This is a genomic window from Paenibacillus sp. IHBB 10380 (genome assembly GCF_000949425.1).
In the GTDB taxonomy this organism is placed as follows: Bacteria; Bacillota; Bacilli; order Paenibacillales; family Paenibacillaceae; genus Paenibacillus_AQ.
Genome location: NZ_CP010976.1, coordinates 2,076,170 through 2,133,840 on the forward strand (window position 1 = coordinate 2,076,170; position 57,671 = coordinate 2,133,840).

At 40.3% G+C, this 57,671-nt stretch carries 54 protein-coding genes and 5 pseudogenes (1 of these 59 cut by a window edge); 17 read left to right on the forward strand and 42 right to left on the reverse strand.

Annotation, left to right across the window (positions count from 1 at the left end; translation table 11 throughout):
* Window positions 1-43 precede the first annotated feature (43 nt).
* The 4 genes from UB51_RS08945 to UB51_RS08960 all read right to left on the reverse strand — a co-directional run bounded on the left by UB51_RS08945 (window position 44) and on the right by UB51_RS08960 (window position 3,153).
* Window positions 44-454, reverse strand: a complete 411-nt coding sequence (locus UB51_RS08945) for a BlaI/MecI/CopY family transcriptional regulator (RefSeq protein WP_044877005.1) — start codon at window positions 452-454, stop codon at window positions 44-46.
* A 435-nt stretch (window positions 455-889) separates the two neighbouring features.
* Window positions 890-1,186 (reverse strand): InlB B-repeat-containing protein, encoded by a 297-nt coding sequence (locus tag UB51_RS08950; protein ID WP_234405586.1) that lies wholly within the window; start codon window positions 1,184-1,186, stop codon window positions 890-892.
* Window positions 1,187-1,282: 96 nt separating this feature from the next.
* Window positions 1,283-2,287, reverse strand: a complete 1,005-nt coding sequence (locus tag UB51_RS08955) for a hypothetical protein (protein ID WP_144406985.1) — start codon at window positions 2,285-2,287, stop codon at window positions 1,283-1,285.
* 350 nt (window positions 2,288-2,637) lie between these two features.
* Entirely contained in the window at window positions 2,638-3,153 is a 516-nt protein-coding gene (locus UB51_RS08960) for a TetR/AcrR family transcriptional regulator (protein WP_044877008.1), read from the reverse strand.
* Between the two features lie 114 nt (window positions 3,154-3,267).
* Between UB51_RS08960 and UB51_RS08965 the strand changes: the two genes are divergently transcribed.
* Window positions 3,268-4,221: an alpha/beta hydrolase gene (locus UB51_RS08965; RefSeq protein WP_044877009.1), complete on the forward strand. Its 954-nt coding sequence runs from the start codon at window positions 3,268-3,270 to the stop codon at window positions 4,219-4,221.
* A 190-nt stretch (window positions 4,222-4,411) separates the two neighbouring features.
* Here the strand turns inward: UB51_RS08965 and UB51_RS08970 are convergent, their stop codons facing one another.
* Entirely contained in the window at window positions 4,412-4,981 is a 570-nt protein-coding gene (locus tag UB51_RS08970) for a sensor histidine kinase (RefSeq protein ID WP_234405587.1), read from the reverse strand.
* A gap of 23 nt (window positions 4,982-5,004) precedes the next feature.
* Here UB51_RS08970 and UB51_RS08975 point away from each other — a divergent pair, with 23 nt between their 5' ends.
* A complete protein-coding gene (locus tag UB51_RS08975) occupies window positions 5,005-6,129 on the forward strand; it encodes an ABC transporter permease (RefSeq protein ID WP_234405588.1) in 1,125 nt (374 codons plus the stop codon).
* Between the two features lie 106 nt (window positions 6,130-6,235).
* Here UB51_RS08975 and UB51_RS08980 read toward each other — a convergent pair whose 3' ends face one another.
* Entirely contained in the window at window positions 6,236-6,754 is a 519-nt protein-coding gene (locus UB51_RS08980; protein ID WP_044879998.1) for a GrpB family protein, read from the reverse strand.
* Window positions 6,755-6,793: 39 nt separating this feature from the next.
* A pseudogene (locus UB51_RS29420) lies at window positions 6,794-6,897 on the reverse strand (serine hydrolase domain-containing protein); the annotation flags it as partial.
* A 151-nt stretch (window positions 6,898-7,048) separates the two neighbouring features.
* Between UB51_RS29420 and UB51_RS08985 the strand changes: the two are divergent.
* The 6 genes from UB51_RS08985 (at window position 7,049) to UB51_RS09010 (ending at window position 12,024) form a co-directional block, all read left to right on the forward strand.
* A complete protein-coding gene (locus UB51_RS08985) occupies window positions 7,049-7,882 on the forward strand; it encodes a helix-turn-helix domain-containing protein (RefSeq protein ID WP_044877010.1) in 834 nt (277 codons plus the stop codon).
* Window positions 7,836-8,462, forward strand: coding sequence for a GNAT family N-acetyltransferase (locus UB51_RS08990; RefSeq protein WP_044877011.1), 627 nt, complete (start codon window positions 7,836-7,838; stop codon window positions 8,460-8,462). Before UB51_RS08985 ends, UB51_RS08990 begins: the two co-directional genes overlap by 47 nt.
* A gap of 67 nt (window positions 8,463-8,529) precedes the next feature.
* Complete coding sequence (locus tag UB51_RS08995) at window positions 8,530-9,723, forward strand: MFS transporter (RefSeq protein ID WP_044877012.1); 1,194 nt, start codon at window positions 8,530-8,532, stop codon at window positions 9,721-9,723.
* Between the two features lie 98 nt (window positions 9,724-9,821).
* Window positions 9,822-10,313: a CDP-alcohol phosphatidyltransferase family protein gene (locus UB51_RS09000; RefSeq protein WP_144406986.1), complete on the forward strand. Its 492-nt coding sequence runs from the start codon at window positions 9,822-9,824 to the stop codon at window positions 10,311-10,313.
* Between the two features lie 14 nt (window positions 10,314-10,327).
* Entirely contained in the window at window positions 10,328-10,948 is a 621-nt protein-coding gene (locus tag UB51_RS09005) for a DedA family protein (RefSeq protein WP_044877014.1), read from the forward strand.
* Window positions 10,945-12,024 (forward strand): DUF418 domain-containing protein, encoded by a 1,080-nt coding sequence (locus UB51_RS09010; protein WP_044877015.1) that lies wholly within the window; start codon window positions 10,945-10,947, stop codon window positions 12,022-12,024. The genes UB51_RS09005 and UB51_RS09010 overlap by 4 nt, the downstream gene beginning before the upstream one ends.
* Window positions 12,025-13,027: 1,003 nt before the next feature.
* Here UB51_RS09010 and UB51_RS09020 read toward each other — a convergent pair.
* Entirely contained in the window at window positions 13,028-13,468 is a 441-nt protein-coding gene (locus tag UB51_RS09020) for a GNAT family N-acetyltransferase (protein WP_044877017.1), read from the reverse strand.
* A gap of 327 nt (window positions 13,469-13,795) precedes the next feature.
* Window positions 13,796-14,245, reverse strand: a complete 450-nt coding sequence (locus UB51_RS09025; RefSeq protein WP_044877018.1) for a VOC family protein — start codon at window positions 14,243-14,245, stop codon at window positions 13,796-13,798.
* Window positions 14,246-14,368: 123 nt separating this feature from the next.
* On the opposite strand from UB51_RS09025, the gene UB51_RS09030 reads away from it, so the two are divergent.
* On the forward strand, window positions 14,369-15,307 hold the full coding sequence (locus UB51_RS09030; RefSeq protein ID WP_044877019.1) for a helix-turn-helix transcriptional regulator: 939 nt from the start codon (window positions 14,369-14,371) through the stop codon (window positions 15,305-15,307).
* A 305-nt stretch (window positions 15,308-15,612) separates the two neighbouring features.
* On the opposite strand, the pseudogene UB51_RS09035 reads toward UB51_RS09030, so the two are convergent.
* The 3 genes and pseudogenes from UB51_RS09035 to UB51_RS09045 all read right to left on the reverse strand — a co-directional run.
* A pseudogene (locus UB51_RS09035) lies at window positions 15,613-15,783 on the reverse strand (dihydroxy-acid dehydratase); the annotation flags it as partial.
* 49 nt (window positions 15,784-15,832) lie between these two features.
* Entirely contained in the window at window positions 15,833-16,336 is a 504-nt protein-coding gene (locus tag UB51_RS09040; RefSeq protein ID WP_234405590.1) for a Fur family transcriptional regulator, read from the reverse strand.
* 84 nt (window positions 16,337-16,420) lie between these two features.
* On the reverse strand, window positions 16,421-17,446 hold the full coding sequence (locus tag UB51_RS09045; protein ID WP_044877021.1) for an NAD(P)/FAD-dependent oxidoreductase: 1,026 nt from the start codon (window positions 17,444-17,446) through the stop codon (window positions 16,421-16,423).
* A 1,169-nt stretch (window positions 17,447-18,615) separates the two neighbouring features.
* On the opposite strand from UB51_RS09045, the gene UB51_RS09055 reads away from it, so the two are divergent.
* Window positions 18,616-20,025 (forward strand): amino acid permease, encoded by a 1,410-nt coding sequence (locus UB51_RS09055; protein ID WP_044877023.1) that lies wholly within the window; start codon window positions 18,616-18,618, stop codon window positions 20,023-20,025.
* A 442-nt stretch (window positions 20,026-20,467) separates the two neighbouring features.
* Here the strand turns inward: UB51_RS09055 and UB51_RS09060 are convergent.
* Window positions 20,468-21,013, reverse strand: a pseudogene (locus UB51_RS09060) (GNAT family N-acetyltransferase).
* Window positions 21,014-21,588: 575 nt separating this feature from the next.
* On the reverse strand, window positions 21,589-22,476 hold the full coding sequence (locus UB51_RS09065) for a LysR family transcriptional regulator (RefSeq protein WP_044877024.1): 888 nt from the start codon (window positions 22,474-22,476) through the stop codon (window positions 21,589-21,591).
* Window positions 22,477-22,588: 112 nt separating this feature from the next.
* On the opposite strand from UB51_RS09065, the gene UB51_RS09070 reads away from it, so the two are divergent.
* Window positions 22,589-23,974, forward strand: coding sequence for an MFS transporter (locus UB51_RS09070; RefSeq protein WP_044877025.1), 1,386 nt, complete (start codon window positions 22,589-22,591; stop codon window positions 23,972-23,974).
* An 86-nt stretch (window positions 23,975-24,060) separates the two neighbouring features.
* Here the strand turns inward: UB51_RS09070 and UB51_RS09075 are convergent, their stop codons facing one another.
* From UB51_RS09075 to UB51_RS28200, 15 genes and pseudogenes are all read right to left on the reverse strand, one after another.
* On the reverse strand, window positions 24,061-24,573 hold the full coding sequence (locus UB51_RS09075; protein ID WP_044877026.1) for a hypothetical protein: 513 nt from the start codon (window positions 24,571-24,573) through the stop codon (window positions 24,061-24,063).
* Window positions 24,574-25,067: 494 nt separating this feature from the next.
* The gene (locus UB51_RS09080) at window positions 25,068-26,459 is read right to left on the reverse strand and encodes a stalk domain-containing protein (protein WP_044877027.1); all 1,392 of its coding nucleotides are present in this window, start codon (window positions 26,457-26,459) and stop codon (window positions 25,068-25,070) included.
* Window positions 26,449-26,547, reverse strand: a complete 99-nt coding sequence (locus UB51_RS29675; RefSeq protein WP_144406987.1) for a hypothetical protein — start codon at window positions 26,545-26,547, stop codon at window positions 26,449-26,451. The genes UB51_RS09080 and UB51_RS29675 overlap by 11 nt, the downstream gene beginning before the upstream one ends.
* A 25-nt stretch (window positions 26,548-26,572) precedes the next feature.
* On the reverse strand, window positions 26,573-26,989 hold the full coding sequence (locus UB51_RS09085; RefSeq protein WP_044877028.1) for a sigma-70 family RNA polymerase sigma factor: 417 nt from the start codon (window positions 26,987-26,989) through the stop codon (window positions 26,573-26,575).
* Between the two features lie 567 nt (window positions 26,990-27,556).
* A pseudogene (locus UB51_RS27040) lies at window positions 27,557-27,711 on the reverse strand (response regulator transcription factor); the annotation flags it as partial.
* Between the two features lie 184 nt (window positions 27,712-27,895).
* Entirely contained in the window at window positions 27,896-28,180 is a 285-nt protein-coding gene (locus tag UB51_RS09090; RefSeq protein ID WP_044877029.1) for a hypothetical protein, read from the reverse strand.
* A 78-nt stretch (window positions 28,181-28,258) separates the two neighbouring features.
* Window positions 28,259-28,447, reverse strand: coding sequence for a hypothetical protein (locus tag UB51_RS09095; RefSeq protein WP_044877030.1), 189 nt, complete (start codon window positions 28,445-28,447; stop codon window positions 28,259-28,261).
* 41 nt (window positions 28,448-28,488) lie between these two features.
* A complete protein-coding gene (locus UB51_RS09100; protein ID WP_044877031.1) occupies window positions 28,489-28,983 on the reverse strand; it encodes a GNAT family N-acetyltransferase in 495 nt (164 codons plus the stop codon).
* Between the two features lie 274 nt (window positions 28,984-29,257).
* On the reverse strand, window positions 29,258-29,548 hold the full coding sequence (locus UB51_RS27045; protein WP_082063293.1) for a LysR family transcriptional regulator: 291 nt from the start codon (window positions 29,546-29,548) through the stop codon (window positions 29,258-29,260).
* Between the two features lie 24 nt (window positions 29,549-29,572).
* On the reverse strand, window positions 29,573-30,988 hold the full coding sequence (locus UB51_RS09105) for an MFS transporter (RefSeq protein ID WP_044877032.1): 1,416 nt from the start codon (window positions 30,986-30,988) through the stop codon (window positions 29,573-29,575).
* Between the two features lie 44 nt (window positions 30,989-31,032).
* Window positions 31,033-31,977: a nucleoside hydrolase gene (locus UB51_RS09110; RefSeq protein ID WP_044877033.1), complete on the reverse strand. Its 945-nt coding sequence runs from the start codon at window positions 31,975-31,977 to the stop codon at window positions 31,033-31,035.
* Window positions 31,978-31,998: 21 nt separating this feature from the next.
* Window positions 31,999-32,904, reverse strand: a complete 906-nt coding sequence (locus tag UB51_RS09115) for a ribokinase (RefSeq protein ID WP_082063088.1) — start codon at window positions 32,902-32,904, stop codon at window positions 31,999-32,001.
* 180 nt (window positions 32,905-33,084) lie between these two features.
* Window positions 33,085-33,816, reverse strand: coding sequence for a GntR family transcriptional regulator (locus UB51_RS09120; protein WP_044877034.1), 732 nt, complete (start codon window positions 33,814-33,816; stop codon window positions 33,085-33,087).
* A gap of 407 nt (window positions 33,817-34,223) precedes the next feature.
* Complete coding sequence (locus tag UB51_RS09125; protein WP_044877035.1) at window positions 34,224-34,829, reverse strand: class I SAM-dependent methyltransferase; 606 nt, start codon at window positions 34,827-34,829, stop codon at window positions 34,224-34,226.
* A 189-nt stretch (window positions 34,830-35,018) separates the two neighbouring features.
* Window positions 35,019-35,174, reverse strand: coding sequence for a hypothetical protein (locus tag UB51_RS28200; protein ID WP_160297244.1), 156 nt, complete (start codon window positions 35,172-35,174; stop codon window positions 35,019-35,021).
* A 238-nt stretch (window positions 35,175-35,412) separates the two neighbouring features.
* Between UB51_RS28200 and UB51_RS09130 the strand changes: the two genes are divergently transcribed.
* The gene (locus UB51_RS09130; protein ID WP_052675822.1) at window positions 35,413-36,756 is read left to right on the forward strand and encodes a serine hydrolase domain-containing protein; all 1,344 of its coding nucleotides are present in this window, start codon (window positions 35,413-35,415) and stop codon (window positions 36,754-36,756) included.
* Between the two features lie 466 nt (window positions 36,757-37,222).
* On the opposite strand, the gene UB51_RS09140 is transcribed toward UB51_RS09130, so the two are convergent.
* From UB51_RS09140 to UB51_RS09160, 5 genes and pseudogenes are all read right to left on the reverse strand, one after another.
* Window positions 37,223-37,765, reverse strand: coding sequence for a histidine phosphatase family protein (locus UB51_RS09140; protein ID WP_044877037.1), 543 nt, complete (start codon window positions 37,763-37,765; stop codon window positions 37,223-37,225).
* Between the two features lie 418 nt (window positions 37,766-38,183).
* Complete coding sequence (locus UB51_RS09145) at window positions 38,184-38,603, reverse strand: immunity 22 family protein (RefSeq protein ID WP_044877038.1); 420 nt, start codon at window positions 38,601-38,603, stop codon at window positions 38,184-38,186.
* Between the two features lie 96 nt (window positions 38,604-38,699).
* Window positions 38,700-40,306, reverse strand: a pseudogene (locus tag UB51_RS09150) (DUF6138 family protein).
* A gap of 70 nt (window positions 40,307-40,376) precedes the next feature.
* Window positions 40,377-41,375, reverse strand: a complete 999-nt coding sequence (locus tag UB51_RS28930; protein ID WP_082063089.1) for a helix-turn-helix transcriptional regulator — start codon at window positions 41,373-41,375, stop codon at window positions 40,377-40,379.
* Window positions 41,376-41,697: 322 nt separating this feature from the next.
* Window positions 41,698-43,092, reverse strand: coding sequence for an MATE family efflux transporter (locus tag UB51_RS09160; RefSeq protein WP_044877039.1), 1,395 nt, complete (start codon window positions 43,090-43,092; stop codon window positions 41,698-41,700).
* 183 nt (window positions 43,093-43,275) lie between these two features.
* Here UB51_RS09160 and UB51_RS28205 point away from each other — a divergent pair, with 183 nt between their 5' ends.
* The gene (locus tag UB51_RS28205) at window positions 43,276-43,413 is read left to right on the forward strand and encodes a hypothetical protein (RefSeq protein ID WP_160297245.1); all 138 of its coding nucleotides are present in this window, start codon (window positions 43,276-43,278) and stop codon (window positions 43,411-43,413) included.
* Between the two features lie 238 nt (window positions 43,414-43,651).
* Here UB51_RS28205 and UB51_RS09165 read toward each other — a convergent pair whose 3' ends face one another.
* Window positions 43,652-44,551: a LysR family transcriptional regulator gene (locus UB51_RS09165; protein ID WP_044877040.1), complete on the reverse strand. Its 900-nt coding sequence runs from the start codon at window positions 44,549-44,551 to the stop codon at window positions 43,652-43,654.
* Window positions 44,552-44,683: 132 nt separating this feature from the next.
* Here UB51_RS09165 and UB51_RS09170 point away from each other — a divergent pair, with 132 nt between their 5' ends.
* The 3 genes from UB51_RS09170 to UB51_RS09180 all read left to right on the forward strand — a co-directional run bounded on the left by UB51_RS09170 (window position 44,684) and on the right by UB51_RS09180 (window position 47,791).
* Window positions 44,684-45,694, forward strand: a complete 1,011-nt coding sequence (locus tag UB51_RS09170; protein ID WP_044877041.1) for an alpha/beta fold hydrolase — start codon at window positions 44,684-44,686, stop codon at window positions 45,692-45,694.
* Window positions 45,695-45,769: 75 nt separating this feature from the next.
* Window positions 45,770-46,588: a MerR family transcriptional regulator gene (locus UB51_RS09175; RefSeq protein ID WP_044877042.1), complete on the forward strand. Its 819-nt coding sequence runs from the start codon at window positions 45,770-45,772 to the stop codon at window positions 46,586-46,588.
* 21 nt (window positions 46,589-46,609) lie between these two features.
* Entirely contained in the window at window positions 46,610-47,791 is a 1,182-nt protein-coding gene (locus UB51_RS09180; protein ID WP_044877043.1) for an MFS transporter, read from the forward strand.
* 358 nt (window positions 47,792-48,149) lie between these two features.
* On the opposite strand, the gene UB51_RS09185 is transcribed toward UB51_RS09180, so the two are convergent.
* A complete protein-coding gene (locus UB51_RS09185; protein ID WP_052675825.1) occupies window positions 48,150-48,950 on the reverse strand; it encodes an alpha/beta fold hydrolase in 801 nt (266 codons plus the stop codon).
* 110 nt (window positions 48,951-49,060) lie between these two features.
* Between UB51_RS09185 and UB51_RS09190 the strand changes: the two genes are divergently transcribed.
* Window positions 49,061-50,002 carry a helix-turn-helix transcriptional regulator gene (locus UB51_RS09190; RefSeq protein WP_044880003.1) on the forward strand — a complete coding sequence of 314 codons (942 nt, stop codon included), beginning with the start codon at window positions 49,061-49,063 and terminating at the stop codon, window positions 50,000-50,002.
* A gap of 395 nt (window positions 50,003-50,397) precedes the next feature.
* Here the strand turns inward: UB51_RS09190 and UB51_RS09195 are convergent, their stop codons facing one another.
* From UB51_RS09195 to nhaC, 6 genes are all read right to left on the reverse strand, one after another.
* Window positions 50,398-50,781: a nuclear transport factor 2 family protein gene (locus UB51_RS09195; RefSeq protein WP_044877045.1), complete on the reverse strand. Its 384-nt coding sequence runs from the start codon at window positions 50,779-50,781 to the stop codon at window positions 50,398-50,400.
* A 1,116-nt stretch (window positions 50,782-51,897) separates the two neighbouring features.
* The gene (locus UB51_RS09200; RefSeq protein WP_199925062.1) at window positions 51,898-52,365 is read right to left on the reverse strand and encodes a hypothetical protein; all 468 of its coding nucleotides are present in this window, start codon (window positions 52,363-52,365) and stop codon (window positions 51,898-51,900) included.
* A 650-nt stretch (window positions 52,366-53,015) separates the two neighbouring features.
* Window positions 53,016-53,945, reverse strand: coding sequence for a VanZ family protein (locus UB51_RS09205; protein WP_044880005.1), 930 nt, complete (start codon window positions 53,943-53,945; stop codon window positions 53,016-53,018).
* A 911-nt stretch (window positions 53,946-54,856) separates the two neighbouring features.
* A complete protein-coding gene (locus tag UB51_RS09210) occupies window positions 54,857-55,327 on the reverse strand; it encodes a DinB family protein (protein WP_044877046.1) in 471 nt (156 codons plus the stop codon).
* A gap of 117 nt (window positions 55,328-55,444) precedes the next feature.
* Complete coding sequence (locus UB51_RS09215) at window positions 55,445-56,566, reverse strand: NAD(P)/FAD-dependent oxidoreductase (RefSeq protein WP_044877047.1); 1,122 nt, start codon at window positions 56,564-56,566, stop codon at window positions 55,445-55,447.
* Between the two features lie 633 nt (window positions 56,567-57,199).
* Window positions 57,200-57,671, reverse strand: partial view of a Na+/H+ antiporter NhaC gene (gene nhaC, locus UB51_RS09220; RefSeq protein ID WP_044877048.1) — the 3' portion only. It continues 917 nt past the right edge of the window; 472 of the gene's 1,389 nt are visible here — the last part of the coding sequence; its start codon lies off the right edge, out of view; the stop codon is at window positions 57,200-57,202.

Genomic DNA, 57,671 nt, shown 5'->3' on the forward strand with positions numbered 1-57,671 from the left:
CAGCCAAAAAACGATAACAAGCTTGCATGTAATGTTGGACCCATCAGCTATCTCTCTTTTCCGGCCCGCCGTCTATGCAGTTTTCGTCAAATAAAGCCTTCAGATCCTCGATTTCCTGCGCATTCAGCTTTTTATCCTCTAAAAAATTGGCTAACATTGGCTTTAATGCACCGCCATACAGCTTTTTCACAAAAGATGTGGTTTCAGACCGTAGATATTCCTGCTCGCTGATGATGGGGTAAAATAGCTGGGTACGCTTCGAACCCTTTTCCAGCTTTGCCCCCGCTGCTTCCTTCTGCACCAATCGATTCAGGAGTGTCCGCGTTGTGTTCGGGCTCCAGCCCATTTTCTCTGCCATCTGCTTTACGACTTCGCTGGAAGGGCAATCCGGATTTACCCATAACACGCGCATAATTTCCAGCTCTGCATCCGTAACCGCTGGTATTTGGTTCATACATGTAACCTCCAAGGTCAATTTATAAGACTACGTATGTAGTTATAAATCCATCCTACATTTGTAGTTTGGTAATGTCAACATATTGTTACATGCAAAAATCCTTAATGCTGCATGGATACTTTTGATATTACGTTCATTTTGTATAGTTCCTCCCATATGATTGTTATCAAAACTACAACTGTAGTCTATTTCTTATATACTACAGTTGTAGTTATATGATGTCAATACCTTTGTTACAAAATCGCTTCATCGTTTTGGCTAAGAGCAAACAACAACAAGAAGCGCATGGAATTGAACAAGGGGTAGCTCACTCTAGTTGCCAACGCAAAAACACCTCCAAGATTATCTCCATATCTTACGACATGGTTCGATTCTCTTGAAGGTGTTTTGATTTGTCTCACGTTATGGGGTCAGTCCCCACCGACGGCAACCCTATTTCGAGAGCTTCTTTATCGCTGCCAACTTCCCGGCAGAAGACTCATCCGTAGACGAAGTCCACTTTGCATAAAGAACCGTATTGTCGGTGACCACGTGGGTATCAAAGTTCCACGCTGTCGTATAGCTTTCGTCTGTATACCAGCCTCCGAATTTATATCCGTTCCTCGTTGGGTCCGTTGATGGTTTGGATGCAAGATCGCCAACAGGTACAGCCTGATGCGGAATATAGCTTCCTCCCCGACCCGTTTTAAACTCAACAGCATTCAGGCCTTCATTCCCAATTTGATGCACACCGATATCGAGCACATCATCTGGCCGAATGGCGTTTCCAAAGAAGTCGCGTGTTAAAGGGAAAATTTTGCTTAGGTCCCGCCGTCCTTCAAGCGTTTAATCTGCTCGAAATCCAGCGCCTACCGCAATATTTTGGTCTGCTGACTTGAGCTTGAAGCCTGCTAGCTTAGACACATCAAATTCTGAGCGGGCAATCGCTTTGCCGATCCCAGTATTTCTCGAGTTGAACAGAACTGTATTCTTATCCCCGTTCTTAACAATAGTTCCGTTGGTTGGAATGACGTCTTTAGGAATGACGTCAATATCCAGAGACTGTTCTATACTTGCCAGTATAGTTGTCGGGTCTGCATAAATGTTATGCGATCCATAAACGCCTGAAGCAAATTTGCTTCGATCGATCAGAGTTTGCGGATAAATGATATTGTAATCGAAGCTGCCATGCGTCATGGCGCTCTTTGAACCTATGTCGAAGACACTAATCGTATCCTTGCCATACAAAATATTGTTATAAAAGTGACTCCAGATCGGACCTGTGCTGCTTGTACCGAATATTCGCGTCGTGTTTGCGCCAAGTTTGAATATATTGTTGTGAATAATTGGATAATCTACGCTGCCCGAGCTGCCGCCAACCGCATAATAAAACAAATGCGAGTATGCCGCAGATCCTTCTTGGGGACTGCCATCGTCAATACTAATGTTGTAACGTACAATGCTGTTCTTCGATCCCGGCATGAACAACATGAAGCCGCCATAATTGTTTCGGCTATAGTTATATTGATATACTGCCCCGTCATTGAAACTATCAATGTCAAATGCTTCGCCATCGGCGCAATTGTACGGGTTATCCACCACTTCGTTAAACTCCATCACGGAATCCTTGACGCCCATGAACCACAGAGCGGCATAATTAGCCACACTGATATATTTGCCAACCCCATCGGTGATGTTTGGACCTTCCCGGTTCGGCTTCGCGTCAGTTAAATACGTTTTTCCAAAACCCGTAATATAGTTGTATCGAGCTTCGCCCTCAAGAGCGTTGGAAAGAACCATCGCATCGCCAGAGCCATTAGCCATGTAATTGTTGAAGTAACGCACCTTCATAATGGCGGGATATCCGCTCTTGGTCCAACCGTCCGGGTGGAAACCTGTAACATTTTATCTCCTCCAACAGACAAAGGCTATACAGGTATCACAGTTTGACTTGGTACTGGAAAAGGACAGGAACTGAAAGATAAAAAACTAAAAACCATTGTACTTTATCAATCTACTTGAAAAGCAAACAAACCGAGAGCGTTTTTAATTTATCTCGGTTTGTTTATATTTCTAAGTCATTCGCTTGTTTTAAGTATAAGCATGAAAAAAGAATCGTTGTTGTCTGCTATAGTTTCTTGTGTCAAAAACGATATAGGTAGCATAACAGAGGTTTTTCATCATTCAATGCTCTAATTTTCTTATACTCTATTTTGTAAAACCTGTATACATATACTTGCTAATTCAGCGGGAGATTCTTTTGCTCCATTCTCTATCCATGTGTAAAGCAATGACCAAAATATGCCAGTAGTAAATGCATTTGCATAAATTGCAGTGATATGATTAAATTCTTTGTCAGTTAAATAATCTTTATTAAGCTTAGGAACATACCTTTGATATTGCTTAAAAATATATATCATTAGTTCGTTGTTATACATAAGTTTAAGAAATGTTAAATGATTACTCCAAAATAAAAAATGATTATGAATTAGCACTTCATATTTAGAAGAAAAATAATTTTCTTGAAAGGAGGAATACTCTAAGAATAACAAATTTATAGATTCTTTAAGCACTTCTTCTTTATTTTTAAAATATCTATAAAAGGTTTTTCTTCCTACGCTAGCTTCCTGCGTGATTTGGGTAACAGTGATTAGTGAAAAGTCATATTTTTCCATCACAGAAAATAGACCATTAATTATATCTTCTTTTTTTCCCATTTTCTCTCCTGACACACTTTCTACCAATGTGTTTCCATTGATTGCAAATCAATTAGTTCATATATAGACTCTACTTATATGACACATCTGTGTCAACGAAAGTAGGGAGATAAAATGTATAATTACAGCAAATGGTATCCCATAAATGGTGTTAACCAATATGTTCAAGTAGTAAGTACTAATTGGGATAATCCTATTTTAATATATTTACATGGCGGACCTGGTGATGCGGCACTACCTCTTGTTGAGCATTTTAATTCAAATTTATCCGAAAACTATACTTTAATCATTTGGGAGCAAAGGGGTGCTGGAAAATCATACTATAGGTTTAGAGAAGATGAACATATTACTATTAATGATTTTGTTCTTGACTTGAAGGTCTTAATTGAAAAACTCCTTGTTGAATTCAAAAAAGAGAAAATATGCTTAATGGGACATTCATGGGGAAGCATTATTGGAATGAAATTCATTATTTCGTATCCAGAATTGATACATTTTTATATTGGAGTTGGACAAGTTATTTGTTCGCAAAAAATGTTTAAAAAAAGTAAAGAATACATGGTAAGTCATATTGATAATCATCGTCTTAAAAACAGAATTTCTTCTCTAAACACAAAGTTTAATCAAAATAATTGGTATTCTGATTTAATGTTTTTTATGAGTCAACTAATCAAGCAAGGTGTTTCTCTTTATGGAAAAAGTACGTATTTATCATTATATCGCTATTTTATTTTTTCCAAAAACTATTCATTAATAGATTGTATAAAACGACTAAAAGGTTCTGAGCAGTCCATAGTTAAGCTATGGCACGAAGTATCAGAAATTGATTTTTCTGCTTATAAAAATTTTCAGGTTCCAATAGCTTTTATCGAAGGTGAGTATGATTATCATGCTTCCTCCGAAATAGTTTTTGATTTTTATCGAAGTATTACATCTCCTAAAGTCTATTTCAGTATAAAAGACACCGCCCATTTTCCCCAGTGGACAAGGTCTGACACCTTTAATTTGATTGTAAATTCTTTGAATAGTTCTATTTTTTCAAACAGTAATGAAATAAAGGAATTCTAGTACTATATGTTCAGTATTTAGAAGAATTTATACTGCAATAATCCTTTTCTAGAAAAGAAGATATATATGAAAGAAAAAACAACCATTGACGACTTTCCATGTCATCAGTGGTTGTTTAGAGAACTACGGATTATTTATCGATCAGGTTGGTCACTTCAGCATTCTTGTGATTCACTTTATTCCATCTCTTTTATAAAGGCAATACAACGGTAAATATGCTGCCTTTACCCGATTGACTTTGAACGCCAACGTCACCGCCGCAAAGTTCCACTATGCGTTTTACAAGTGGAAGTCCAAGTCCGTATCCTGTTTTGGAATGAGAAGTATCACCCTGATAAAATTTATCGAAAATATGAGCTTTAGTCTGATCGTCCATGCCAGGTCCGTCATCTTGTATAACAAACCGAATCTTGTCATTTTCATATGCAAGGGTAATATTTATAAAGCCACCTTTATAGGAAAATTTAATGGCGTTATCTAAAAGGTTAAGCCATATCTGCTGTGTCAAATCTTCATTTCCGCTATAAATCACCTTATCTAAGTCCACATTTACGGTAATCTCTTTTGCAGACCATTTGGGCTCCATTAAAACGATAGACTTTCTAATTTGTTCATCCAGCCTGAACGGGGCTTTATCCGCAACAATTTCAAGGTTCTCGTATTTTGACAGAGTAAGAACATTGGTGGAAAGTGCAGCTAAACGCTCTGATTCCGTTATGATAATGTCAAGGACAAGACGCAGCCGTAAAGTTTGAAACAACTTCAGCTCCAAGCGGTATGGGAATGATGATGGGTAGCAATAGCACCTACTTACAGGAACTTCCTGAAAATAATGACTTTATTTTATCTCAATATGATTTAATTGGTGAAGGAAGCAGGATGCCTACAGGAAAAAACGAAGTCGTTTTAGTTATTGATAAATATAACCGCATTGACAAAGCATTTTTTGAAAAACTTGCTATTTCTGAGGATACCGAAAATTATAAGCTGACTGATTTTATTGGCAAAACAATTTTAAAAGTAATACCGAATGATGATTACTATACTAGGAATGGAGATTTATACACTGCGGCTGCGCCTGCAGATTATGAAAAGCTGTATGACAGTGATACTGGAACAAAACTCACGATTACCGGCATTCTGCGTTCCAAAAAAGATGTGTCAAGCAACTATTTGTCACCGGGTATTGCATATACCACGGCACTCACCGCAGCTGTAGTTGAAGATGCGCAAAAGAGCGAAATTGCAACCGCCCAAAAAGGTTCAGATAAGGATGTTTTGCTTGGCACTCCTTTAGACAATAAGGCGAAGGATAATGCATTGTTAATGCTTGGAGCTGATTCCACTCCAACGGGTATCAATATTCATCCAAAGGATTACGAAAGCAAAGACAAGATAAAAGAATACCTTGATAAATACAATGATGGTAAATCAAACGATGATCAACTGATTTATTCTGATATGGCGGAAATGATTTCTTCCATAACAGGAACACTACTTGATACCGTAACTTATGTTTTAAGCGGATTTGCTGCTATTTCTCTCTTGGTCTCCACAATTATGATCGGTATTATAACGTATGTTTCGGTAATTGAGCGCACCAAAGAAATCGGCATCCTTCGCAGTGTGGGTGCACGTAAAAAAGACATTTCAAGGATATTTAATGCGGAAACGCTGATTATAGGATTCACGGCAGGAATGATTGGGGTAGGTCTTTCATATCTGCTTCAAATACCGATCAATACCATTATATCTAATCTGGCAGGAATTTCTGGAGTTGCAAGTCTTAACCCACTTCATGCAGCGGTGCTGGTTGCCGGAAGTATGATACTCACCTTAATTGCTGGATTTATTCCATCAAGAATGGCTGCAAAGAAAGATCCAGTTGTTGCACTTCGAAGCGAATAGCATTCTTTAAAGGCCGCCTACCTGGCACGAATAAAGGAGAACACATATTATGACTATATATGTCCTCCTTTTATTCATTTAAAGCGCCCAATAATGATGTTTGATTTCAGAGAGTAGTCCAATGCCATTTGAGAGCTTCTTTTTCTATTTTTTTGACAAAATCATCTTTACCGTCACCATAGCCATCAATGTCAGTTGGATATTGGTCTGCAAGCTTACTTTTTAATTCTCCGTATTCCTTACATATTTCTGGACTTTGGCGAAGATAATCTCTGAACGATAGGTGCCTTTCGATTTCTTGAATATTATCATACTGGAATGCATGAATTTGATGAGTGCGATTGTCTCCACCCTTACGGAAGTATCTCCTCCCTTTGATTCCAAATTCACCCATAACCTCATATCCAAGATCTTCAAATTGTACAGAGTAAGTATCTAATTCATTGATGTCGTTAACTACAAGCAGAATGTCAATGATCGGTTTTGCTTTTAAATTTGGAACAGAAGTACTCCCAACATGAAAACAGTTCACTAATTCATCTTGAAGAATCTCCTTTATTGCATGTTCTTCTTTTAGATATTCATTGTTCCAATTTGGATCATATTCTACTACTATGATATTCATTTCTTTGCCTCCCACTATAAAGTAATGTTTTTTTGTTTTCTCGCTCATTCTTTTAACAAAGTCTTTTCCACCAACGGTACCTGTAGTTAAATCCCCCCCCATTTTACCAAGTCTTCAACAGTTGTATGAACTACTCCATCCCCTTTCAGCCAATTCCATATAATCAACTAATCCACCTGTATATCGTGAATTTAGATGATCTAGTATTAACAAATAATTTTAATACAAACACTTGACCTTAGGTCTGACCTAAAGTGTATCGTTGAGGTATTCCAAGCTTTAGGAGTGAATTTTATGAAGAGTGAAATTACGATTAGTGAATTAGCCAATCTTATGAATGTGTCTGTTCATCAAATTCGTTATTTTGAAGAGAAAGGAGTTCTTGGGCCCGCTTATACAGATAACAATCAGTATAGAATGTACGGCATTGAGCAAGTATACCAGCTTGCACATATTCTATTGCTTCGCAAGCTGGGAGTGTCTGTTCAGTCCATAAATGATTGTATGACCTCCTATTCTGCGGATCAATATCGACAGCTTCTTCATCATTCCTTGCGGGAAGTCGATGCTGAGTTGCTGCGGCTCAAAGAGCTTCAGCATTTCATCAAAAAAATTTTGCATGAACAGCAGAACTTTAATTCGCAGTCCAACCAGTATCACATAAAGCGGCGAGACACCACCTACTTTGCAAGTTGGATTGAAGTGGATTCACACACTAAACTTAATGCCAAACTTTTGGCTGAACAAACGAAGCGCGTTCCGAACTTGTTCGAATCGGACATTCATTATATATATGATGGTTCGAGCACAATTACCTTATGCCTAGAAACTCAAGGGCCTGGCCATTTTTCTTTACCTGGAGGCAATTACCTTTCCATGCAGAGCCTAATTCATGAAGATGATGAGCTCAAACAAATGATTGAACAGTTGTACGACTATGCGACTGCGCAATCTTATACCATAGCTGGACCCCTAATCCTTATTGAAAGATCCTATTTATCGTTATTTAGCAAGAACGAGTTGTATTACGAGTTGCAATTCTTGATCGAATCGGCAACAAAATCCGAAAGGGGGAACCATCATGACTGCAGTACCGATAACAATTCAACCTATGCAGGCCAAGTATAATCCACAGGTCGGCCGCTTGCTTGTTCACGGGTTTCGCGGAAAATTTCAAAAGTTGACGAGCATCAATGATGACGATCTCGCTCTTTTTTTCGAAAAGCTGTTTGAACATTATCCCACCGAACCGGCAAGTCAAAGAATGGTCGCCCTGCAAGATGGAGAGGTTATCGGAACGATATCTATCAAATGGAAGCCCGAATCTGACGTGAAGCAAAAGCAAGAGCTTCCTTCGTGGAAGAGCTTCAATAAGTTGGGGAAATGGAACCTGTTAAAAATGCTGATCGGGTTATCTTTATTAGATCATAAACCACAGGCTGGAGAGTGTTATATTGCAGACATTGTTGTCCATCAAGACCATCGAAGCAAGGGGATTGGAAAGCTATTATTTCAGTGGGCGCAGCATTTTGCGCAAACTGAGCCACACCTAAATGTGCTGAGCTTGCACGTCGTAGGTAGTAACCCACGTGCCGAGCAACTATACGAGCTCCTGTCATTCCAGACTCATTTACAAAAGAATAGCTTAGTGCGGCATCTTTTGTTCAATGAATCGAAATGGGATTATATGGTCTTGAATTTAAAATGATCAGTAAATTTTATAGGAGGCTATTTAATGAAAAAGAAAAAGATACAAAGTTGGGTGGGGAAAGCGTATGCGTATATTTACTAAAGAAAAAAAATCATTAGTTGTCATCTTAATTAGCTTATTCATTGCCTTTGTAGGGGTAGGCCTTGCTGCCCCAATCATGCCATCCCTTGCAAAAGAAATGCATTTAAGCGGCCAAGTGATGGGATACATGATTTCTGCCTTTGCATTTGCCATGCTTCTCGTCTCTCCTATTGCCGGGATCTGGGTAGATACGATTGGCAGAAAGAAAATGATTGTATTCGGTCTATTCCTTTTTTCTTTCTCGGAGCTGTTATTTGCCATTGGCAATCAAGTATGGGTACTGTTTCTTTCCAGAATTTTAGGAGGGATTGGCGATGCCCTCATTATGCCAGCAGTAACTGCTTTTATCGCGGATAGCACTTCATTAGAAGAGAGAGCTAAAGTCATGGGATATCAAGCTGCTGCGATTAGTTTAGGGTTCATCATTGGTCCTGGCGTTGGCGGGTTTGTAGCCGAATTGGGCATACGCGCCCCATTCTTTTTCGCAGCAGGCTTTGCCCTGGTCGCTGCTTTCATTTCACTCCTTGTTTTGCAAGAGCCTTTATCTAAAGAACAACTTATAAAAAACAGAAATTTAAGATCAAAAACAAACTTCTTCTCAGAGATTAAGAAATCTTTTCATCCTTTATATTTGATGCCCCTGATCATTGTCTTCGTATTATCTTTTGGACTATCTGCCTATGAATTGATGTTCAGCCTTTTTGTAGATTCGAAATTCGGTTTTACTGCCAAAGATATAGCTATCATAATTACAGTAGGCTCCATCTCGGGTGTTGTAGCTCAATTGTTATTCTTTGATAAGCTGGTAAATAAGTTCGGCGAGAAGAAGATTATTCATGCCACGATTATCGTTGCTGCTATTTTCATTGTTGCTTCTGTGTTTGTCAGTCGTTATTGGAGCATTATGGCCGTTTCCAGCATTGTATTTTTCGCCTGTGATTTACTTCGTCCTGCAGTGACAACACTTCTTTCCAAATTGGCAGGGAAAGAGCAAGGATTTGTCGCTGGGATGAATTCCATGTATACAAGTCTTGGAATTATTATGGGACCGGCAATAGGCGGTATTTTGTTTGATGTGAATATTAATTTACCATATATTTTTGCAGCAGTAGTACTGTTTGCCACTTTTGTAATGTCAGTAGTGTGGAAAAGTAAAGCAAGGGAATCCATTACATAATACCTTGATCTGCTGCAGGGAACATCAGGAAGCGGAGCCTCTCTGCACATGATAAACATCTTTTATCTTAGACAGAACTAATAAAAATTTGTAGAGGGTTGGTTGAAGAAATGCGAATTTCTGTCACGTTCTCTTTAATTATCTTATTCGCAGGCATCTGTTCGATTCTGGCAGTTTATCAGGGGCATCGTGAATGGTCTTTATTTAGCTTTGGCTTAGGCGTTGTATTACATACGTTAAAACCGAAGCCTAGCCAGGAAGAAGCCTTCTCGCAAAGTATCCATTCTCTAAGTCAATTAATTACATTTGGAACAGTTCCCGGGATTATGTTATATAAAACTGTCCTAACTCCCAATTCATTTTTGGTTTGGGTTTGTATCGGTATATTTGTCAGCGCCTGTGCAATCCAACTAGCACATAAAAATACGAGGTTCCCTAGTAAAGTGAATAAAAGAATGTCAGTTGCTGCAGGCGGAAGTCTTTTAACTCTGTATGCATTATTTATAGCAAAATATTCAATCATACTAACGACTTTATTAATATTGCTTTTGAGCTTGCTTATTGTTTTTCCTATTCGAAAAAGGAATTAAAGGATGTGATATCGATGAATATTGAAGCGCTATTTGAGCAATATGGATATGCACTCCTGTTCATAGGATTACTGCTGGAGTTCATTGCTCTTCCCTTTCCAGGGGAAATAACAATGCTGTATGTGGGGTATCTGTCTTATCTGGGTGTGTTAAACGGATGGACGGCACTTTTCTTAGCGTTTACCGGAACGACATTAGGAATGACTGTAACATATGTTATCGGTCTGAAAGTGGGAATGCCTTTTATTCAGCGTTTTGGCAAATGGGTGTTCATTACACCAGGCAAATTCTATAAGACGAAAAAATGGTTTAACAGGCGCGGTAATTTTCTTGTATTCATCGGCTATTTTATTCCCGGTGTTCGTCATATAACCGGTTATTTAACAGGTATCTTGGGTTCTTCGTTTCGAACCTTTGCAGTCTATGCTTATAGCGGCGCCTTGTTCTGGTGTATTAGCTTCATCGGGTTGGGAAACATGTTTGGCTCACAATGGGAAAAATTGTTGCACACCATTGAGAGTTATTCTTGGAGCATCGTAATCATCTTGATACTGCTTGGAGCTGTTGCCTGGCTAGTAAAACGAATGGTTCAATCGTCACGTCACAAAACACTAAGAGGGGATGAAGTGGAATGAGTCAATCGAAAGCGAGGATAACCGCCCTTGATTTTGCGAGAGCATTGGCGATCTTTGGAATGATTATCGTGAACTATAAGCTTGCAATGCAGGCAGAGAATAGCGGACCGGGATGGCTACAATCGATAGCAGGTCTGTTTGAGGGGAGAGCATCTGCATTGTTTGTCGTACTGGCCGGCATCGGAGTAACCCTAATGACCTCGAAAGCCCGAAGCTCAATGAACGGGAAGCTTATTCGACAAAACCGGAACAGCTTATACAAGAGAGCAATTTTCCTGTTTATTGCCGGCGTTCTTTTATTGTTAATGGACTGGAGCGCAGACATTTTGCACTACTATGCGGTATTCATGCTTGTGGCCGCGGTATTGATAACCGTATCCAACAACAAAATACTCGGATTGTTCGCGTTTATCCTGGTAGCATCACAGTTATTTTTAGTCATATTCGATTACACCCAAGGGTGGAACTTGAGTTTTAAAGAATATACGGGTTTTTGGACAATAGAAGGGTTCATACGTAATCTGTTATTTAACGGATTCCATCCGATCTTTCCTTGGCTGAGCTTCTTCCTCATCGGCATGTGGATTGGCAGAAAGGGCTGGCTGAGCAAGGAGCATCGTTCGAAGTTGTTGATATATTCATTGTCAGGAACAGTTTTTTTTGAATCCCTTTCCTTCTTCTTGATTAAATGGGCTTCCCCTGTACTGGGGAATGAAGCGGCACATTATTTGTTTGGAACGAAACCGATGCCACCGACAATGCTGTATGTGCTCTCAGGAATTTGTTCGGCTATGGCCGTAATCGCGATTTGTCTTTATGTCGTCGATAAATTTGAACAGTCCGTTCTTACGCAAGCACTGATCAGTACCGGGCAGTTATCGTTATCTCATTATATTGGACATGTAGTGTTCGGATTGGGGCTGCTTCATATAACAGGCTATTTGGAAAATGGCAGCCTTATTTTTGCAATGGCATACGGAAGCTTATATTTTATAATGGCCATTATCTTTTCGCATATGTGGAGAAAATGGATGACGAGAGGGCCGATCGAGTTGCTTATGAGAAAATTATGCTAAAGTCATGGAAAGATGCAAAGGATCTTTAATATGTCAGTTGCTATTACTGTGTCAATGCCGGAATTAATTTGACCCACTAGTGCAGACTTGAAAGTGACCCACCTCGTTATTTCAAGCGCCCTTGGTAAGCGGCAGAAGAATCGAATCTCCCCTTTGTGCTCTTAGACTTGATTTTGGGCCTTCTCAGTAAAGTGGGATAGTCCCCCCCCATTAATTTCTAAGCCGCCGATATGGCGACTTCTTAAGCGTTAATGTTCTTATCGACCGACATCGGCTAACAATGTATAACCATGTTGGTCGATTAACCATCTTTTGTATTAAGAACATATAGGTAATTGTGTCATAAGACATTGCCTTGCGTAATGTGGTCAACTTTGTGTCAATAGACATTATTTGATAAATGACACAAAATATGAATCTTCAGTATTCCAATGAGTATGGAACAGGTCCGCCTCGCAGCTTCGGCGTCATAGGCGTATCCTTGCCAACCTATCTCCTCACATATTCCTGCGATTAAAAATACCAAGAATAAGGCCAGTATTTTCAAATATCTTGCTCTTGATCCTTTTATTAAAAGACTCCTTTAATAGTCGTTTGATGCCATCTGATCCATTATTCCTATAAACAAGGATCAAAGCCGCGATCATCGGGCAAACAAACATAAGCGCACTGATGGGAAGGTTTATGGGTATTTCTTTATGCAGAAATTGTTCAGCTACCATTCCGATCAACCAGAACGGAACTGCGAGAATGAAAACCAACATGAAAAAGATCCAGGGAGAATGATTCGAGGATTTATTACTTATGCTCATAATTTTTTATAACTCCTATATATTATCTGTTATTTAACATTTCCACATCTTGAACCATTCCAGGGGCAATAAACCGTTCTTGTTTCAATCCAAGGACTGGTCAGGATCACGGAGATAATTTTCATCTTGCGATTAACGTCCATTATCTTGATGGCCATAAATCTCTTTTTTTTCCCAAAAAAGCAGAATATTCACTTCTGCTTTTCGGATAATTTCATATGCAATATCGGGTAAGGACGGCCTGCGTTATCTGTCGGTTCCTCATTTACGATCGAAAAACCACTTTTCAAGTAGAACATTTTCGCATTCTCATTTTGTTTATTAACATCTACGGTCGTTACGCCAAAATGTTCGATTAAGGATTGTATAATTTGTTTTCCGTATCCTTTTCCGGTTTCTACGGGATCTAAAAACAGCATTTCCAAGTGATTTTTATTTGTAGCCGAAAATCCAATGAAAGAATTCTCAACGTACCAAAGTCTTATATCAAGATTAGGAAAATATAAGGGGATTTCTTTCTTGATTTCCTGCTTATCCTTGATACTTAAAAAACCGTGAGTAGCTGTTACAGATTCTTCCCAGAGTTTCAAAATGATATCATAATCAATGGTTGTTGCATTTTTGCTTTGCATATTTTACTCTCCTTTTCTATTCTATCACTCTCCTTTCCATTGCTTTTTTGATGATGGTTATCGTGTATCTCCAATCCTGATTAATTTTCATGTTTACTACACTTCTTTCATTTGTTATTTTTACAACCTGATACGCTTTACTAATGATACGAGTCTTTACCTGGAGAATGAAAACAAAATGAAATAAGAAACACCATACTAAATAAAATTATCAAGGGATTCCATCCTGATTTTAATCTACCATAGCTATTATTTAGCAAATCACGCAAGGAAATTTAATAACCGGGTTTTATTCGATACCAATCGAAGTATGGAATGCTAATTTTTTTATTGTAATCTATCATCAAACATTAATTGTATTTGAATACCGAACGGGTCTTCAATAATACCGTATGCTTTGCTAAACACATTATTAGATAAAGGAACAATGATTTTCACTCTATCATCTGTAATTAAGCTATTATAAAAACGTTCAATTTCTTCTAAGTCCGCACTTTGAATACATAATGAAGTATTATTGCCAACTGCATATTTTTCTTTGATATCCATTGTATCTTCCGCTATCATTACTTTTGTTCTTCCGATGGATAAGACGGAGTGAGAAATATAATTCTTATTTTCATCCGTAAGCTGTATTGAGCTGTCACGTTTTGCCATGTCTTGATAGGTAACAAGTAACAATTCCTCTGCATTAAAATGGTTTTTGTAAAAATTTATAGCTTCTTGTGCGTTTCCGTTCATGGATAAGAAAATAGCTACTTCTAGTGTTGCACTCATGGTATCAATCTCCTTTTATATAATGATTTCAGGTAGATATCTTATAAAATTGATATATGACCTTGAACTCATCATAATATATAAAGGTATCAAAATATGACACCTTTAATGAGGAGATTCAATATGAATAAATCAGAAAGATTAAATGACATGATAAGATACTTAAACAGTCGAGAGTTCTTTAATTTAAATGACCTAATGAATAAATACAATATTTCAAAAAGTACAGCTCTACGTGATATTAGTTCATTAGAACAATTAGGTATGCCTATTTTTTCGGAACATGGCAGACATGGACGATATGGCATCTTAAAAAATAAATTGTTATCCCCCATTAATTTTACAATTGATGAAGTGTATGCTCTGTACTTTGCAATGTTGACGTTAGAATCTTATCAATCAACACCATTTCATTTAAGTGTTACTAAGCTAAATGAAAAGTTTGGAAACTGTCTTTCTAAAAAACAAATAGAGCAGATTCACAAAATGAAAAAAGTCCTACAGTTTGAAATATATCAGCATCATAATGTTAGTCGTTTTTTAGATAAAATTCTAAAAAGCATTCTTAATGAGAGCAACTGTAAGATACAATATGTAAAAAATAATCAGACAAAAAGTTACCATGTTCAATTTTTCAAAATTTCCGCTAAGTTTGGTCAATGGTATGCTACAGGAGTAGAGTTAAATACGAATAAATATAGAGTCTTCAGATGCGATAGAATAACCTTTATAGAAGAAGAGGAAATCAAATCTCACTTTTCTATAGATGAACTTGTTAGTCGTTCATTAGAAATGTATCAATCTGAGAAGAGTATTGACTTTGAAGTAGAGATTTTAGAACAAGCAAAGGATATTTTTTATAAAGAACATTATCCTTCTATGAAAATAGAAAATGGTAATAAAACAGTCATTAAGGGATTCTATAATCTAGGAGAAGAGGAGTTTATAGCTAGCTATTTTATGAGATATGGTAATTATGTTATATCAGTGAAGCCTGAATCATTAAAACAAATTATCCAAGATAGATTAGAGAATCTCTTAGATCACTATCAAAAATTATAATCAGCATAAATCTCGAATTAAATTCCCCCTCTATCTTCAAACAGGTGAAAAATACGCATTTGCTTATATTCTAAATAAAAAAAGAGGGGTACATCCCTCTTTTTTTATGTGAACATGTGTATACCTTACTATATTTTTAAATCTAGAGTTTCTTCTAACGTGGCAGTGTCTTAAAGGCTTGTGATATATGCTTGCAGCCCTCTCTTCTTGTTCCTCTGTAAGAACATTTTTTATCGTTATCTCTTTTCTCCGTATCTCATTTAAGTAAAAAAGCTGCGGTTATCTCAGCTTCACATGCATATTGCATGGGGATTGCATGGGGCTACCTCGCTCCATGTGCTGGCAACACCAATCATGGGCTTACGAAAATCTTCGTCTTTAAATCCAACAGCCCGAAGCATAGCCCGATTCGATGCCCGATTAACCCCCTCACTGATTGCTTTGCTTCGTATTCTCAGATCTGTATTCTCTAGCATAAGCACTTAATTCCTTTCACCTGCTACATTCCATCCTTTAACAGAATGTTTATGGCGCAGATGGATTTGGTTTTTTACAAGTATTTTCATTGCATTCGGCATACGTACCAATAAAATCGAGTTGGTAATCGAATACCTGAAATCCAAACTCTTTCCTTAAATGGAGTTCTAATTCCGATAACCAATCCTCATTCACTTTCTCTATCAAACCGCACGCTTTGCAAATCAAATGAGGGGGCAGATGATCAGAATCATCGTCGCGAAGCCCAAATCGGGTCGACTTGTCGTTAAAAGTTACTTTCCGCACGATGTGCAGCTCATTTAACAGTCCCAGTGTGCGATAAACGGTAGACAATCCGATTTGGGGATATTTACTCTTGATCCGCATAAATATTTCTTCCGCGGTCAAATACCCCGAGTCTTTTTCTAACAATACCTCCAAAGTCATGGTTCGTTGCTTTGTCCATTTGTAACCATGTAGTTCCAGCTTGTGAGCGATACCATTCAACTTTTCGACCGATGTTTCTATTATACAGATGCCACCTTCCCACAAATCTCAACGTTTTTCCGAGATGTTAAAAAGCGTGCTAGCCTTTAAAAACAAGAATTGCACGCTTTTTTAAATAAGAGAGGAACTCTAAGACTTGCTGTGAATCGACGAGAGCTCTGCATGATCTGTCGACCAGATCGGTTTCACTTCCTTATTTGGTTCCAAGAACGCTTTTACGCGATTGATGGCCGCAGGGCCCTCCGTGAAGCCTCCCGCGATCAGTCCCGGCAGCTTGCCGGGATACTCGACGACATCGCCTGCCGCAAAAATGCCTAGTATGGACGTCTGCATCCATGAATCCACAATGATGCGATCCCGTTCAATTTCCAAGCCCCATTTCTTGATCCCCCCAAGATCAGGCTTCGCACCATGGAAAACAAGGATCTCATCCATATCACAAACAAAAGTGTCCTCCGTTTCAAGATGTTCAATTGTTACATGCTTGATGCGCTCATTGTCCCCGTGAATCTCCTTTAACTGGGAAGACGTCATGACACGAACGGAAGCGTTCCTCATCTTGGTTACATTGCCTTCGTGGGCACGAAATTCGCTTCTTCGATGAACAATCCCGACGGATTTGGCAATAGGTTCCAATGCGATGGCCCAATCCACTGCTGAGTCTCCGCCTCCGGATATAAGCACTCTTTTATCGCGAAATTGTTCAACATTTTCTGCTGCATAATGCAGATGGTGTCCTTCAAATTGTTTGGCGTTTGGTAGTTCTATTTTTTTAGATACAAGGGTTCCTCCCCCGATCGCTATTACAACTGTACGCGTGCTATGCACTTCCCCGATATTGCTGGTTAAACGGAATGTCCCGTCGGCAAGACGTTCCATATGTTCAATCAGCTGGGATAATACGATGACAGGTTCAAACGTACGTGCTTGCGCTTCAAGCTCTTTAATTAAATTCCCAGCCGTTATCGCCGCTATTCCGCCAATGTCATACAGGAACTTCTCTGAATAATAGGGCAGTTTCCCTCCAAGATATGGGGCCGCCTCGATCACTTTCGTCTTCAATCCCCGCATACCTGCATAAAAGGCAGCAAAGAGCCCTGTCGGACCTCCGCCGATGATCGTTACATCAAAACATGGATTCGCTCCATTTTCCATCTCTAACTCCTCCTTATGGGCCTTGAACGAGAGAATTTAAAGTTCTTCGTTCGGCTGTTCTATGATAATCATTATCATTCGTATTTGAAATAATCTCCACCTGCTGACGGATTATTTTCGGCCATGAAGGTATAATTAAGAAACCGAGGAGTCTTAGCGACATATCGAGTAGGCCCATACGCAGTTGCATGGGCCTCTCACAGAACCGTACGTGCGGGTCATCGCATACGGCTCCTCCATGATTATCCCCGCTGGGGATGTTGACCATTGTAAATATCCACCATAAAGCTCGTTTGTACTTTTATCAGTAATGGCAAACTCATATGATTTATTATTGTTAAAATTATCTTCATGTGTTTGAATCCATGATAATGCACTTTTAGTATGAAAATAGCTCTTTCGATAAGATGGGTTTTTTTTACGAAAAATTAATGATAAAAACGGTGGTAATCGGTACACAATTAAAAAAACAGAAATTATTCATCTTCTTTTTTAATTCCACTCTCTTACTTCTCTTTGAGTTTTTATATTCTGTGCTTACGATGGTGTTCCGGATCTTTTCATATATATTGACCGTGAATATAGTGGTAAGGGCATAGACAGCTCCCTCCTACGCGCTGCTTCTGGATTCATGGAGTGATCATTTCCATTGGTCCTTGACCGAAGACATAGGACCTTCCAGATTTCCCTGTTTCTTCTTCATTAACACAGGAATTGTCGTACTCACGCCGCGCCTTCCAGCGTATAGATGGTGCCGGCTTCCCTCTCTAAATGTATCAGATAAAAGATAAGATAGTCAGGGAAAAACAATTAAAATTAAAGAGTCCTGCCATATTTCTTAATAAACCGCCCAGGCCGATTAACATTAGACAATCATCAAATCGGCTATGAATATATGTTCTTCTCCTCCGACACTATTGACACAATACTCCCCTCATAAGTGACACAAATCTCCCCAACCCATATTAATTACTCATATTCAGATATCATTTGTTTTAATCCTTCATTCGCGATGACGTCATAGAAGCTGGCTGCCGGTAAATAGGCACTCTCCTGAAATTTACTCTGGTGCTTTAGCAGAAGAAAGTGTATCATAGGTACCTGTCAGTTCATTTTTTTATATCAGCCAGTGTTCACTTTTCAAAACTTTGCAAAAGGGGTTTATCATCATGACCAGACATAAATTAGGCTTCTGGATCCTGACTGCCCTCGTGGTCGGCAACATGGTCGGTTCCGGAATCTTCATGCTGCCTCGATCTCTGTCGGAAGCGGCGAGTCCTGCCGGGGTCATTCTGGCCTGGGCCGCTACAGGACTCGGTGTACTTACGTTGGCGCTTGTCTTCGGTAGCCTGGCTGTCCGCAAGCCTGAGCTCAGTGGCGGCCCGCAAATCTATGCGAAGGAGCTGTTTCGTGAAGGTTCGCACGGCTCCCTCCTGGCCGGATTTATGTCCACCTGGGGATACTGGGTCGGCAATATCGCTGGTTTTGTGGCGGTTATCACGACGTTCGCGAGCTACCTGTCCACCTTCTTCCCGGTGCTTACCAGTAACAAGGTATGGCTGACCTTCGGGAGCTTCACATTAATATCGGGCAATGCCCTGACGTTCCTCGTCTGCTCGGTACTGCTATGGGGAACGCACGCCATCTGCCTAAAAGGCATGAACAGCGCGGGGCGATTGAATTTTATCGCTACGGCGACCAAGGTCATCGGCTTTGCGATCTTCATTGTGATTGCCCTGTTTGCGTTCCAACAGAGCAATATCGGGCCATTCCTGGCTCCGCGCACCAATGACAGCGGGGAGACGCTCGGCATGCTCTCCCAGGTTAACGCGGCCGCGATTGCAACGCTGTGGGCTTTCATCGGCGTGGAATCCGCCATGGTCTTCGCCGCACGCGCCCGCCGCAAGCAGGATATCCGCCGCGCGACCATCGCAGGGCTGCTGATCTCCATCGTGCTGTATGTCGGCATCAGCATCCTGACTATGGGCCTGCTGACACAGGATCAACTTATGGCTTCCCAGAACCCGCTGGTGGACGGTATTTCCACCGTGCTGGGACCCATCGGCGGCAAGCTGCTCGCAGGCCTCGGACTGATCAGTCTGCTCGGCTCCACGATCGGCTGGGTGCTGCTTAGTGCCGAGGTACCGTTCCAGGCGTCCAAGTTGGGCGTGTTCCTGCCGTCTTTTTCCAAGGAGAATAGTAAGGGCATGCCGAAGGTATCACTCTTGATCTCTATCGCACTCGGTCAGATTTTGCTGCTGTCCACGATCTCGGGTTCCATCTCGGCGGCGTTTGATTTTATTATCTATATCGCTACGCTCGCCTTTCTGGTGCCTTATCTGATCGCATCGCTCTACCACCTCAAGCTGACCTGGACTGGCGAAACCTACTCGCTGCAGAAGGAGCGGGTGACCGAGGGGATCATTGCGGCTTTGGCCGCTATCTACTCGCTATGGGTCATCGTGGCGGGCACCACGGATCTCAAGACGTTCCTGCTTGGACTCGCGCTGATTGTGAGCGGCATCCTATTCTATCCGCTTATGCTGCGGTCATCGGAAAGTCCAAACAAAACAATGTAAGATCAGGCAGCTTTGAATTCAGGAAAGGCGCGCAGCGCCGTTTGGTCCATGAGAAAGCTACGACGGTTATGAATACATGTTCTTGTCTCTCGACACGAAACGATGTGTCACATTATATAAGTGTTCTCTTGTTCCATTTAACATTAAAATGACCCAATAGATGTACGCTCCTTCTAAAGTGCGTCATCTTATGGGTCATTTTATGAAAAGCAATTGTATTACTTTATGTAGCAATAACTATTAACGATTATTCTGGATACCACCATTCAACAGCTACATTCACCGTTATTATTCTGTACTGTCAAAGAAACAACTGGGAAATCGATCGTTCTCCAAGCAGCCAGACCACCGCAAAGCTCTTTAGCCTTATACCCATTTCTTAATAGGATAATGGAAGCTTTCGCAGCAGTATTACATCAAACATATGAAATGTAAAAAATGCTTATACCCCTATGTTTAAAATCCCATAATGAATAAGATCTTCAAATTTATTTTCTTTATAGATATGTTGTAATAAAACACCTTCTTTCACCATTCCAGATTTTTGCATAACCCGTCCAGAGCCAGGATTTGAAGCAAAGTATCTCGCATATACTTTGTGATAATGCTTTTCTGAAAAAGCGAACTCAATGATAGCTTTTGTTGCTTCAGTTGCATATCCTTTACCCCAATTTTCCTCACCTATCCAATATCCAAGTTCGCCATTTCTGTGTGTTTAATTATTTGTAAGTCCTATAGCTCCATAAAGCTCGTTTGTACTTTTATCAGTAATGGCAAACTCATATGATTTATTATTGTTAAAATTATCTTCATGTGCTTGAATCCATGATAATGCACAATCAATGGGGTATGGATAAGGTAGAGTCAATGTACTTTTGTAGACATTATAATTATTGCAGAGCTCACAGACACGCCCAGCATCAGATAATTCAAATGGTCTTAAAATCAATCTTTCGGTAGTAATTGTTCTTTTTTCTTGATTGTACATTGTTTTACCTCCGTTGAAGTTAATATAAATTATTTTTGCATTATCCCCCCACTGTTAAGCAGTTGTTCTCTATCAAAAAAAGAACTTCCCGTCGAATAAACGAGTGTTCTTGATATAATGTGTCACATATTATAAAAGTATAATAATGGAAATATTTCGTCAACTGTTTTGGTAACTAAATATTATATAGTATTTTGTACATGTGTCTATATTTTAAATAAACCCCCTAAATATACTTCTTTTCATTTAGTGTCATACACCTTTTACTTATTCTTTTCCTTCTCTAAAAAATAAGTTATCAAAAGAACAAAAAGAACTCGATTGGACGAGTTCTAAGTTGGCGTAATCGTAATGAACTAAAATAATGAGAGAAAAGAGTATACCCAAAATAATTTTCAAATACTTAACCTGATTCCAGTTAGGATTCCTTGTGTCCACCTCGTTTGTCAATATTTTAAAAACGCCGAAGAAACCTTCAGTATTTGCTGAAGGATTGGATCTTATACTAATCCTTGTATTGGTTACGCCTGTTTTGTTTCGCCACCAATAGAATCAGTATTAATGGTTCAGCATGATTAAATTGTCTGTTTGGATATCGCTCCAAAATATTCTACAACGACCTCACGGAATTCCAGAGCAGCCCGCGAAATGTACCGACTCCTGTGCCATAATAAAGCTATCTCCCGTACCAATTCGTGATTCTCTACTTGGAGATATTTGATATCTTCCCGTGAATTTCTTGCCGTGCTTGGTATGAAGGCTATGCCAATTTCGGCTTCTACAAGAGTACTAAGCCTTGCAGGTTCATCCCCCTCATACACATATTTAGGTACAAATCCAACCGATTTGCATACAGAGTCAATTAAATCGCGAGTACCGTAGCCTCTCTTTACACCGACAAACCATTCATCCCTTAGCTCTGTCAAGGATACGCTGCTTCGATCTGCCAGCGAATGCCCCTTTGGAACGGCTACAAGGATTGGGTCGATAAACACGATTTGACATTCGATGTTGTCCCCTTCTATAGGAGGTGAGGACAAGCAATAATCAACCTCTCCTCTATCAAGAAGCGTAACCATTTCCTGCGTGGTCAGCATTTGCACATGAAATTGAATATCGGGTCGCTTTTTCCGAAACTCTCGAAGGATATTTGGTAATGTGCTAGCGGTGGTCACCGCTAATTCGAGTGTGTTATGTTCCGGGCTGGATAAATCGCTAAGCTCCTGCTTCCCCTGTTCCAATTCAAACAAAGCCCTTTCTGCACGGCGAAGGAATCTGCTTCCGAACTCATTCAATCGCAGCTTTCTCCCTACTCGATCGAATAAAGGGACCCCTAGATCCTCCTCCAAGCGTTGAATCGTTTTGCTTAGTGACGATTGAGTAACGTGCAGATTTCGTGCAGCTTCGGTCACATGTTCCAAACGAGCTACCGCGAGAAAATATTGCAGTTGAAGAAGTTCCATTTCGCACCCTCCATTCATTCCCTCAAGTCAATGAGATCATAACATAAAATGCGTTGGAATGAATAATCGATTTCAAGTACGATGACATTAATACGATTTGGGGGGATTCAAAATGAGTGTTCGCAGCAGGTGGTTAATGATTTCAGTTGGTCTAGGGATACTATTGAACCCTTTAAATTCTTCGATGGTTTCTGTTGCTATTCCAAGACTGCAAAATGTGTTCCAACTAGATTTTACAGGTGTTTCCTGGATTATTTTTTCTTTCTACATTGCAAGTAGCATCGCTCAACCTGTCATGGGAAAGGCCAGCGATTTATTCGGTCGTAGGAAGATATTTCTTACCGGGCTTGTTGTAGCCTTCATTGCATCATTATTAGCTCCATTATCACCAAACTTCGCGTGGCTCATCGTGTTCCGCATTGTGCAAGCCATCGGAACAAGTATGATGGTTGCGGTTGGAATGGCCATTGTGCGAATTCATATAACGGAGAAACAAGCGACTGCGCTGTCTGTTTTGTCCATATTCCTATCCGGAGCGGCAGCAATTGGACCCTTTATTGGCGGGGTCATAATTCACTGGTGGGGCTGGCCTGCTATCTTTTTCGTCAATATTCCATTCGTGGTGGTGAGCTTTCTATTATCTTGGAGGAATATTCCTAAGGACGAATCGTCAACATCCGTTGCACCGGGCATGTCCTTTCGTAAATGGTTTGATTTGATTGATGCGTCAGGGATCCTGCTCTTCACAGTGGGTCTGGTTGCCCTGCTCGTTGGATTACTCTCAGCAAAATCATCTGGGCATATCTCATTAGGAAATGTCATTGCCTTGCTGATAGGCCTTGCTCTGCTGGGGGTATTCGTACGACATGAGTTAAAAGCGACGTCACCCTTTATTCCTTTACGCACATTCGCCAAATATCCTGCGATGACTTGGGTTAATGTGGAATTCATGCTCGTTAACGTACTTTATTACTCTCTCTTTTTCGGGCTTCCGTCCTACTTGCAAATGGTACGTCATGTCAGCGAGTTCCAAACAGGGATTCTCATGCTAAGCTTAGGCTTGTGCTCGCTAGTTACTTCTCCAATAGCAGGACGATGGATCGATAAATCAGGACCAGGGCCGGCATTGCTGGTGTCTGCAATTCTGATGACATTTGGGTCGGTGTGGCTCGTGACATTGAATCAAACTTCACCGGTTATCAGCGTGTGTTTGGCTTTGGCTGCATTCGGTATTAGCAACGGGTTGAACAATGTAGGTATGCAAGCGGCCTTGTTCCAAAGTTCTCCAAAAGAAATAATCGGTGTAGCATCCGGATTATTTAATACATCAAGATACCTGGGAACTATTCTCTCTTCCTTGTTGATAGGTATCGTAATGGGAGGTAAGTTCAACTTCGAGGGATTTCAAGTGCTTGGGATTATCCTCACGGTAATTGCATTGTCTTTGGTATTCATGAGTCGACGGCGCCGGGAGTCAGGGCAATTGGAAGAGTCGTAGGTTCACCAAGTTCAAATCTACAAACCATTGCGTGGTACGAATCATCGTGCACCAAATGTCATTTGTTTGATTGGATTTTTAGTCCATCAATCATAACCACCCTCTGCTTGGGGTAATTCTTTATAAGCATCTTTACCGGCCACTATATTTTGGATGAATGTTCGTAATTCCAATAGTTGCTGTGCGTCGCTCGTTACGTCACAATTTTTATCTGACCAAGTAAAGTTTTTTGTTTCTCCATCCACACTAATTTTCCAACTATCTTTATTATAGGGTTTTTGAGAACAATTCTGGTTAGTTGGTAATAACACTTTCGTTCCCATGATGTTTATCTCTCTCATCTTCTCATAAATGCTGCGCATCTCTTCCATAGTAAAAGTGATGTTTGCAGTGGTAGTCCCGTTCATTATCAAATCTTTTACAACCGTATCTTGATAGGTATTAATTTCATTTTTAGTAACCTCTCCATAACCGAAACTAACCATGAAATCGAAATCTTCGGGCAATACTTTTGGCATTTTGTTCTGTTGCTTTGTTTCCGTACCACAACCTGTAATTATAAATAGTAGTACAAATAACAATGAACATAATCGTTTCATTTCAAGCACCCCCAATTATTCCCAATCAAAATTACAGACGAAAATGTGAGACATTTGTTGCACATAACTGCCCGTTAGCTTAATGCTGTAACGTCGGTCTAATACTTTATTTTCTCAGAACATGTACAAAAAGTTTATCTGCATCGCTACTGTTCACCGTCCATATCACCGGGATGTTTAAACCGAGAGCATATCCCTCCGCAAAACACACCTCAACCCGCCAGTTAATTGTACGGGTACGATCCCTAATGTGTTTACCCCGCTCATGATCAGGATATCCTAATATAAACCAAGGATCAGGGAGTTCCCTCCACTGTATCCCTGTTATTTTAGGTATACCTTTGCGACTAACGGTACAAGTTCCTGTCCTCTTACAAATTGACAGCCTATCAAACAAGATTCAATACTTGTGAGATAGGCTGTAACTAATTCTGATCCTTTCGGTGTTTCAGAGAATATTGTGTTTTTATCACGATTGCTTATACCGCACGTTTTTATGGAGTAATAATCCACATGCTTGTAGAATATTTAAGTGTATAGTCAACATCAAAGTAATCTTCTAGAAGATACGGCGGTATACTCAATTCTCCGTTTTGCATATTAACGCCTTCGTAATCTCTTTCTTTTAATGGAATTTCTTGTCCGTTAACAATGGCCGTACTGCTACCCGCTGTTAATTCTAAAGTAGTGCCCCTATATGTGAATACCAGTGTAGCGTTCTTACTATCCCAAGAATATTCTGCTCCTAATCCTTTACAAATATCATCCACCGACATAAGGGGTCCGTCTTTTTCTGTTCTTTCAAATTCGATTATTCTGCTTTCAAAACGATGCAGCTTTTCATCGATCACGACCGGTTTTGGCTCAACTTTTTTGTTTAGAGTGTATTCCATATTATCAATAATAACGGATTGAATATCGTTTAAATTCATAATTTCTTTGAATCTGAAATAAAAGCGGTAAATCCCATCCTCATCATATGCAGTTAGTATAGAACCTGAGGATTTGTATTTATTAACCAGTTGATTTTTAGTTTTAATAGTACCGTCTGACATTTTGAAAAAGATTTCAGGCATCAAAGCGTCTTCTATAATGTTGAAACCTCTCGAATCGATAACCATACTGATACTGTTAATGCCCATATGCTCTATAGTATATTTCTTACCATTAGCCTCGGCTTCCTGATTCATTTGAAAATCCAATGTTTGAATATTACTGTCCATTGGGACTGTAATAAATAGCTCCGGTGAATTTACCATATCAAGGTATAATCTCAAAGGCTCTTGTTTGGGATTATCTATAGCATCCACCTCTAAAGCAAAATACTTTTTATTAAAAGTATTATTTTCCCCAAAATTAGCTTGCCCATAGCCACTGTTTTTAGTTTCTGACCCGGGAGTTGTTTTTAACATAATAGTACTCTCAAATAAAAACATCGAATTTGTTTCTAAAGCATTTGTTGCCTCCTTTGTTAAGCCTTCTACAGAGAACACTATGATAGCATCGTGAGGGGCTGCCAACACTTGTTCCAGTGTAACCTTATATTCATCATTTTGAATGCTTGTATTTGGATTGCGTACCTCTTTTTGTAATATGTTGGTATCTCCCCTAAGAAGCTCTTTCAGCAAATCAATATTACTCGTGGCGAAAGCCGACCCTACCCCCAATGTTAAAATAGCAGTTGTAACGATTGCAAATTTTGTTAATCTATACTTTATATACAATCTCCTTTCTTGTGGTTTTGCATTCAATCTTTTATTAACTCTGCGTTTAATATCTTTAGATGTTATTCCTGTTATATTCAGGGTTTCTTCATAGATAAAATTATCAATAGAATGAGATTTAGATTTAGTTTTAACAAAAAATTTGTTTAACTTAATTTTCATATTCGTACCCCTTTTCTATCAGATTAATCTTTAACTTTTTTCGTCCTCTGAACAGCTTTATTTTTACGGAAGAAACAGTCATTTTCATATCTTCGGCAATGCTACCTATCTTTTCATCGTTTAAAAATTTCTCTTTCAGATTCTTCCATGCTATCTATTGCTTTTAAAAGAAGCGCCGCTCTTTCTTTTTGTTCTATTTCTTCCTCTAAATTTGCTTCTGGAAAAAGCATATCATACTCATCAATACTTAAATCAGAATTCAACCCTCTGAGTTTATTTTTTGAGCTATTTCGAGCAATAGCGCCTAAATAGCCCTTAATACTTTGACGGCTTTCCTCTAACTTTTCAGAATGATTCCACAGTAATATAAATACATCTGAAACAACTTCTTCCATATCTTCTTTTGACATCATGCCCCCAATAATGTTATACACTATTGTTGCAACATAGCCGGTATAGATTGTAATTACTTCATCGAGAGCGCCTCTCTTCTTCCTTTTTAATTTTTTTAGAAGTTTAAGTTCATCCATTTTCCTCAATCCGTCCTTTTGTAATGTATTGGTACTTGTTTTTCTTAATGCATTATGTATTAACCGTAACCGTTACATAACTAAATACACCAAAAAAATAATATGGTTACACTTTTTTTATTTATATTTTGTATTTATAATCACTAGCGTTACATTAAACCTACAAACATAAATTATCTAAATATTCAGAAATTAATTTTCATCTGCTGATTCAAAAAGTCGATTGACTGAGCGGTTTATGCTTTCTTTCGCCTACCTGTAGATGAACGACTTGGCTTTCGCTCTTGCTTACTACAGATTGATCAATTTTCAGGTTGGATTTTGGACTGGATATAGCCAAATAAAATCAAAGATCAAATATTCCTTCGTAAGAAGAATACGTTCAGAAAATTCAAAAAGGCAAGGCTCCACAATTTTTGTGATATCCTTGCCTGATTAGAGAAATTGGTTATCCTACGAATTCTTCTATATAGTCTGCACTGTCGTTCTTGACATTCCCCACCTTTGGAGAAACTGGATACGCCAGCAGTTTTAGTTACGTAGTTTGCGGGCAAACTGACCTTTAGTTTACAACAGGCCTAACTCTCGAGCACGTGCTACAGCCTCTGTGCGCCTTTGGACCTGTAGTTGCCATAGATATTCCGATTGTGCCCTTTAACAGTACTCAAAGCGAGGAAAAGACGTTCGCAAATCTCTTGATTCGAGAGTCCTTGGGCTATGAGTTATAATACTTTTAACATATTGGTCTCATCATCGACGATTAAAATTTTCACGTCCTCCAACGTTATTATCTCCTCTATTTGACGAATCGCCATACCCAACCCTGAAGCGCTTGACATGGCGATTCATCATATATATAAAGCTAGACCTTACGAATTTCCTCGTAAGGTCTAGCTTATCGCGGTATTAGAAATTCATCATACCGCCGCGTGATGCAGAAGTATTCATCATTTGCCGATTACCTATTCCGTTACCCACACCATTATTAGCGTGACAGTTGGTATACATATCCTCGATTTCTTGTTCTGTAAGATCGGGGTGCATTTGCTTCGCATATGGCAACATCTCTTCATAAGTACCTTTACTGTTGTTGGTATTGTTGTCCTGCTCTGGGGCCGTAGCATAAACACCAGCAGTTCCAATCCCCATAACTAAGATCAATCCAGCTAATCCAATCCATAATTTTTTCAATGTTCTCGCCTCCTCGTATTCATACTATAAACAATTCATGTGAAGAAGTTATGAAGATAGAGAATTACATGCGCTTTACTAATGATTCATCCCAGGCATACTTCCATGATCTGGGCCAGATTTAGAGATGATCTCTAGCATGGAGTCGGTTTCTCCTTCGGCTTTCAAAGTGATAGATTGTTCTGATCCTGTTAACCATGCATGATTATACGGACCTTCTGTCGGCGACTTATCATATTTCGGCTGTACGGATGCCTGGTAGTTCACGGTTGCTATTTAATCGTATCCAACTGCGCATTCTCAAAAGTTCAATATTCTTTCTTAGACAGGTCTAATTCAAAAATAAGTGAATCTCTATCAGGGTAGTCATATTTAATCGGCAAATCCTTTTTAACAATCTCCTTAAATCCAACTTTTTTATAGAAACTATGTGACCTAGTAGCTTGGGATGGAGTATCCAAAATCACCTTAGTAAACCTTTGTTTCCTCGTAAAATCAAGTAATGCATTGTAAAGATCCACTCCTATGCCGAACTCTTTACCACGATATTCTTTATAAATGAAAAATTTTTTTAATACAGCTACTTCATTGGTTTTCTTTTGTAAACCAATAGAACCTACAACCTCTCCGTTGTCATTTAGTGCTACCCAAAAGTTACCACCGTCATTTATATAATTCGATTGAATGTCTAGAATATCTGGTTGTTCTTCGACACCAATACTCACATCATATTCAACATTCTGTACGTACAATATTAATTTAATGACTTCTTCTTTATACCTATCATCGTAAACCGTAATCATTTATTAACTCCCCCAATTGTGGGCTCAACACCAAAATCAGTGCTTGACAAATGTATCGAGTTGATAAGTGATCGCTACGCGGATGGATTGTCCTTCCGATCGCTGTTGCCCCCAAATTTTTTTTAATTTACCGCTCTTTGCGGTTAAAATTCAGGGGCAAAGGCGAACGCTACGCTTCTCCACGACAATTCCATCCTCTCCGCTAGGATCAGCATAAAATTCTATTTTCAGCAAGCGCTGATTATGAATTAGAACCCAATTGTGTTTATAAAAATTAATATTTTTGTAATGCGTATGTTTTTGGCGCTGCAATTCTTAACTCTCCACTTATATTCTTTTTATTTTTTAGCGTGGATATTTGATTATACGTTCCTAAAAGATCGTTAACCGATGGTAAAAGTTCTTTGCCAATAGAGGTTAGCTTTTTTTGAACATACGTAAATAACGCCTCTCCTATCTCTTGTTCTAAAGTCTGTATATGGGATGTAATCGTAGATTGAGTATAACCAAGTTTAAAAGCTGCATTGGTATAGCTCCCAGTTTCTAATATGGTTTTAAATGTTATAAGATGGGCAACTTTGCAATGACACTAGAGCTTCTGACCCTGTCTAGGAGCAATGAATAGACTTGATATTAATGCCAATACAGCAATACCAACGGATACCCACAGAGCGGTGCTGTATCCGCTAATCGTTCCTTGAGCGACATACGGAGCTACGATCCCTATGCCAAGACCAGCGCCAATACCGAACGCGGCACCGTTAAGTCCTGGCAACGCTGCAGGTGCTTCTTCAGGCGAAAGAAGTACTCCTAGCCCGTTGATGGTCGTAAGAATCAGTCCATTGTATGTGACACCTAAAACAGCAATCGAAGCGAACACAAGCCATTGACTTTGCGGAAGTATCGAGATCACAATGAGGACTGCAATGTTGATAATCATGCCTACCCGCTGCAAGAAAATCCAGCCCCATTTGCCGGCAAGCCAACCGGACAATGGCGCAGAGAATACACCGATTAACGCAGCAGGCGTAAGGAAAAGTAACGCGGATGTAGCGGCGTCAAGTCCATACCCTACCTGGTGATCCTGACTGAGCAGAACGATAGTAAAGTTGATAACCGCAAAGGTGCTAGACAGAGTCAGAATGGTAGTCGAAATTACGGGCCACACCTGACGGGAACGAAGATGCTGGACGGATATCATCGGCGTCTTGCATTTCTTCTCAATGAACCAGAAAGCAATCAAACAGATAACGGTTCCGAAAAGGTAAATAAGCGTAATAGGTGCCAGCCAGCCCTCCGATGGGCCATTAGATACAAAGTACGTTACGCAGATCAATCCAATGGAAAGTACCCCCGCACCCCACCAGTCCATCGTTCGGGTTGTTTCAGCCCTTCTTTCCTTGGGGACGACAAGCATTACGCATAATAAAGCCACAAGTCCCAAAATAAAGATAACGATGAAGATTGATCGATAACCGAACTGGTTACTAAGCAGGCCACCAATATATCCATCAATACCTCCAACCCCTCCATTCACTGCCGTGAGGATGCCGAGGACGGTTCCGAAGACCTTCGCGCTGAAGGCCTCGCTCAAAATCACGTAAGCTAGCTGGAACGCTGCGCTCGAGGCACCTTGGAGCACTCGGCCGATCAATAAGAAAGTGAAATTTGAAGCAAAGATACATAGAATGGTTCCCGCTCCCAGTATGAGGAGAACAATGACAAGGGCGCGACGTCGACCGATAAAATCACTCCATCGGCTCAGTACGACGCCGCCTATCGCTCCGCCAAGGAAAAACAAGGATGAAACCTGCGAAACCTGACTAACACTTACATGCATGGCTTTTGCGATATCTGGAAGTGCTGGTGTAAGCATGCTCGCATTCAATTGATACGACAAAACACACAAAATTAAGGTTACTACCAAAACTACTGCACGGCCTCCGACGTAGGTTACTTGACTTTGCTGCCGTGATTGCTTCGATTGCTTCGCTACTTGTTCCATTAGGTAAGTCTCCCTTCTTTTGGTGTCCGATCTATGAGACTGTCCTATGATTTGTTTTGAAAGACAAGCATTAGCGTTTCATTTAAATGTTGTACTAATGCTTGTGAATCTACCTGAATGCACACCTTTATGTTTGGATTGGCTTCTCTTAATTTCTGTGGGTTTCCAATTGTTCTACCTACTGCCTCTCCTTGTGTAATAACGGTCATGTGCATGGATACCATCGTAAAAAATTCAGGATGTAAAGCATTTATAACGGCAGATGGGTCATGAAGATAACAGCCTTGGATTTCATCATGTTGTGAAATGTAATAATCTATCATATCCGCATATGTTTTTCCTGCTAATGTTCCAGTGTTTCTCCAGTTTCTAGTATTTTCGTTAGTGAGTATAGAGCGTTGCGTTACATCCAAACCGACCATGGTAACATCTACACCGCTTTCAAATAAGTACTTCGCTGCCTCTGGATCTTGCCAAATATTAGCTTCTGTATATGGACTAACATTACCTGGGATTGTTAATGCTCCTCCCATAATAACTACTCTACCCATTATGTCTTTCATTTCTGGAGCTCTTTTGAGTGCCATAGCAAGATTGGTCAAAGGACCGGTAGCTACAATTACCAATTCATCCCCATATTTTTTTGCGGATTCAATTAAAAAATCGACCGCATTTTTCTTTTCTTTACGTTTGGGCGATTGTTCCATACGAACTTGTCCTACCCCATTAGCTCCATGAATACGTGCACTAACTTCCAATCGATTAAAGTCATCTTTACACATCGCATGGCTTTCCCCAGCAAATACCGGAATTTCTTGTGCATTGCACAAATTCAGGATATTCAAAACATTTTGTACCCCTACTTCAGTGTACACATTCCCATAAGTACCAGTTACTCCGATTAACTCGATCTCTGGATTCCCGATTGCATAAGCTAAAGCCATTCCATCATCTATTCCTGTATCTAAATCTAAAATCATCTTAACCATCGTTATTGCTCCTCTCTTCTCTTATAGGAATTTGTTCAATTCTTTTATAGAAGGCATTCCGCTTTGTGCACCAAGTGCCGTTATCGATAGAGATGCGCCGATTCCTGCCATCCTTACTGCATCTCGTAATTCCATTTTTTCTGCAATTGCGTAAGCAAATATTCCGTTAAAAGTATCGCCCGCTCCTGTAGTATCCATGACGTCCACATTCATACATGGAACGGTAGTCACTTGACCATTCTCAACATAGGAGGAACCTTGTGAACCCCTGGTAACAATTAACTTCACATTGTTTTGTTTACTCCATTCCAGTATGTCTGTTTCTAAATCACCCGAAGATCCTAATTCCCCATTCATCATACTTTCAAATTCAGTATCGTTCGGAGTTAAATAATCGATATATTCTATCAAACCTGTCGGTATTTCTTTGTAAGGCGCGGGATTTAGTATTGTTGTTACACCAAATTCCTTTGCTTTTTTCAATGCATAATCAACAGTCTCTATAGGGATTTCTAACTGAGTTAGCAATACATCTGCTTGCTTAATGATTTCAATGTTTTCTTCCACAATTCGTCGATCACAACAATCATTAGCTCCAGGGTTCACAACAATAGCGTTAATGTTTTTGGTTTTAAAAACCGTCGCTATTCCTGTAGAGATATCTTTTTCAATATTCAGAGAGGAGATATCCAACGTTTCTTTTGATAAATGTTTCTGGATTCTTTCACCAAATGCATCATTACCTACACAACCTAATAAGGATGTCCAAATTCCCATTCGAGATGCGGCTACAGCCTGATTTGATCCCTTCCCACCAACCATGTAATGGATTTGATCGCTACAAATCGTTTCACCAATCATGGGTAACCGTTCTGTCGTCATGACCATGTCCATATTTAAACTCCCTAGTACAACAATCTTTTTCATTCACTCATCCCTCTTTACCAACACATATTTTGAACAATCAATATCATCCTGTATGTGTTGTTGTATGTTTTATACAAGTTGATGATAAAACTAATTGTAAACGTTGTCAATACGGAACAACAAAAAAACCTTCCTTGTTTGATTTCTCAAAACGAAGAAGGTTATCTGTATATGAACATTTTACTGTTTCCTAAAAACCTTAAAAATGGCGCGTTCGAAGGGAATATAATATTTACTATAGGCTATAATGTTTCCGGTTGTATCACTGATTCGCTCAATAATCATCTGGTAATAACTCGATTCATTCCCTGTGTTCGCTTCTTTAATATATTCTGTTGCAGGGACAAGACGAATTTCAAGCGCAGAGGAAAGTCCGTATTCATAGATTCCATGTTCAAGAAAATTTAAGACTTCATCGTGCTTATTCAGATCGATCGAATTAATATATTCAAAGTCCGTGGCAACATGTGAAAAACACGATCCTTTTATACAATTTTCATTTTTATAATACCTGTATATCGCGAGGGCCACGGGGGTTTTTCTGTTAAAAATTCGATCAATATGCTCACTTGATACTTGAACTTCCATTTCTATATCAACATGGTCAATTGGATCTATGCAACTCATATAAAACGGATTTGACATCCGCTCCATACCTATATTGTCAATATTCAACGTTTTACGAACAAAGTTCCCTATTCCTTTTTTAGCTTCTAAAATACCATCTTCCTGCAATAATCTTAATGCTTGTCTTAAAGTAGACCTACTTATACCAAGTTGCTCTGCTAATATCGGTTCAGTTGGAAACTTACTTCCTTCTGGATACAACCCATCTTTTATCATTTTTAATATTTTATTATAAGCAATAGCATAACGAGTTACTCTCCCATTTGATCGATTATTTTCAACCATATTACCCTCCCAATGCCGAAGTTAACAGCATGATTTAATCACAATTATACAACAGCATTCTGTCCATCCGTTTGATAGGGAAATCCATATCATCTTATTATCTTCTTTTTATATAAGAAAATCCACTCGAAAGCCTTTCTTGATTCTCACTTTATTCACTCTCCGGGTATAAAAAAGAGCAGATGCTTTCGCATACTGCTCATCATGTACATGTTAATAATTCCTTGTCACGTATGTTGTATATCACACTCTGTACTAATTGTGTAAAGAGAGCCTCTTTCTATTATATCAATAATTCTTTTCTCAGCTCGGAAAGCCATGCCAACTACAGTTGTCGATTTACCAGAAACCGGCATGCCATCTACAATAATGATCTTGTTCCTAAGCATGATTTACACCATTCCCCGTCACTTATTAGGACGCGCCAATATGAGATGGACCATATTCATCCAATGGTGTTCCACCCGCTCTAACTTAAGATCAGCTTTCTGCAGCATTCCCATGATGTCCCGGTTCAAATGACAGCCCACCGTCTTTCGGAACATAGGATTAACCAGGTTCTGGATCTTTCGAATAATAGGTTTTGAACTTACACCATGCTCCATCAATAGAATTTGGCCGTTAGGCTTGCACCATCTGGTGAACAACGCTAACACGCTTGAAGGGTTCTCGTAGCCACAAAAGGATAAAGTTGACACAATTGTATCGAAAGTATCATTTGGAAATGAGAGCGACTCGACATCCGCATGAATGAATTCCGCTTTGGTGTGAGTATCAGCAGCAGCTACTTGAGCCCGAAGGAGCATTTCGTTACTGAAATCCACAGCGGTTACTTCCACATGATTAGGGTAGAAAGGAAAATTGGCACCTGCTCCGACCGAAACCTCAAGAACCTTTCCGTAAGCGCATGATACCAGTGGTTCCCTCCACTTTCTATCAGATAATTTCTTCCTTCTTTTATCATACATACTTGCCTGGTTATCAAAAATACGAATTAGCTTTTCTTTCTCCATGCATGTACCTCCACCATTTCTGCAACCATCATATATTTGTTGCCTATATCTCAAGTTAATTTCTGGATCTTTGGATGAATTCCTTCTTCACTGTATACACGTGAAAAAGGCAGACGAAAAGGTTCGACTGCCTGTTCTTATTAAATTTTTCTGCCAATATAGAGTAAATGTGAGGATGCACCTATATAGCTATGGATCTGATGGGGTCTCGTAAATGATGTCCATGACTTGATTGAATTCATCTTCGCCACGATGACGCCAGTATTCCCAGTTCTCTTCTGTTAATCGCCCACCTATACTAGTGGACCCCAGGAGCTCCAAAGTCTCAAAACCGTTCCCCTCCATAAATGCTTGAATATCCCCGTCTCCATGAACTCATAGATGGACTCAATATGATCAAGAGGCTTCCATTGGGTAGGGAACATGAGAGCTGTCAGTCTTCCCCATTCATCCAATGCAGAATAGTAGCGTGTAACATCATCACATTCCAAGTCTGCAAACTGTAGGATTGTACGTTCGTATTAATATGTATATAATCAGAGGAAATGAGGAATGAAATGGGAGAAAGTGGTGGGCATACGCGATGACAAAGACAGGATATGAGCAGGAATTGACTCAACAACTGAAAGAACATGGTGAAGCGCTGGCTAGCATGGGCTATCTCAACGGTAATGTGCTTGTTGCTTATCAAGATCAAATTTTGATGAACCAGGGATTTGGACATGCAAATTTCGAACATAGTATTTCATGTACGTCTAAGATCAAATTTCGGATCGGTTCAATTACCAAATCATTCACAGCAGCTGCTGTGCTGCTAATGCAGGAGCAGGGTCTGCTAAATGTCCAAGATCGAGTAGAATCGCACCTCCCCGAATATCCAAATGGTAATATCATCACCCTGCACCATTTGCTCACCCATACATCGGGCATTCCTTGCTTCACCAACCTCGAAGACTATAAGAATACGATAAGACTTCCCTCCACATTGGAGGACACCATTGCTAAATTTCAAGACCTGCCTCTTGAGTTTGAGCCAGGTACCCAGTTTAATTACAGCAACTCGGGTTATGTCTTGCTTAGTTACCTGATCGAGCAGGTTTCGGGATTGACCTTCGCTGCATTTATTCAACAGTCGATTCTGGGGCCACTAGGAATGGAGGACACAGGATATGATAACCATCAATTAATTCTATCCCATCGTGCCTCCGGGTATGAGATGTGGGGCGTTGCGGTCAATGCAGAATATATCGATATGTCGATTCCTTCCGGTGCTGGAGGCATGTATTCTACTACAGAAGATTTATACAAATGGGATCAAGCGTTGCGATTCGGAAGGGTATTGAATCCAGATTCTTGGTCTCAAATGATCACTCCCTTTATGGAGGATTATGGATATGGTATTTGTATAATGCCGAATCAGATAAATGGCGTGGATGATACGGTTATTGGTCATGCTGGCGGTATTAATGGATTTCTTTCGGATTACCGGCATTATGTGCAGGCAGATCTGACAGTTATTATTTTATCAAATTTGATGTCTGTAATCCCGTCTGAGATTAGCAGACATCTAACAAGAATGGTACTTGGAGAGGATCTTCCTATTCCTAAAGCACCTGTAGTGGTGGAATTGGAAGCTGACTTATGGCAGCAATATGAAGGAATATATGATTTAAAAGAAGAATCGGGAACCTTCCTCCTTACCATGGAACAAGATAAATACTACATTACTCATGATGCCTGGTTTAAATACGAACTGCTGCCGACTTTATGCGGTCTAGAGAAAACGACATTTGTACCGTGGGGTGTGCGCGGAAATATTGAGTTGAGTATGGATACCGAGGTGGCTGAGGATTTTATTATAACAGTGGAAATGTTCGGAGGCATCAAAAAGGCCATGAAACGAAGAAATACTGGAAGCAAACGATAGTCCCTTGGCACTTTGGGTCCCATACCATGTATTCGCTGAGCTTGGTGAATTGGTACCCAGCACCCGTGAGTGCCCGTAGAGCCGGCTTGGCTAATTCGGTCGGAAAATCACTTTCTGGTATGTCCTTGATCGGGATGCGACGTAAGGCTGTTCGACGCGAACCTCCACCTTAGGTTCACTTTTGTTATACTTAGTCATATTGATTTCTCTTTTTCGCACCGAAAAACCGGTTCGATCCTGAGATTTCCCCCATAGCTTTCCAGTAGTTCTAGTTCATCCATCATTCCCCCCCTGAGCTCCATCTGTATCGGCGGTCTGATTATATTTGATTGAAAATTTTTTTTGCGACCGCCACTCTCCTTCATTAAATGGAGTGATATCTAGAACACGGGTTATGAGTTGAGTTTCGAAAATAATATTTAAGTTCGGCTTAATTCCAAAATAATTCGAAATATCCATATGATTATCAATCCGTCCATATTCGCCGTATAGTCGGTGATGTGCCATCAAAGTATAGATGGTACACATCAGGATTGGATAATGCTTCCCATTCTTCAAAACCGAATTGATTATTATCATAATACTTTAGTAACAAGGACATTAAGTTACCGTGAGTAGTTATAACTGCATTGTTACGTCCGCTTTCATTTACATCCTTAATAACTGATAAAGCACGTATCATAGCAGTACTACTTGATTCCCCGCCCTCATAGCATAACTCCAGGTCATTAAAAGTATTACGGAGCATTTCACGCCAGTTAGGATGATTCTCTCCGCATAAAACTCTTTCCGATAATCGCTCATCTGTAACTACATTAATTCTCAATTTCTTAGCTAATGGAAAAATTGATTGGTACGCCCTGACAAAAGGACTTGCAATAATGGTTTCTATATTCTTATCATATAGAAATTCGGCAAGTCTCTCAGCATGTAAGTAACCTATGTCGGTAAGATTAGCATCAGGGTGCTGTCCTTCTGCCTTACAATGTCTTACTAAGTAGATATTCAAGAATCCCCCTCCGTTTTTGCTTGGTATTATTGATTATAGTTGTAATTTCTTCCGCTGATTCTCTGACCGTTTTATGCTTTCCTTCGTCCAAGGAGGTGTTTTCGAATGATTTAACACTTCGTCGTAAGTCATCCAATATGTCTCTTCGACTTCATCAGGACTTTTTCTATATGCTGTTCCTTTATCATACTCGCAAAGAAAAACAACATTGATTACATTGCATCCGTCATCCGAAACAAATTAACAACTTCACATTATCGGGATTATCAGGAGATATATCGAATGTCAAAAGACAGACTTACTTTTCGCTTGTGATCGTATTCAATATTTGTTGGTTTATATAGCTTCTTGAGTACGTTCAGCCTTTTTCTGTCCAACCTAGTCATACCTTCACCACTTGTAAATACTCCTAACTTCTCTATTGGCTTTCATATTTGACGCTTGCAAGAAGAAAGGTCGAAGAGCCTGTCGGCAAGCCTACTTCGTCGATTTGGAACATCTCATCGTTTATGACTCCGTAAGGCGAATCGTTGCCGTACAGGAGGATAATCGAATTATAAGCTCGGATGGTTTCATCGATCGTTGCCGGTAGTTGTTCTACGAACGGCTCGTGCGGCGAATATTCCAACCGCAAATACTCGATAAAGGCCATACGTTCTTCCTCATTGTTGAAAAAATGTATCTCTAGAAAATCTCCGTCGATCCAGGAACACCCTATGCTTGCTAGAAAGGCGGAAGGAAGCGCATCTCCGTCATCGTCGTAAACGGTCTCGACAAAAGCTTCCAGTTCTTCTTCGGAGGAGAAGTTGGCCCCCCATATCGTTACAATATGTTTCATCTTGAATCACCTACCCTTTTGTTCAGCTTTGAGATACAGACACCAAAATGATGCAACCGTTTCATCAGCTCTTCTTTCATCATGAAGTGGTCCTCCTCACTTGCGTTTGTCCATCAATGCTAATATGGCCGTGAACAAATGCTGCTCCTCTTCGCCTTTTTCCTTCCGGGCTCTCGCCTCCAGGTTCTTCTTGCCGCCCCAGATCATATATACAAGATGCTCGGCCTCATACGAATCGAATGGCTCCATAAACGATAGCAGTACCTGCAAATTATGTGCGCTTTCGAATCGAACCCGCTCCTTGGCGAACTTGCCTTCGTTACACCGCATTAAACAAGCTGCGACTGTCGGAAGCGTCGTCGTGTCGATGCCGTAATGTTGTATAAGCGCCAGCGTGAACGACTGCTGTACATATTGATGCTCCTGATCTACTAGGCTCATATATGTTCCTACTAACGGGAAATATTGTTTATCTGTCAGCCCCAAGCCGAATACAGCATAGGTGCCGGGCATGCAGTTTTTCTCCCCTTCCGTATCGTCAAGAAACGATGCGTCTGCGATTTGGCCAATCCGGAGATAGGCAGCAACTGCTTGGACTTGGATTTCAGCTTGATCTGATAGCTTTTAGAGAAGCCTTTGTTCAGCAGGTTGCAAATAAAATCGATTGCTTTCGCATAACTGTCCACGCATTCTTCCTTGATATGAATCGTAATCGTCGAAAATATATCGTTAGCCCGGCATTCGAGCCGTTCATCCTTGTAACCGACATCGGCGGGGTCGAACGTACCGCTGCCGTCCTTCATGACCCATTCCGCCTTGTCGCTGCCAAGCTCTTTCAACAGCTCCAACATTTCGATACCTAAGTTTCTGCTAAAATTCGGCTCATACTTAATGATCATGATAGCCGTATGTAACGCCAGCTCCATTTGCTGCGGGTCGATGCCGGCTAGATCGATCTCGTCCTTTTTCGTATAGGTGGGAAGTCCCCATTTCTCTTTCGTACAGTTGAAATAGAGCGGAAGAAATTCGGCTTCGGTCCAGTCGCGAAAAGCGCGAATGAACGTTCCCCTATGCTCGTCCAGCTTCTCTTTGTTTTTCTTGTTCAACGCCATGACCCTATTGAATATCCGCAATATTTCCCGTACATCCATTGTAGGAAACAATCCTGAATCAACCAAGTGATTGGAGAGGAAGAAACTTTCCAATCGATCTGTAGGAAAGACTTTGGCTTCGAGCTTATTCCGAATGTAATTATCAATTCGTTCCAGCAGCTCGGCTCTCTTGATTTCATTGACATAATCCACAATCGTGACGTTAAATGGTCCGTCGGCTGTGGTAAATTTACCTGCAATCTTGAAGCGGTAATGGAGCAAAGGGTTGCTATCGTAAGACCTAATGCGACTCAGAAGCCTTTCTTCCAGCAGCGGTAGCAGTTCGTTCGTAACTTTTTCCTTTGTCAATGATGGCTCCGTCGGCCGTGAGCCCTTGCGCTCGACTTCCGGCGAACTAAAATCATCCTCGAACGAGAATACACGGATTTTTCCTTCGTTATATTCGATACGAGCATAATCATGTATGCCGATCTGCAAGGACGTGCGTCGTACAATCGTGTCGGCATCCTTCTTTTCGATTTGGTCGAACCATTGGTTCATTATTTCAGATATTTCATCAGCTATTCTCTCAACTATCGTTTGTCCTTCCATTGTAGGTTATCTTCACCTCTATTAACAAAGTTTGGTAACGGGATTCACTCGACCCTAAAACGGATTTTCACTAGCGTATGGACTGTCTGAAATAATCGGATGGCGTTGCTCCATATTTTTGTCTGAACTTTTCGGCGAAGTGACTGGGTTTATTAAAGCCGGACATTACAGCTGCCATTGTAATCGTAATTGAGCCTTTCTCCAGTAACAAGTAGGCGGCTTCCAGTCTCTGATCAATTACATATGCATGTACTGATATACCAAACAACTGTTTAAATCCCTTTTTTAACTTGAATTCATTCAGACAGACTTGCCTGGAGAGCTGATTAATACTTGGAGCAGACAACAAATCATGATCCAGTATCTCTTTGGCCTGCAGCAAGGAATCGACATCCGTTCTGGAAAATCCTGAAACTTCAGACGTTCTGCGCGTTTCTTCGTGTAAATAAACAGCGATCAGCTCCAGCACTTTTCCTTCCATATAAATCCGTTTGATCTCGCCTGCGTAATCACAGCGAATCATCTCTTGAATAATGCGGTTCATGGACGGTGTCACTATAGATTTTTGAAAAGAGTCGTACCCATCAGAGGAGAAAATGCTGCGCCTTGTGGTGGCGAAGTGCTGCTGGAGAACGGTCAGAAATTCTGGGTCCAACTTGATAGTAACCCCGTGAATTTGTTTTCCGGCCTGATAATAGCCTACGCAATTGGCCATAGAATGACCAAAAATGGACATTTCTCCGGCTTTAAGCTGACAGGACTGGTCTGAAGATTCCTCTGTCCACTCAATAGGATCACCCACACAAAAGCTCCATTTGCTGAAATGATCCTGTTCCCGGCTGCGCATCATTATATTTTCTTGAAAGCTCACATTGCACACCGAGATTTCTACAGAGGAATTCACTTTGAATTTTTCCCAGAATCCTTGTCCGAACTCTTCTGGGACCTGTAGTCTGTTGCGCTCAACCGTCTGTAACCGATACAACTGGTTCAGACCATCGGTCAGGGGAAGGTGCCGCGAATGCAAGCTTTCAATCTCGTACCACGCCGCTTTGTCTTCTTTCATCATTACACCTCATTGATTCATGATTCATTTCATTAATTGAGAATCATTCTCACTATCTATATTCTATATGAATTCGCTTATATTGACTAGCTTCTTTTTGTAAAAATACGGTTGGCATGAAAGCGAAAAGCTATTTGCAACGATAAATTATGAGAATTGCTATACATTAAATTGGATGTCACACCTGATCATTTTTTACATATAAATGCCTTCTGTAACGATTCATAATATGTATTCAAAAAAAATCGGTAAGTAATAAAAAAACTTATTACCTCACCGATTTATGTGTACTTCAAATATTCATGTCGTCTGCTATCCATGAGTATTAGGCTTTGATTGAAACAATTTCGCCTCTCTTTCTGAGCGTGACAAATTCTTTTCGCACCATCCCCAGGGTCCACAACACAATAATGGTATCTATCGCAAGCGAACCCCAATACACACCGGACACCCCAATCATTCTCGGTAATATCAACATAACCGGCACATAGAAAATGAACTGTCTGGCAATACCGATAATCGCTGCTGGCTTCCCTTTATCAATCGACGGAAAGAAGGTCATAGCCATAAAAATCAGTGATAATAATGGCAGTAAGGCCATGTTGATTCTGAAATAGAGGGACTCAGTTCCTGCCAATATCTGATCAGGCAACATGAAACCCATGATTAATTGTGGATCAATCATCGAAATCAGCCAAAATGGTAGGGTCAACACCATGGAGGCGAGTGTGAAAATCTTGTAGGCATGAATAGCACGTTCGTATTTTTCTGCTCCATAGTTAATACCAATTACCGGCTGTAGCGCACGCATTAATCCGAAGATCGGCGTAAGTAAGAACGTGAAGATCCGATAGACTACACCATAAAAGGCAATATCGGCTACGGTGCCATATCGGGAAAGAGCATTGAACACAACCACCGCCTGAATCAGGCTCATAAAATTCATAATCAAGGAGGACATACCCAGACCGATAATGGATTTGAGTGTAACTGTGTCCCGATATACGGCGAAGGCTTTCGTTTTAAAGGAAGAGAACCCTTTCCCAAAATATATCCATCCTAGCAACGTATAGACAAACATACCGATATTGGTTGCCCATGCGGCTCCCTCTACCCCAAGATCAAAAACGGCCACAAGTAAGTAGTTAAACAACACATCAGCTACCAGACCGATTCCCATCACAACCGCCGCTGACTTCATTTTCCCCTCTGCTCTTACTATCATATTAGCTGCCAGGCCATAAATCCAGAAAAAGGCACCCCACACCGTAATTCTGAAGTAGCTATCTCCCAGACTTAACGCTTCGCCCTCTCCTCCCATAACCTGAACTAATTGTGTAGAGAAAAGCAATCCCAGCACCATATACACCACAGTCACAATGAGTGACAAAAAGTTGACATTCCCCATTAACCGTTTCTGGGTGTGCACATCTTGACGCCCGATGGAAATGCTCAAAACAGCACCGGCACCCACACCGATCAAAGAGCCTAAGCCTAAACTGATCTGGGTTAACGGGTACGCCTCAGAGACTCCTGCCAGAGCAGTCTCGCCAACATAACGTCCTACAAAAACAGCGGCAACGACAGCATTTAGTCCATATAGAACCATGGCAATGATAGCCGGCCAGGATAATTGAAACATGACCTTCCATAGATTCTCATTCAAAATCAGAGTCTTTTGTTTTTCCTTACCATTCGCAACTTGTTGAACGTTTGTCATGAAAGAGTCCTCTCTTCTTATAATGAAATTCTACTTCTCTAACTCTCATAAGAATAAAAGAAAACAATGCCTTTCACTACCTATTTGCGGATTCTCTTTACCCAAAAAGGGATTTTTGTTGCATCCATGTGCGTAAGGGCTAATCAAATCCACTTAAACTCCCAGCGCGCGGAGTGGCGTAACATGACGGCGGTCAACCACGGGCGTGCCCGTACAGTATTTGACACCGTAAAGGAAGAGCGAGATTCTCTGAAAGTACAGATAGATTTACTTAAAAAAGCGGTATCTAAGGCTATCGTAACGATGTCCAACTCGTGCTAGATACGATCGATCAATGGACAAGGAAAAGAGACGTTTCAGAAGCCTTGCTCCATTCGGATCAAGACCTGCAATATACCTCATACGTACAACGCACGACTAGAAGCATTCAACATCAAAGGTAGCTAAACTCAAACAGCGCGCGCCGATTGAGTATCGGCACGCGCTTGCGGCATAGCTTTTTTCATCTGTCTACTAGACAGGGGTATGACCATAAATCAGGCCTTAATTAGCCAACATTTTATAGGGTGCTATTTTTCAAAAATGTATCTCGGGTCAAGTTCAAAAAGGCTTCGATCGCAGGTGAGATCCACTTCTCTTCATGCCAAAACATTTGGGTTGCAAACGATGTGGCGGTCAAATCCCACGGCAACGGAACCAGTTCACCCCGATTCACTTCTGCTATCACGGCCATTTCAGGCAATATGGCGATACCCATTCCTATTTTCGCACATTGTTTAATGGCTTCTGCGCTGTTAAACTCCAATTCGGTAATTCCTCCCATGCCCTTCTGTGAAAGACTTCGCTCAAAAAAAGTGCGATAGGAACATCCCTTCTCTGTCAACAAAAAGGTCTCGCCATTAAAATCTTCAATGGTTAGCGCAGTACGTGCAGCCAAAGGATGATCGGGCGCTGCCAATACATAAAAGGGCTCATCCAGCATTTTTTCTCCGCAAAATCCGGTCTCACCCTTGTCCTCATCCAGCATGAAAATAATGTCCGCGCCCCCTTCCCGCAAGCTCTGTTTGAGGTTCGGATTAGCCAACGGTCGAAACATCAGCCGAATCCCCGGATAGCGCAAGCGAAACCGGCGCAGCACAGCCGGCAGCCGATATGTACACAAAGTTTCATCCGCACTTATGACCACCGTACCCGTCACCTCGCCAGATTGCTTGACTGCATACTGTGCTTCTTCAAGCTCACCCAATATGTTGTCGACATAGCGCAGAAAACTTCTCCCCGCATCGGTCAGGATCACTTTTTTACCCAATCTGTCCACCAGCTTGACACCCAGTTCTTCCTCCAAAGCCTTCATCTGCATCGTAACCGTTGAGGGAACATAGTTTTGCACTTCTGCAGCGCGGCTAAAGTTGAGTGTGGAAGCAAGCGTATGAAAGGTCTTTAGTTGGCGCAATTCCATGGTACATTCCACCCCTTAGTTCAAAAAAAATGAACGTTCTATTCAGAAACGTTTCTTTGACTTAACAATAGCATCATCGTAGAGTGATGACAAGAAAGGCAATTCATTTAGCTATGAAAAGGAGATTTTCACATGAGAGATTATGAAATTTATGAACTGGGGGACGTTCTGCTGCAATCCGGTGACACCCTGCCACATGCCGTTCTCGCCTACAAAACCTACGGAACGCTAAATGCAGAAAAAAACAATGTGATTGTGTACCCCACCTGGTTTGCAGGCCAGCATACCGATAATGAATGGTTAATTGGACCTGGCAAGGCACTGGACCCGGAAAAGTATTTTATCATCATCCCTAATATGTTGGGCAATGGATTATCCTCCTCGCCAAGCAATACGCCCCCGCCCTATCATCAAGCTAATTTTCCGCAGGTTTCGATTTATGATAATGTGCGGCTGCAGCATCAACTGGTTACCCAGAAGTTTGGCATTACGAAAATCGCCCTCGTCGTAGGCTGGTCACTCGGAGCCGTACAGACCTTTCAGTGGGGAGCAAGCTATCCCGATATGGTGAAGCGAATCGCTCCATTCGGAGGGGCTGCCAAGACCCGGCCACATGCAAAGGTTGTATTTGAAGGAATGATCGCTGCCCTTCAGGCAGATTCTGCTTGGAAGAATGGCTTTTACACGCAGCAGCCCAAAGCGGGATTGGCAGCCATGGGTCGAGTCTATGCTCCTTGGGGCTTCTCCCAGGCTTATTATCTGGAGCAGCTCTATCAGCAAGAGGGCTACCACACACTGGAGGAATATCTCGTGGATTACTGGGATCAAGTGTTTTTGACCTTTGACGCCAATGACCTGATCACCATGTTGCGTACCGGAATCACCGGCGACATTAGCGCAAATCCGGCGTATGACGGCGATTTTGAACTTGCATTAAGCAGGATTACAGCACGGGCATTGGTCATGCCGGGAAGCACGGACCTTTTCTTTCCTCCCCAGGATAACAAATATGAGGCACAACATATGCCAAATGCGTTCTTCCTCCCGATTGAATCGAAGTGGGGGCATTGCGCAGGCATCGGACAGCATGAACCAGATTCGGAATTTATAGATAAAAACCTAAAAATGTTCTTGCTTGAATGAAAACTTCGCACACTTGACTTTCCCCTGCACGGGAAACTGTATACTTCTATTATGTTATAGATTGGAGGTGATATTTTGTTTAAAATCAGTGAGTTTTCCAGGTTAAGCAAGGTCTCCTTAAAAACATTGCGCTATTATGACCAGATTGGCATATTAAAGCCGAGAAAGGTGGATCACGACACCGGCTACCGTTACTATTCAGCAGACCAGCTTCTTGAGCTCAACCGAATCTTTATCTATAAGGAATTGGGGTTCACCTTGCCACAAATTATACAGTTGCTTCGCGAAGATATTACATTGGAGCATATTCAAGGGATGTTTAAGCTGAAAAAAAGTGAAATCCAGCATATTATCGATATGGAACAAGCCAAGATCGCCCGGATTGAGGAGCGTATGCAGCTTATAGAAAGAGAGGGGCAAGTGGAAACAGGACAAGAAATCAGGATCAAAGCAGAAGGTGCTCAACCGTTTCTTTCTTTGAAAGCGCGCGGGAGAGAAGAAGACATTCCAGATCTCTTTCGTACATTTAATCAATTATTAACAAAGGAAACTCGCCAATTGGCTCAAAGTCCCCAGGTCGTTTTGTGGAATGAAATAGACGAACAAGAGGATGAGTTTGAATTTGAAGTCGGTTATTTTTTAACCCGGGAGCTTCCATTATCTCCAGATACATTTCAACTACGGACTCTTCCTCCTGAGCCGATGATGGCCACAATGGCCTTTCATTCGGATTCTACCTTTGCTTGTACAGCCTGTGCTGATTTAGCTAAATGGATTGAGAAAAATAACTATCAGATCAAGGAAAACGAACCTGGCAGGGAAATATATTTACCGTTATCTACAAAACAAGATGCACAATTCATAGAAATACAAATTCCAATAATAAATAGATAACGGGAGGAGGAGTGACTTGTATTGAAAAATAACCTGATCATCTATGTCCTGGCACTAGCTGTTTTTCTGATCGGAACCATTGAATACATTATTACAGGAGTCATTGAAATGATCGCCGTGGACTTGGGAGTAACTACTTCTGAAGTTGGGTTATTGGTGACTGTATTTGCTCTCGCAGCGGCCATTGTCGCTCCAATTCTGATCGCCCTAACGATAAATGTGGATCGCAAGAAGCTGCTCATGGTTACCCTTAGTGTGTTCATTGCCAGCAACGGACTGATGTTTGTGAACCTTTCTTACGAAGCCGTACTATGGGTACGAATTATTCAAGGGGCTAGTGGAGGAATCGCTACGGTGGTAGCTATGGCAGTAGCTACTCGACTGGTTGAAAAAGAAAGAAGAGGCCGTGCTATCGGCATTATTTTGATGGGACTCAGCAGCTCGCTCGTACTGGGTGTTCCGATTGGCACATTTTTTAGCGAGATGTTTGGATGGAGAGTTTTGTTTATTTTGATCGGTTTATTAACTTTTCTTCCATTGCTTATCGTCTATAAAAAGGTTCCGGCAATCAAAGAAGATGAAGCAGTTACCCTCAGGATACAACTCTCCATTTTAAAAGATTCAAAAATTCTGACTGCACTGGCTATTACTTTATTTTATATCGGTGGCTACTCTACGCTATTTACTTATATTACGCCTTTTTTGCAAGCCACATCTTCTCTTTCCATAACTGAAATTAGTGGCATTCTATTCCTGGCGGGAATTTGCAGCTTCGTCGGATCAAAAATAGGTGGGCAATTAGCAGATGCAAAGGGATCGAAATTCACAATTTCTCTCGGGCTCCTGTTACAAGGAGCAACTCTCCTTTTATTCGCTCTAGCCGGTGTCAATCTCTTTGTATTGATCTTGGTTTTAATGATCTTTATGTTAGCAACTTGGAGTATTTCACCTGCCCAGCAGCTATTTCTGGTTACTCTGGTACCTCGAAATCCGGACATTGCCTTAAGCGTAAATACTTCCTTCATCCAATTTGGTTTTGCGCTGGGATCTGGATTAGGCGGGCTTGTCATCAGCCGTACATCAGTCCTGAATTTGAATTGGGTAGGTTTGGCTGCTGTAAGCATAGCCTTACTTCTTGCGATCTTGCTATTCAAAAAAATGAGCAGTGGGATTGGAACCCCTATTGTTACTAAAGAAAAATGAAATGGACTGAACCAAGGGTGATACTAAATTATACTCATGTCTCCTTCAAATAGCGCAAGCATGTAATCCCTTTATATTTCTCCTGCATAAAAATGTTTAATAGCCTCAAATCTCCCCACATCCTTCCTTTATATTGATGTGCTCGACTAGAAATCGGCATATTCAACAATAGAGATAGGATGTTTTTTTATAATCTCGAGGAATTTTTTTGTCTAAATTACTGGCATAAAAATAGATGTCGAGAAAGTCTCGACATCCTGAGAGGCTTAGGGAATATGCTTTTGTTTATTTAATTCATCCAACACGGTGAACAGTTCCTCCTCGGTTCATAACTTCATGAAAACCGAATTGCTTGATTTTAAGTGCTGCTTAGGATTAGTTCATCTAAAAACTGATTAACCATGTCAAAATACTTTTTGGGCTCATCCAGGTTAACAGTATGACCACTTTTACTAAATACAACGAATTTCGTATTTTTTCTCTTTGCGGCCATATCTTCTATATGATCTTGAGTCACAACCCATGATTTCTTTCCATGAAGTAGTAACGTCGGGCATGACGAATTTAAGAAATCATCCCACCAGTTGCCGTTTAACCTCTTTTGTGATTCAGACAAATTATTTTTATCGAATCGGTAGCTCCAGCCATGTTCAGTTTCCACAGCACTTTCAAGGAAATACTTTGCATCATAAATTCTAAATCGTTTCAGGCTATCACCTAACTCTTGTAGAGTTGGAGCATAATCAACTATTTTCGATGCGAATGAAGCATTATCTTTTTCTATCGCGCCCGCATCTTCAATGATCAAGCCTTTTACCAACAAGTCTTTGCATCTTGAGGCAATTTGGTAGGCATTGATTCCACCAAGAGAGTGTCCTAAAATGACGACAGGTTCATTGGCAACCTTTTGAATAAACACCACTACATCTTGAATATAATCTTCTCTTTCATAGTGTCCTGCTTCTGCATGATCACTCCAGCCATGCCCTCTTTGGTCGATGCTATATACATGCCAATCTTTTAATTGTTCCATCAATCCTGCATAGTACCTCGCATTACCAAAATGCCCATGCAAGCAAATCAGAACGGGCTTGCCTTCTTGTTCATTATCCAAATAAGAAAGCTTAAGGTTTTGAGAAGTATAATATTTTCGTATCATGTTCTCTTTCTCTCCTTCGACCGGTTTATTTTTTTGTTTAGAATACCACATAAATGTTGACAACTATCTGTCAACAATATGAAAATAGAATTAAAAAAGGTTGTTATGAAATGAAAGTAGACCGACTGATCTCGATTATTATGGTTTTATTAGAGCGTAGAAAAATTAGCGCAAAATCCCTCTCCGAAATGTTCGAGGTTTCACTCAGGACAATTTATAGAGATATTGATGCCATCAATATGGCGGGCATTCCTATTGTATCCACTCCCGGCGTTCATGGCGGAATTCATATCATGGAAGAATACAAGGTAGACAAGAAATTTTTTACTACTTCCGACATTTCTACGCTTTTGATGGGACTTGGAAGCATTTCATCTATGCTAACGAGCGAAGAAATGGTCCATACGCTTGCCAAAGTAAAAAGCCTCATACCAGCCGAACAAGCAAGTGATATAGAGTTTAAATCCAATCAAATTGCCATTGACATAAAACCTTGGATGGGAAATGAAAATCAACAGTTATTTTTAGACGTAATTAAAATCTCGTTACAGAAACAAAACCTATTATCTTTTTTATATTCTGACCGAAAAGGAAACATCAGCAGCCGAAAAATTGAGCCTTATAAACTCGTACTAAAAGAAAACCATTGGTATGTTCAAGGATTTTGCCTTGAAAAACAAGACTTTCGCCTGTTCAAGCTATCTAGAATTTCAAATCTGATAATGCTGGATGAAATATTCATACCGAGAAAACTGCCTACAACGATTTCTGAATTTACAGATGTAATGACAAAGAAACAGACTGAAATCAAATTACTTATTCATGAATCCATCTTAGATTGGGTGCAGCATTATTGTAGCAGTGAACACATAATCCCATATGGGGATAATCAATTTATTGTCCACTTTCCATTTATAGTGGATGATTTTGGATACAGTCTTTTATTTAGTTTCGGTGATAAGTGTGAGTGTTTAGAACCTCTGGAAGTAAGGACTGAAATGATTCGCAGGGTTAGAAATATGAAAAAGCTATATGAACGGCGTGTAACATAACGTTTAAGCTCCTAAATCATATAGCATTCATTAGTAAAGTTATAGAGGTCGGAGGCTACCCCCTCCCCTACTCGATTATACCTATAATTGAAGTTCAGCCATTTGGATTTTGTTTATTCGTCTGGTTATACACTTTTATCAAAAAATGTAGCCAGCAGCCCCAGCAGCAAGCAGCACGCCAAGATTAAAAAAGTAAGGATTGATTTCCAGTATTGAGCAACTGAACGGCTAAGATTGGCTCTATGGTAGCGCCAAAGTCCATTTTGCCTACATAAAAAAATAAAAAAGCCTGATTTAGCAGGCTTTACAGATAAAGCTTATGTAGGCACTTTTATGTCATTGCGCTAAAGTGTCCCGTTAGCTCAACACAACTTGCGTCATCTCGCGGGCGTCACTCAACTGAAATCTTCAATTAATGATATTTTCCCTTCATGAATCCCATATACAGACTTCCCTTTTAATTGAATCTTATCCCCAACCTTTAATCCATTAGGCAAATCAACAGCCAGTATTGCCTCATAATCAATCTGTACTTCTGCTTTGTCGTCAGCAGCACTATAGTCAGTAACTGTCTGACAACGACTTGAGAAAATCTTTGCCGACTTTTCTGCCAGTTCTCTAAACTCTTGTATTCCTCTGGTCTCAGTGTTTATTTCGCCGTTGGAAAAATTCCTAAACAGGATCTCTTGATGCAGGAGTTTAACCATAATTTCAATATCAAATGAATTGTAGGCCCCAATATAATTTTCAATGATATCTTTGCTTTTTTCACTAATCATGATCAAACTCCTCTCAACAATATATATTTGCATCAATACCAATATTCTTTAGAACTCTCGTTTTCCCTTTATTTGCAACAAAAATAACACGATCAAGATAAACTGCCAATAGCGTAACGGGGCTACCGATCATTCCCGCGGCAGCCTCACAGGTGTATAACCGGGGACAACTTTTGCTGCAACTCACTGTATGTTATCCTGAGCGCGTTCAAATGCATTAAGTGGTTTGAGGGGTAGGGTGACCGACGGAGCAAGTGAGGCTTCTTAAGCCGCTTCGCCCATTGCGAGAACACCGGACCCTGCAGAGGCTCTAGGTCAAACCGCGGCCTAACCGTTTGCTAGATTGATCCTTCAAAGGTTATACACTTCCATTGACAGTCTTGGCTTCCGTTTGGCCTTGAACTTGTCACTGTATCTTTTGAACTTGAATGACAGGGTAATTATCGTGTTGATCTGCCGGATTCGGACAAGGGCTGCGACGAGATGATATCCCACGGCATGACAGTTTCAAGTGCAACAAACGGATCGATTTCTTCGCTACGGGCTTTGATTAGAGCCGCCCCCAAGATCTGCAAAGTGAACAACCTTTTCGTTGATCGATTTACCGTTTTGCTTTTGAAGTTCCATTTGCCCAGATTTGTAACCAGTAATTTTAATGGGCATTTGGTTATTGATTTGTAATGAGTAAAAATGACTTATTATCATATTTATGTTGCATAATATAAAACATCCCTGATAGGCCTGCAATTAAAATAAACATGTAAACTATAATTTTTTCCTATTTTTATAGCAGCCACCTCCAAAATAAACAAAGGATAGATACTCTTTCAAGCATCCATCCTTTGTATGAATTTAAAATTTAATTATAAAAGTCCCTTCTTGTCTCCATTTATTTGAACTAGTTTCTGTTGAAAACCCTAATTCAAATACGCCCTGCGAGTTCATTGTAAATCCACTTACTTCTAAAGATGTCGAATCCCAAGTGTGCCCGACCTTAGACTTGAAGGTAATTTGTGTGCCAGAAGCAGGAATTCCATTGGTAAATTTGAATTTTATATACCCAACTTGTTAAATCTACATGATCAACACTTGACAAAGGGGCAAGGATGTTACCGTTCAAATTATCGGTCGATACTGAACTCCAGTTACACCCGTATCCCCAGTTGCACCTGTAACTCCAGTCGCTCCCGTATCCCCATTGGCTCCCGTATCTCCAGTTCCTTCCTTACCTTTTGCTACAAGTAATTCGGAAGATATAATACGATGAGCTGTCACTAACTGACCCTTTGAATCTTTACCCCAAACTGAAACTTGAGTCTCATCTTCTGCGACACTTCCAGTGTTAAAAACAAATTCAAATGAATTAAAATCAGCATAATAATCTTTTGTAATCACCTCATTTGAATTCACATTAATAACTTCAAGCACATACAACGTTCTTGTCCCATTTAGATAGAAACCCTGAATCATTACCGTAGAAGAATTAACAGCATCACGATTATCAATTTTCACCATAACTCGATGAGTGGGCCGAACACCACGGACATAATTATTTTCTATTGGTCCTGTTGATAAAATCGCCATATATCCGGATTCTCCTTTTGTCTAAAGTAACGAAGCCATACTATTCCAATTTCCTACACCCTTAAATACTATTTAAATACTTTCATATGTTATCTTTCAATCATATTTATAATAATCCCATCACCCGTGCCACCTCTTCTATATAATTAAGGTACATCCTTGGGGGTAGAATCAATCGCTTAACGACACAATAATCTACTCCTCTTTGCAATTACTGAACAAAAGATATCAATAAATAAAAGAAACTAGTATTAAAGTTTGATCATCCACGCTTTAGATACTAATATTCAAAATCTTGATATACGTGTGGACCTTTCCAATGTGATAAAAAATGGACCCCTTTTTTGATATTATCCACTTTAGTAAACAGTGTGTAAAAGCACACTACATTCGAAAAATACCTAATCATCGAAGAGTGGGAGCTGGCGTCCCTGCATTCGGTTGTCTTGTTATGAAAAACAAGATAAAAGAAATAAATATAATCAGTCAATCGGCAAATGGAATAAATTCTTGCTATTCCAATTATCCTTACTGCCTCTTCTCTTTTATTCAGAGCACAATAAAAGGCTGATCTTTAATAAATAAAAGATCAGCCTGTAAACAAATAGTTCCTCGTAGTCGCGTCTAAAACCCTTTAACGGGCTTGTTTATCATTCCCACCAGTGCTTCATTTCACTGAATCCAACGTCCCACAGCTTAGCGTTCCCGGAAACTATAATCGTAATTTCATTTATCTTCTCAAAATGCCGATCCACCAAACCCTCTGCCTCTTGATAATATTGGTCATTTAACTGAGCATTTAACTGAGCTATTTTTTGCCCATCTACGATTATTTCAACTTCACCCTTGTCGGGAATACCGTAATAGGAATAAAACAATACATCTTTTTTGTTCCCTAGGATGTAGGTGTATTTTTTGCTTAATTCACCTTCACTGCTATAAACGTTCATTTTGGGCTCTATTCCCTTGCCTGCTACGGTGAGACTAGGAAGATTTTCTGTCAAAGGCATGCTTCCTGTAACTTCTTTCACATCATGTAAAGCTTGAATAGGACCTTCTCTTTTCTCTATAGCATAATCAATCATCTCAGAGATTCCCATGATTCCGATCAATAGAACAACAACAGTTAACCCCGAAGTTATGATCTTTTTCCAAGAAATTTTCGAAGAAAACCCTACCTTGTATGCGCAAAACCCTATAGTTGCACCTAACGTATTTGACATGACATCAGCTACATCAAAGGAACCAAGATATGTTAAAGCTTGCAGTGTTTCCAAAACGAGAATAACCAAGACAAATACGGATATGAACTTCACAAAACGTGTGCGATATAACAAGGGTATTAATATGCCAAAAGGGATAAAAGCGGCGATGTTTCCAAAGCTATAAATCCACGAAAATGATAGGTCATACAGGTTTGGAAAACGAAGCGGAACACCTTCTGGAATAAGCATAAATGTGTATCCATACTCACTGGTTTGATGTTCTATTCTATTAAAAGCAAAAAACAAAAAATATAATATTAAAAACGTGTACAAAATGGTTCCTACAAAGAGGGTCTTCCGTAATTTCACTTCCATAACATCTCCTTTAATAAGTGTGAAATTCACATTACTAGCTCTACGAATCCTTAGCCACACATACTACTCCACCACCCACAATCCCCTCATTTTGTCGATAAATTTAGTATATCTGCCCAAAGTGACTTTCAAGTGACTGATAAGTGACATTCTAGTCACTTAGAAGCTTATTAAACGATTTGTTTGTAAAATTGACTCCGAAATCATGTGCCATTATTCATCACACTCTGAACATCACTATCTATCTTTCTTGGTTTTATGCTGTGAGCCATAGAAAGACCAATGCAAATGCTGCCCTCGTCAGCATCCTTTCCTTCCTTTGCCGTAAACTCTCAGTTTTCGAAGTTTTCCCAAGTATCTGGTTCGATATCAGTCTTGTTATTGAACCATTTTACCCGAACCAGTCCCTGCCGTTCTTGGCCAAAAAAGATGAATCCGCTCAGTTTATTCGCATTTCGCTGACATCGGCCTGTGAAATGATTCATAGGGAAGACCTCTTTCTGTTAATTGTTGTGTGGTAACTCAATTCTACAAGAAAAGGTCTTCCTTTTTCTTTTTATCTATTTACATAAAAGATGATTACGAAGAATGAATTACCGAAGGATAAGAGCAACACTAATAAGAAAAGAAATAGTGAACATTTGGACTCCACCATCTAACGCGTAAGACGTCATAATAGCTGTCTAAGAATTAGAACATGTAAGTTCTGAAAAAGCACTATCATTGCCTTCCAATTCAACGCTACTAAACTAAGTGAAAAATACCCGCGCAGCAAACAGACCAAGCACTGTCCCTAGTAAAGGAAAGTGCTTGGTTCTCGCTGTTTTTCCATGCTCTATGCGTAGCATCGTCATAAGTGTAATAAAAAGTGGCACATATCCTTATTCGGACTTGTGCCACTGTTCTTCATATTAATGCTGTTCTCTTGTTGGACCCATTACACCAGGAACAGGTAAACCTGCTTGACGTAATAAGACGGTCATTTGACCACGATGATGTGTCTGATGGTCAACAATTTTACGTAAAATTTGACTACGTGTTGTCGTACTACCAAATGCAGCGACTTCTTCTAATAATGCCTCATCTGATGTGTTACTTACAGCATTTGATAAAGCCTGAGCCATTATTTCATATGCCTCTACAATTGTCTTGACAGAAGTTGGTACTTCTTTTGGGTTGCCGACTAGGGGGATTTCAAAACCTGCAAATTTAGATAAAAATACAGGGGCATTTGTTAAATGCCATGCTAACCAACCAAGTGTACTATGTCCCTCTACGATGGCTTGGTCTAGCTTGTTATCTGACATTGCATTAAACACACTAACTGTCCCAGCAACTGATTCATTCCAGTCCAGGATAAAATCTTCCACTTTACGATACATATATTTGTATGCCTCCTTTTTTTACTACTTCATTCTACTAAATAATTAGAATAATTCAAAAAGCAAAAATATTCCACAACATGAAAACATCCCAGATCCCAGATTTGTTTTTCTTTTTCATTCTATTGCTTTTCGAATTTCATAGTCATTTAAATTGATATCCAGATCCATTCCTAGTGCCATCTTTGCAAGCTGACTTCCAATAAAGGGACCCATCGTTAATCCGGACGCTCCTAGTCCGTTAGCCGCTATAAGATCATCCCAACCGGGAACAGCACCAATCACCGGGAGAAACCCGGGGGTAAACGGACGAAAGCCGACTCTTACTTCCTGAAGAGTGCTGTTTGCTAAATCAGGTGCCAACACTAAGCCTTTATTCAGTATTTCTTGCATTCCGCCTGCTGTTACCCTTGTATCATACCCTTCGATTTCATTTTCATGAGTCGCTCCTATAACGATTTTCTGATTATCAAAAGAGAGCAAGTATTGATCCGTAGGCGGCATGATGACAGGCCATGTACCTGTATCTTGTCGATCTGCAACCTGTAAATGCATGATTTGTGCTTTCTGATAACTAACCTTAAAGTCAATGCCTAAAGGCTGCAGCAGTTGATTTGCCCATGCACCTGCACATACAATGACTTTGTCAGCTGAGTAGCTTTCTTCCCCAACAGTTATGCCTGTAACACGATTTGACTGATATTTAATCGTGGCATCCCCATTGATTAGGACGGCCCCGTTTCTTTGTGCTGATCGGACCAACGCATCGCGAAGTGCACGACCATCTATGCGGGTGGCACCGCTAATATGTACGGAATGATAACCTTCCGCTAACAAAGGAAACAACTCATGTGTATCTTGTTCATTATGCCTTGTAATTTCACCAACTTCCGGTGCATCCGCTTTTCGTAGATATGCCCGCTCCTCCATCATTCTGATTTTCTCCATATCATCATGAATACAAAGCGCACCAACTTGAGCATAGCCTGTGTCTGTCTCGCCCTCGCTTTCGAGTTCCTTAATCAACTCTGGATAAAAACGCGCGCCTGCTTTTGCCAGCTGGTACCATGCCTGATTGCGCCTTTGTGATAGCCAAGGACAGATAATGCCAGCAGCGGCATCCGTCGCCTGTCCTTGATCCTTGCGGTCTACAATAAAAACTTCTGCCCCCATTTTTGCTAACTGGTATGCAGTCGATGCTCCAAGAATTCCTGCTCCAATGACGATGACTTTCCGCATGATTACATCCCTTCCCTAAATCATTTTTTCTAGTATAGCGAATACTACATGTAAGTATAATACTCGCTTATTATTTCAATCTGAAATCCGATAGACAATCAAATCTGCTATGAATACACATTAAGATAATAACAAGTTAGAACCTAAAGGCTAAGTCTACACGAATAGAAGCTATAAAGCCCCACACTTTCTACAAATACGCATTGCGTCATTGACCATTCTACCAATCAACTCGGCAACTGTTGGGATATTATGGATTATGCTAGTCACTAGTTAAGTTCGTCGATATCGATGGACTTTTCCCGATCAAAAAAATGCAACTATCTCCTATAGTAAGTAACGCCACAATGTATGTATATTTATATAAAATTCCTATAATATGGGGAAAATAGTGCAATTTTCGTTGACATTATTATGCCTACATAAATATAAAAAAGTCTGATTTCTCAGGCTTTTACTTTTACCTGCCTCGTCAAAATCCTTCTGTTGAATGCGCAGACTGCGATTGCGTACGCTTTCTCCCCTCCGGTCTCGGGCGATCTTTTCATATTTCTGTATCTTTTTTTCAATCTCGCAATAATAAAAAGGTCTTACCTCCCAATATTCAGGAGATAAGACCGATGGCTACAGTAATTATTTTGAAATCACTTTATCCTTACCAAGCGAATTCCTCTGCAATTTTGGTATTAAGGCATAGGCAAACGTGAATAGTGGGCTTAACCACAAGAAGGTTGCATAGGGTGCATATTCGATAACCGGAACACCAAGTGTAGATGCGAAGAAGGCACCGCTGACGCCCCATGGAATCAATGGGTTAACGAGCGTACCGCAATCTTCCAGCGTACGGGACAGGGTCTTCGCTGGAATATCTCTACGGGTATACTCATCCTTGAACATTTGACCGGGCAAAAGGATAGAGAGATATTGCTCGCCGGTCATGCCGTTTACCGCAATAGATGATGCACCTGTCATGAGGACAATACTGCTGTTACGCTTCAGTGGTTGAATGACTTTACGGAAGAAGGCTTCGATGACGCCGCAATGCTGTAACAATCCTCCTAATGATAAAGCGATTAAGATCAGAGATACGGACCACATCATAGAT

What these genes read in the sequence shown, in the direction of transcription:
- UB51_RS08955 (WP_144406985.1), bottom strand. Translation starts at nt 2,287, where the DNA reads ATGAAGGTGCGTTACTTCAACAATTACATGGCTAATGGCTCTGGCGAT.
- UB51_RS28200 (WP_160297244.1), bottom strand. Translation starts at nt 35,174, where the DNA reads ATGGAGGGGAACGGTTTTGAGACTTTGGAGCTCCTGGGGTCCACTAGT.
- UB51_RS09045 (WP_044877021.1), bottom strand. Translation starts at nt 17,446, where the DNA reads ATGGAAAATGGAGCGAATCCATGTTTTGATGTAACGATCATCGGCGGA.
- UB51_RS09005 (WP_044877014.1), top strand. Translation starts at nt 10,328, where the DNA reads ATGAATATTGAAGCGCTATTTGAGCAATATGGATATGCACTCCTGTTC.
- UB51_RS09165 (WP_044877040.1), bottom strand. Translation starts at nt 44,551, where the DNA reads ATGGAATTGCGCCAACTAAAGACCTTTCATACGCTTGCTTCCACACTC.
- UB51_RS09025 (WP_044877018.1), bottom strand. Translation starts at nt 14,245, where the DNA reads ATGAGTGCAACACTAGAAGTAGCTATTTTCTTATCCATGAACGGAAAC.
- UB51_RS09075 (WP_044877026.1), bottom strand. Translation starts at nt 24,573, where the DNA reads ATGAAACGATTATGTTCATTGTTATTTGTACTACTATTTATAATTACA.
- UB51_RS09100 (WP_044877031.1), bottom strand. Translation starts at nt 28,983, where the DNA reads ATGATTACGGTTTACGATGATAGGTATAAAGAAGAAGTCATTAAATTA.
- UB51_RS08985 (WP_044877010.1), top strand. Translation starts at nt 7,049, where the DNA reads ATGAAGAGTGAAATTACGATTAGTGAATTAGCCAATCTTATGAATGTG.
- UB51_RS09010 (WP_044877015.1), top strand. Translation starts at nt 10,945, where the DNA reads ATGAGTCAATCGAAAGCGAGGATAACCGCCCTTGATTTTGCGAGAGCA.
- UB51_RS09210 (WP_044877046.1), bottom strand. Translation starts at nt 55,327, where the DNA reads ATGTATCGTAAAGTGGAAGATTTTATCCTGGACTGGAATGAATCAGTT.
- UB51_RS09115 (WP_082063088.1), bottom strand. Translation starts at nt 32,904, where the DNA reads ATGAAAAAGATTGTTGTACTAGGGAGTTTAAATATGGACATGGTCATG.
- UB51_RS09215 (WP_044877047.1), bottom strand. Translation starts at nt 56,566, where the DNA reads ATGCGGAAAGTCATCGTCATTGGAGCAGGAATTCTTGGAGCATCGACT.
- UB51_RS09080 (WP_044877027.1), bottom strand. Translation starts at nt 26,459, where the DNA reads ATGAAAATTAAGTTAAACAAATTTTTTGTTAAAACTAAATCTAAATCT.
- UB51_RS08995 (WP_044877012.1), top strand. Translation starts at nt 8,530, where the DNA reads ATGCGTATATTTACTAAAGAAAAAAAATCATTAGTTGTCATCTTAATT.
- UB51_RS09160 (WP_044877039.1), bottom strand. Translation starts at nt 43,092, where the DNA reads ATGACAAACGTTCAACAAGTTGCGAATGGTAAGGAAAAACAAAAGACT.
- UB51_RS09055 (WP_044877023.1), top strand. Translation starts at nt 18,616, where the DNA reads ATGACCAGACATAAATTAGGCTTCTGGATCCTGACTGCCCTCGTGGTC.
- UB51_RS09195 (WP_044877045.1), bottom strand. Translation starts at nt 50,781, where the DNA reads ATGATTAGTGAAAAAAGCAAAGATATCATTGAAAATTATATTGGGGCC.
- UB51_RS08975 (WP_234405588.1), top strand. Translation starts at nt 5,005, where the DNA reads ATGATGATGGGTAGCAATAGCACCTACTTACAGGAACTTCCTGAAAAT.
- UB51_RS08990 (WP_044877011.1), top strand. Translation starts at nt 7,836, where the DNA reads ATGACTGCAGTACCGATAACAATTCAACCTATGCAGGCCAAGTATAAT.
- UB51_RS09120 (WP_044877034.1), bottom strand. Translation starts at nt 33,816, where the DNA reads ATGGTTGAAAATAATCGATCAAATGGGAGAGTAACTCGTTATGCTATT.
- UB51_RS09190 (WP_044880003.1), top strand. Translation starts at nt 49,061, where the DNA reads ATGAAAGTAGACCGACTGATCTCGATTATTATGGTTTTATTAGAGCGT.
- UB51_RS29675 (WP_144406987.1), bottom strand. Translation starts at nt 26,547, where the DNA reads ATGAAAATGACTGTTTCTTCCGTAAAAATAAAGCTGTTCAGAGGACGA.
- UB51_RS08945 (WP_044877005.1), bottom strand. Translation starts at nt 454, where the DNA reads ATGAACCAAATACCAGCGGTTACGGATGCAGAGCTGGAAATTATGCGC.
- UB51_RS09170 (WP_044877041.1), top strand. Translation starts at nt 44,684, where the DNA reads ATGAGAGATTATGAAATTTATGAACTGGGGGACGTTCTGCTGCAATCC.
- UB51_RS09125 (WP_044877035.1), bottom strand. Translation starts at nt 34,829, where the DNA reads ATGGAGAAAGAAAAGCTAATTCGTATTTTTGATAACCAGGCAAGTATG.
- UB51_RS09205 (WP_044880005.1), bottom strand. Translation starts at nt 53,945, where the DNA reads ATGGAAGTGAAATTACGGAAGACCCTCTTTGTAGGAACCATTTTGTAC.
- UB51_RS08960 (WP_044877008.1), bottom strand. Translation starts at nt 3,153, where the DNA reads ATGGGAAAAAAAGAAGATATAATTAATGGTCTATTTTCTGTGATGGAA.
- UB51_RS08980 (WP_044879998.1), bottom strand. Translation starts at nt 6,754, where the DNA reads ATGAATATCATAGTAGTAGAATATGATCCAAATTGGAACAATGAATAT.
- UB51_RS09130 (WP_052675822.1), top strand. Translation starts at nt 35,413, where the DNA reads ATGACAAAGACAGGATATGAGCAGGAATTGACTCAACAACTGAAAGAA.
- UB51_RS09185 (WP_052675825.1), bottom strand. Translation starts at nt 48,950, where the DNA reads ATGATACGAAAATATTATACTTCTCAAAACCTTAAGCTTTCTTATTTG.
- UB51_RS09065 (WP_044877024.1), bottom strand. Translation starts at nt 22,476, where the DNA reads ATGGAACTTCTTCAACTGCAATATTTTCTCGCGGTAGCTCGTTTGGAA.
- UB51_RS09145 (WP_044877038.1), bottom strand. Translation starts at nt 38,603, where the DNA reads ATGAAACATATTGTAACGATATGGGGGGCCAACTTCTCCTCCGAAGAA.
- UB51_RS09200 (WP_199925062.1), bottom strand. Translation starts at nt 52,365, where the DNA reads ATGGCGATTTTATCAACAGGACCAATAGAAAATAATTATGTCCGTGGT.
- UB51_RS28930 (WP_082063089.1), bottom strand. Translation starts at nt 41,375, where the DNA reads ATGATGAAAGAAGACAAAGCGGCGTGGTACGAGATTGAAAGCTTGCAT.
- UB51_RS09070 (WP_044877025.1), top strand. Translation starts at nt 22,589, where the DNA reads ATGAGTGTTCGCAGCAGGTGGTTAATGATTTCAGTTGGTCTAGGGATA.
- UB51_RS09085 (WP_044877028.1), bottom strand. Translation starts at nt 26,989, where the DNA reads ATGGATGAACTTAAACTTCTAAAAAAATTAAAAAGGAAGAAGAGAGGC.
- UB51_RS28205 (WP_160297245.1), top strand. Translation starts at nt 43,276, where the DNA reads ATGACGGCGGTCAACCACGGGCGTGCCCGTACAGTATTTGACACCGTA.
- UB51_RS09030 (WP_044877019.1), top strand. Translation starts at nt 14,369, where the DNA reads ATGAATAAATCAGAAAGATTAAATGACATGATAAGATACTTAAACAGT.
- UB51_RS09020 (WP_044877017.1), bottom strand. Translation starts at nt 13,468, where the DNA reads ATGCAAAGCAAAAATGCAACAACCATTGATTATGATATCATTTTGAAA.
- UB51_RS08965 (WP_044877009.1), top strand. Translation starts at nt 3,268, where the DNA reads ATGTATAATTACAGCAAATGGTATCCCATAAATGGTGTTAACCAATAT.
- UB51_RS09110 (WP_044877033.1), bottom strand. Translation starts at nt 31,977, where the DNA reads ATGGTTAAGATGATTTTAGATTTAGATACAGGAATAGATGATGGAATG.
- UB51_RS09105 (WP_044877032.1), bottom strand. Translation starts at nt 30,988, where the DNA reads ATGGAACAAGTAGCGAAGCAATCGAAGCAATCACGGCAGCAAAGTCAA.